At 48.7% G+C, this 57,671-nt stretch carries 53 protein-coding genes (1 of these 53 running past the window's edge); 38 read left to right on the top strand and 15 right to left on the bottom strand.

Annotated features, from left to right (window positions below):
- The 8 genes from A372_RS38000 to A372_RS0120175 form a co-directional block, all read left to right on the top strand.
- Window positions 1–182 (top strand): hypothetical protein (locus A372_RS38000; RefSeq protein ID WP_036704829.1); only part of this gene is annotated, 182 nt, incomplete at its 5' end.
- A 405-nt stretch (window positions 183–587) separates the two neighbouring features.
- Window positions 588–1,223 (top strand): FMN-dependent NADH-azoreductase, encoded by a 636-nt coding sequence (locus tag A372_RS0120145; protein ID WP_019422701.1) that lies wholly within the window; start codon window positions 588–590, stop codon window positions 1,221–1,223.
- Window positions 1,224–1,350: 127 nt separating this feature from the next.
- Complete coding sequence (locus A372_RS0120150; RefSeq protein WP_019422702.1) at window positions 1,351–1,776, top strand: cell wall hydrolase; 426 nt, start codon at window positions 1,351–1,353, stop codon at window positions 1,774–1,776.
- A gap of 231 nt (window positions 1,777–2,007) precedes the next feature.
- Window positions 2,008–2,397, top strand: a complete 390-nt coding sequence (gerQ, locus tag A372_RS0120155) for a spore coat protein GerQ (RefSeq protein ID WP_237728574.1) — start codon at window positions 2,008–2,010, stop codon at window positions 2,395–2,397.
- 160 nt (window positions 2,398–2,557) lie between these two features.
- Entirely contained in the window at window positions 2,558–2,695 is a 138-nt protein-coding gene (locus A372_RS37515) for a hypothetical protein (protein WP_019422704.1), read from the top strand.
- Window positions 2,696–2,740: 45 nt separating this feature from the next.
- Entirely contained in the window at window positions 2,741–3,052 is a 312-nt protein-coding gene (locus A372_RS34400) for a hypothetical protein (protein WP_019422705.1), read from the top strand.
- Between the two features lie 12 nt (window positions 3,053–3,064).
- Window positions 3,065–3,325, top strand: coding sequence for a glycosyltransferase (locus A372_RS35560; RefSeq protein WP_083858898.1), 261 nt, complete (start codon window positions 3,065–3,067; stop codon window positions 3,323–3,325).
- A 160-nt stretch (window positions 3,326–3,485) separates the two neighbouring features.
- The gene (locus A372_RS0120175) at window positions 3,486–4,310 is read left to right on the top strand and encodes an aldo/keto reductase (RefSeq protein WP_019422707.1); all 825 of its coding nucleotides are present in this window, start codon (window positions 3,486–3,488) and stop codon (window positions 4,308–4,310) included.
- 228 nt (window positions 4,311–4,538) lie between these two features.
- Here the strand turns inward: A372_RS0120175 and A372_RS0120180 are convergent, their stop codons facing one another.
- A complete protein-coding gene (locus A372_RS0120180; RefSeq protein ID WP_019422708.1) occupies window positions 4,539–5,207 on the bottom strand; it encodes a 3'-5' exonuclease in 669 nt (222 codons plus the stop codon).
- 366 nt (window positions 5,208–5,573) lie between these two features.
- Here A372_RS0120180 and A372_RS0120185 point away from each other — a divergent pair, with 366 nt between their 5' ends.
- From A372_RS0120185 to A372_RS35565, 8 genes are all read left to right on the top strand, one after another.
- The gene (locus tag A372_RS0120185) at window positions 5,574–5,984 is read left to right on the top strand and encodes a hypothetical protein (RefSeq protein WP_019422709.1); all 411 of its coding nucleotides are present in this window, start codon (window positions 5,574–5,576) and stop codon (window positions 5,982–5,984) included.
- A 70-nt stretch (window positions 5,985–6,054) separates the two neighbouring features.
- On the top strand, window positions 6,055–7,104 hold the full coding sequence (locus A372_RS0120190; RefSeq protein ID WP_019422710.1) for an ABC transporter permease: 1,050 nt from the start codon (window positions 6,055–6,057) through the stop codon (window positions 7,102–7,104).
- Window positions 7,105–8,394 carry a hypothetical protein gene (locus A372_RS0120195; RefSeq protein ID WP_019422711.1) on the top strand — a complete coding sequence of 430 codons (1,290 nt, stop codon included), beginning with the start codon at window positions 7,105–7,107 and terminating at the stop codon, window positions 8,392–8,394.
- A 4-nt stretch (window positions 8,395–8,398) separates the two neighbouring features.
- Window positions 8,399–9,061 (top strand): ABC transporter ATP-binding protein, encoded by a 663-nt coding sequence (locus tag A372_RS0120200; protein ID WP_019422712.1) that lies wholly within the window; start codon window positions 8,399–8,401, stop codon window positions 9,059–9,061.
- Between the two features lie 263 nt (window positions 9,062–9,324).
- Window positions 9,325–10,224, top strand: a complete 900-nt coding sequence (locus A372_RS0120205; protein ID WP_019422713.1) for an EamA family transporter — start codon at window positions 9,325–9,327, stop codon at window positions 10,222–10,224.
- 183 nt (window positions 10,225–10,407) lie between these two features.
- Window positions 10,408–11,097 carry a hypothetical protein gene (locus tag A372_RS0120210; protein WP_019422714.1) on the top strand — a complete coding sequence of 230 codons (690 nt, stop codon included), beginning with the start codon at window positions 10,408–10,410 and terminating at the stop codon, window positions 11,095–11,097.
- A gap of 90 nt (window positions 11,098–11,187) precedes the next feature.
- Window positions 11,188–11,682 carry a hypothetical protein gene (locus tag A372_RS0120215; RefSeq protein WP_019422715.1) on the top strand — a complete coding sequence of 165 codons (495 nt, stop codon included), beginning with the start codon at window positions 11,188–11,190 and terminating at the stop codon, window positions 11,680–11,682.
- Window positions 11,683–11,894: 212 nt separating this feature from the next.
- Window positions 11,895–14,318, top strand: a complete 2,424-nt coding sequence (locus A372_RS35565; protein WP_019422716.1) for an S-layer homology domain-containing protein — start codon at window positions 11,895–11,897, stop codon at window positions 14,316–14,318.
- Window positions 14,319–14,399: 81 nt separating this feature from the next.
- Here the strand turns inward: A372_RS35565 and A372_RS0120225 are convergent, their stop codons facing one another.
- Window positions 14,400–15,860 (bottom strand): SpoVR family protein, encoded by a 1,461-nt coding sequence (locus A372_RS0120225; RefSeq protein ID WP_019422717.1) that lies wholly within the window; start codon window positions 15,858–15,860, stop codon window positions 14,400–14,402.
- Entirely contained in the window at window positions 15,847–17,007 is a 1,161-nt protein-coding gene (gene yhbH / locus A372_RS0120230; RefSeq protein ID WP_019422718.1) for a sporulation protein YhbH, read from the bottom strand. Before yhbH ends, A372_RS0120225 begins: the two co-directional genes overlap by 14 nt.
- Before the next feature lie 200 nt (window positions 17,008–17,207).
- On the opposite strand from yhbH, the gene A372_RS0120235 reads away from it, so the two are divergent.
- A complete protein-coding gene (locus A372_RS0120235) occupies window positions 17,208–17,939 on the top strand; it encodes a Fic family protein (RefSeq protein WP_019422719.1) in 732 nt (243 codons plus the stop codon).
- 236 nt (window positions 17,940–18,175) lie between these two features.
- Window positions 18,176–19,453, top strand: a complete 1,278-nt coding sequence (locus tag A372_RS0120240; protein ID WP_019422720.1) for an SEC-C metal-binding domain-containing protein — start codon at window positions 18,176–18,178, stop codon at window positions 19,451–19,453.
- 387 nt (window positions 19,454–19,840) lie between these two features.
- Here A372_RS0120240 and A372_RS34410 read toward each other — a convergent pair whose 3' ends face one another.
- The 3 genes from A372_RS34410 to A372_RS0120255 form a co-directional block, all read right to left on the bottom strand.
- Window positions 19,841–21,298, bottom strand: coding sequence for a sulfatase family protein (locus A372_RS34410; RefSeq protein WP_019422721.1), 1,458 nt, complete (start codon window positions 21,296–21,298; stop codon window positions 19,841–19,843).
- Window positions 21,299–21,313: 15 nt separating this feature from the next.
- A complete protein-coding gene (locus tag A372_RS0120250; RefSeq protein ID WP_019422722.1) occupies window positions 21,314–22,072 on the bottom strand; it encodes an IclR family transcriptional regulator in 759 nt (252 codons plus the stop codon).
- A gap of 289 nt (window positions 22,073–22,361) precedes the next feature.
- Window positions 22,362–24,035, bottom strand: a complete 1,674-nt coding sequence (locus A372_RS0120255; protein ID WP_019422723.1) for a DUF4091 domain-containing protein — start codon at window positions 24,033–24,035, stop codon at window positions 22,362–22,364.
- A 326-nt stretch (window positions 24,036–24,361) separates the two neighbouring features.
- Between A372_RS0120255 and A372_RS0120260 the strand changes: the two genes are divergently transcribed.
- The 5 genes from A372_RS0120260 (at window position 24,362) to A372_RS0120280 (ending at window position 28,630) form a co-directional block, all read left to right on the top strand.
- Window positions 24,362–25,318: an aldo/keto reductase family protein gene (locus A372_RS0120260; protein WP_019422724.1), complete on the top strand. Its 957-nt coding sequence runs from the start codon at window positions 24,362–24,364 to the stop codon at window positions 25,316–25,318.
- Between the two features lie 186 nt (window positions 25,319–25,504).
- The gene (locus A372_RS39125; protein WP_019422725.1) at window positions 25,505–25,633 is read left to right on the top strand and encodes a hypothetical protein; all 129 of its coding nucleotides are present in this window, start codon (window positions 25,505–25,507) and stop codon (window positions 25,631–25,633) included.
- Between the two features lie 107 nt (window positions 25,634–25,740).
- A complete protein-coding gene (locus A372_RS0120270) occupies window positions 25,741–26,109 on the top strand; it encodes a nitrous oxide-stimulated promoter family protein (protein ID WP_019422726.1) in 369 nt (122 codons plus the stop codon).
- Between the two features lie 150 nt (window positions 26,110–26,259).
- Window positions 26,260–26,628, top strand: a complete 369-nt coding sequence (locus A372_RS0120275) for a DUF423 domain-containing protein (RefSeq protein WP_019422727.1) — start codon at window positions 26,260–26,262, stop codon at window positions 26,626–26,628.
- A 43-nt stretch (window positions 26,629–26,671) separates the two neighbouring features.
- The gene (locus A372_RS0120280) at window positions 26,672–28,630 is read left to right on the top strand and encodes a putative bifunctional diguanylate cyclase/phosphodiesterase (RefSeq protein WP_019422728.1); all 1,959 of its coding nucleotides are present in this window, start codon (window positions 26,672–26,674) and stop codon (window positions 28,628–28,630) included.
- A 62-nt stretch (window positions 28,631–28,692) separates the two neighbouring features.
- On the opposite strand, the gene A372_RS0120285 is transcribed toward A372_RS0120280, so the two are convergent.
- Window positions 28,693–29,370 carry a hypothetical protein gene (locus A372_RS0120285; protein WP_019422729.1) on the bottom strand — a complete coding sequence of 226 codons (678 nt, stop codon included), beginning with the start codon at window positions 29,368–29,370 and terminating at the stop codon, window positions 28,693–28,695.
- A 263-nt stretch (window positions 29,371–29,633) separates the two neighbouring features.
- Here A372_RS0120285 and A372_RS0120290 point away from each other — a divergent pair, with 263 nt between their 5' ends.
- Window positions 29,634–29,936, top strand: coding sequence for a YunC family protein (locus A372_RS0120290; RefSeq protein WP_019422730.1), 303 nt, complete (start codon window positions 29,634–29,636; stop codon window positions 29,934–29,936).
- A 170-nt stretch (window positions 29,937–30,106) separates the two neighbouring features.
- Here the strand turns inward: A372_RS0120290 and mtnK are convergent, their stop codons facing one another.
- Window positions 30,107–31,357: an S-methyl-5-thioribose kinase gene (gene mtnK / locus A372_RS0120295; protein ID WP_019422731.1), complete on the bottom strand. Its 1,251-nt coding sequence runs from the start codon at window positions 31,355–31,357 to the stop codon at window positions 30,107–30,109.
- 306 nt (window positions 31,358–31,663) lie between these two features.
- Here mtnK and A372_RS0120300 point away from each other — a divergent pair, with 306 nt between their 5' ends.
- The 7 genes from A372_RS0120300 (at window position 31,664) to A372_RS0120335 (ending at window position 38,735) form a co-directional block, all read left to right on the top strand.
- Complete coding sequence (locus A372_RS0120300) at window positions 31,664–32,152, top strand: Dps family protein (protein ID WP_019422732.1); 489 nt, start codon at window positions 31,664–31,666, stop codon at window positions 32,150–32,152.
- Between the two features lie 358 nt (window positions 32,153–32,510).
- Complete coding sequence (gene sufC, locus A372_RS0120310) at window positions 32,511–33,293, top strand: Fe-S cluster assembly ATPase SufC (RefSeq protein WP_019422734.1); 783 nt, start codon at window positions 32,511–32,513, stop codon at window positions 33,291–33,293.
- A 41-nt stretch (window positions 33,294–33,334) separates the two neighbouring features.
- Window positions 33,335–34,648, top strand: coding sequence for a Fe-S cluster assembly protein SufD (gene sufD, locus A372_RS0120315; RefSeq protein WP_019422735.1), 1,314 nt, complete (start codon window positions 33,335–33,337; stop codon window positions 34,646–34,648).
- Entirely contained in the window at window positions 34,645–35,871 is a 1,227-nt protein-coding gene (locus A372_RS0120320; RefSeq protein ID WP_019422736.1) for a cysteine desulfurase, read from the top strand. The genes sufD and A372_RS0120320 overlap by 4 nt, the downstream gene beginning before the upstream one ends.
- Window positions 35,858–36,280: a Fe-S cluster assembly sulfur transfer protein SufU gene (gene sufU / locus A372_RS0120325; protein WP_019422737.1), complete on the top strand. Its 423-nt coding sequence runs from the start codon at window positions 35,858–35,860 to the stop codon at window positions 36,278–36,280. Before A372_RS0120320 ends, sufU begins: the two co-directional genes overlap by 14 nt.
- Before the next feature lie 46 nt (window positions 36,281–36,326).
- Window positions 36,327–37,724, top strand: coding sequence for a Fe-S cluster assembly protein SufB (gene sufB / locus A372_RS0120330; RefSeq protein ID WP_019422738.1), 1,398 nt, complete (start codon window positions 36,327–36,329; stop codon window positions 37,722–37,724).
- A gap of 177 nt (window positions 37,725–37,901) precedes the next feature.
- Complete coding sequence (locus A372_RS0120335) at window positions 37,902–38,735, top strand: polysaccharide deacetylase family protein (RefSeq protein WP_019422739.1); 834 nt, start codon at window positions 37,902–37,904, stop codon at window positions 38,733–38,735.
- 15 nt (window positions 38,736–38,750) lie between these two features.
- Here the strand turns inward: A372_RS0120335 and A372_RS0120340 are convergent, their stop codons facing one another.
- Window positions 38,751–39,848, bottom strand: a complete 1,098-nt coding sequence (locus A372_RS0120340; protein WP_026011186.1) for an HD-GYP domain-containing protein — start codon at window positions 39,846–39,848, stop codon at window positions 38,751–38,753.
- A 206-nt stretch (window positions 39,849–40,054) separates the two neighbouring features.
- On the opposite strand from A372_RS0120340, the gene A372_RS0120345 reads away from it, so the two are divergent.
- The 5 genes from A372_RS0120345 (at window position 40,055) to yfkAB (ending at window position 47,562) form a co-directional block, all read left to right on the top strand.
- A complete protein-coding gene (locus A372_RS0120345) occupies window positions 40,055–41,554 on the top strand; it encodes a bifunctional metallophosphatase/5'-nucleotidase (protein ID WP_019422741.1) in 1,500 nt (499 codons plus the stop codon).
- Window positions 41,555–41,577: 23 nt separating this feature from the next.
- Window positions 41,578–42,405 (top strand): undecaprenyl-diphosphate phosphatase, encoded by an 828-nt coding sequence (locus A372_RS0120350; protein WP_019422742.1) that lies wholly within the window; start codon window positions 41,578–41,580, stop codon window positions 42,403–42,405.
- A 150-nt stretch (window positions 42,406–42,555) separates the two neighbouring features.
- Window positions 42,556–43,683 (top strand): HD-GYP domain-containing protein, encoded by a 1,128-nt coding sequence (locus A372_RS0120355; protein ID WP_019422743.1) that lies wholly within the window; start codon window positions 42,556–42,558, stop codon window positions 43,681–43,683.
- A gap of 289 nt (window positions 43,684–43,972) precedes the next feature.
- Complete coding sequence (locus tag A372_RS0120360) at window positions 43,973–46,213, top strand: MMPL family transporter (RefSeq protein WP_019422744.1); 2,241 nt, start codon at window positions 43,973–43,975, stop codon at window positions 46,211–46,213.
- Between the two features lie 164 nt (window positions 46,214–46,377).
- Window positions 46,378–47,562: a radical SAM/CxCxxxxC motif protein YfkAB gene (gene yfkAB, locus A372_RS0120365; protein ID WP_019422745.1), complete on the top strand. Its 1,185-nt coding sequence runs from the start codon at window positions 46,378–46,380 to the stop codon at window positions 47,560–47,562.
- Between the two features lie 717 nt (window positions 47,563–48,279).
- On the opposite strand, the gene A372_RS0120370 is transcribed toward yfkAB, so the two are convergent.
- Window positions 48,280–49,263, bottom strand: coding sequence for a YpdA family putative bacillithiol disulfide reductase (locus A372_RS0120370; protein ID WP_019422746.1), 984 nt, complete (start codon window positions 49,261–49,263; stop codon window positions 48,280–48,282).
- Window positions 49,264–49,488: 225 nt separating this feature from the next.
- Here A372_RS0120370 and A372_RS0120375 point away from each other — a divergent pair, with 225 nt between their 5' ends.
- Window positions 49,489–50,202, top strand: coding sequence for an HAD family hydrolase (locus A372_RS0120375; RefSeq protein WP_019422747.1), 714 nt, complete (start codon window positions 49,489–49,491; stop codon window positions 50,200–50,202).
- A gap of 59 nt (window positions 50,203–50,261) precedes the next feature.
- Here the strand turns inward: A372_RS0120375 and A372_RS0120380 are convergent, their stop codons facing one another.
- From A372_RS0120380 to A372_RS0120400, 5 genes are read right to left on the bottom strand one after another with little or no spacing between them, the layout of a single operon-like run.
- Entirely contained in the window at window positions 50,262–51,470 is a 1,209-nt protein-coding gene (locus A372_RS0120380) for a YheC/YheD family endospore coat-associated protein (protein ID WP_019422748.1), read from the bottom strand.
- 20 nt (window positions 51,471–51,490) lie between these two features.
- Entirely contained in the window at window positions 51,491–52,594 is a 1,104-nt protein-coding gene (locus tag A372_RS0120385; protein ID WP_036704857.1) for a YheC/YheD family endospore coat-associated protein, read from the bottom strand.
- Window positions 52,595–52,596: 2 nt separating this feature from the next.
- Window positions 52,597–53,973, bottom strand: coding sequence for a YheC/YheD family endospore coat-associated protein (locus A372_RS0120390; protein ID WP_019422750.1), 1,377 nt, complete (start codon window positions 53,971–53,973; stop codon window positions 52,597–52,599).
- A complete protein-coding gene (locus tag A372_RS0120395) occupies window positions 53,970–55,142 on the bottom strand; it encodes a YheC/YheD family endospore coat-associated protein (RefSeq protein ID WP_019422751.1) in 1,173 nt (390 codons plus the stop codon). Before A372_RS0120395 ends, A372_RS0120390 begins: the two co-directional genes overlap by 4 nt.
- Window positions 55,143–55,155: 13 nt before the next feature.
- Complete coding sequence (locus tag A372_RS0120400; RefSeq protein ID WP_019422752.1) at window positions 55,156–56,523, bottom strand: YheC/YheD family endospore coat-associated protein; 1,368 nt, start codon at window positions 56,521–56,523, stop codon at window positions 55,156–55,158.
- A 147-nt stretch (window positions 56,524–56,670) separates the two neighbouring features.
- On the opposite strand from A372_RS0120400, the gene A372_RS0120405 reads away from it, so the two are divergent.
- Window positions 56,671–57,671, top strand: partial view of a DUF445 family protein gene (locus A372_RS0120405; protein ID WP_019422753.1) — the 5' portion only. The gene runs 178 nt beyond the window's last position; the window shows 1,001 of its 1,179 coding nt (coding positions 1–1,001); the start codon lies at window positions 56,671–56,673; the stop codon falls past the right edge of the window.

A 57,671-nucleotide genomic window follows, 5' to 3' on the forward strand; every position in this document is an offset into this window, starting at 1 on the left:
AAAGCATTACGTCGCAAACGCATGGTCCTGAGCAAAATGTAGTGCCAAACAGCTTCCAACCGACAGGCCAGATGCAAAGCATCACGTCGCAAACGCACGGCGCGCAGCAAAACGTAGTGCCAAACAGCTTCCAGCCAGCGGGTCAAGTGCAAAGCATCACGGGACAAACGTATACTTCGTAATAGATGTGAGCGGTTCGTATCGTACGGGCCGCTTTTTACATTGGCGTCAAAGTGCCTTGGGTCACTCTCCCCACGCTTCAGTAACTCCATTTTCGCAGCTTCACTAAGCAACAACTTTCACCTGATGAAAGGGGAGATCGAAGCTAGAGACACAAAAGCAGACAAACTGTTTTGCGATAGATGCCTCATGTCGTCTTGGTAGGCCGTCGCGCTGTTTACTAGGTATTTTCTTATTTTGAAAATAATTTATATTTATGTACTTGACAAAAGTAAGTGGGAATATGTTATTATACTTACATAAAGTAAGCATGTGTTATTAAATAAGCAAGTGGTCTGAGTCAACGTCAACTATCTTGCCATGTTTTCTTCATCAAAAATCAAATTTATTTACGAGGTGGAATCATAATGAAAAAAGTTCTTGTCGTCAACTCCAATCCAAAACCAAATGAAATGTCCTTCGGCTTGCGTCTGGGCGAGCACTATCTTACATCGCTGAAAGCGGCAACCGATGTTCAAATTGAACGCGTCAATCTGTATGAAGAGAACATTCCTCTTATCGATGGCAGCGTATTGGACGGATGGGGCAAAGCGGCAGCAGGCGAGACATTGTCCGAGCAGCAGCTTCAAACAATGGGCCGCATGAACGAAATCTTGGAACAATTCATCGCGGCAGACGTTGTCGTATTCATTACGCCAATGTGGAACTTGAGCTACCCGCCGCTTCTTAAAGCATACATCGACAACGTAATTATCGCGGGTCGTTCGTTCAAATATACAGCAGAAGGCCCTCAAGGCTTGCTGAATGGCAAAAAAGTCGTTCACATCGAAGCACGCGGCGGTTTCTACTCGGAAGGTCCTGCACAGGCTATGCGTTTTACAGATTCCTATCTGAGCGCCGTGATGGCATTTGTCGGCATTACCGAATACGAGAACGTTGTAGTTGAAGGGATGAACGCAGTTCCGGATCGTGCGGAAGCATTGCTTGAGGAAGCGAAGCAACGCGCAGAAGCTAGTGTTAAACGCATGTTTGCGTCGGTATAAGACGGAGCATAGTATAGATTCATTCAGAAATACCGGTCCGCTTGGGCCGGTATTTTTTTGTGCTGCCGTCACCAAATAGGCTATCGCACATATGATGGTATCGTGTGAAGGGAGGGAAGCGAACGGCATGGCGGTCATTAAGACGAATTCCGGAGACGTGAGTCTGCTCGCGCGTTTGATGCGGGCCGAAGCCGAAGGTGAAGGCGAGCTTGGCATGCTCATGGTCGGCAACGTGGGCGTAAACCGGGTGTTGGTGAATTGCCTGGACTTTACGGATATCCGCTCGATGAATGATATGGTGTTCCAAAGTCCGGGCGGATTTGAAGCAGTGCAAAAAAGTTATTTTTATCAAAGGGCGCGCGACAGGGACGTTCGGCTGGCCAGGCGGGTCATCAATGGTGAGCGTACGTGGCCGGCAACCTATGCATTGTGGTTTTTCCGTCCGGCAGGCGAGTGCCCGAGCACATGGTACAATCAAGAAAACTCCGGCCGCTTCAAAGCTCATTGTTTCTTTTCGCCGTCAGGGGATGCATGCCCAGACGTGTACAGGTAACAACAAAGTGGTTCACACTCAAATAATCAGTCCGACAAGAGACTGTAAAGGAGAGAGCGTAAAATGTCTTATATGACGTATTGTTATCCTAACCAGCCGGTATATTCGGCGGCGCCGATGAGCATGCAGTCGAGAGGCGGCGCTTGCTATGGAGCATCCAATGTCAATATGAAAATGATGCCGTATACGATGCAGCAAGTTCCTCAGACGATGCAGTCAATTCCTCAAACGATGCAGGCAATTCCACAGACGATGCAAGCAATTCCTCAGACGATGCAGCCTGTATCCACTCCGCCTCCAGTAGCGAGCGGCAATGTGATGACTCCTTCAGGGATGGTCCTCCCTGGCGCCCTTGGCGAGCAGTCTTATATCGAAAATATTTTGCGCCTGAATCTGGGCAAAGTCGGAACGTTCTACATGACGTACGAGAACAACTCGGAATGGAATGCGAAAGTGTTCCGCGGCGTACTGGAAGCCGCCGGTCGCGACCACATCATTATAAGCGACCCAATGACTGGGCAGCGCATTATGCTGTTGATGGTGAACTTCGATTACGCGACATTTGACGAGCCTCTGAACTATCAATATCCGTTTGCCCCAACCCCTCGGACGGAGGATTAGCATCATTCCATAGTCGTCAGCTAGCAAGCCGCAGCCTCGCCGGAGGAAAGCGGCTTCTCTTCTTTCTTATAAAAATCTTTAAAACTGTTTAAAGCTTTGTTAAAGAAGGGCGATTATAATACGGGTAACAGGGGGAATTCGGATCGAGGGAGGCGAAGGAATGCTGCATTCGGAGGGCAAGCTGATCATTCTTACGGCTCGATATGGAGAAGGACACTGGCAGGCGGCACAGGCATTAAAGCAGCAGTTGGAACGGCGCGGTGCGGAAGTGTTGATTATAGACTTAATTCGACCTTGATCTGATTCATGTGAGCGGCATTCCAGTTCGGGGCGGATTACGGAATTGGCGCGTCTGGTCGATACTGGGGCGCTAGACCATGCCGAGCAAGGGAAGGTGCTGCAGAAGGCAGCGCTTCGTCAGTTCTACGGCTTGGATGCTTCGAAGCGAACGACCTTAATGATGTCAGGTGGATATGGGACACAAGCCATATCCGAACAGCTTATCGAGCGGTTGACTGCCATTCCCGAGCATCAATGCGCCGTCATTTGCGGACGCAATGCGCGTTGGGAAGCTTTGCTGAAGGAAAAGTATGACGGTCGCCCTGACATTCATATTTATGGATATGTGGAGCGTGTTCATGAGCTGATGGCATGATCCGATGCGGTCATTACAAAGGCCGGCGGGCTCACGTTGACCGAAGCGCTCGCACTGCGCGTGCCGCTCTTCCTTGTCCGTCCGCAACCAGGCCAAGAGCGGGAGAATGCGCGTTACTTCGCGATGCAGGGCGCTGCTATAGTTGCCCGGCATGAGCTGGAGTTAGCCGAACAGCTAATGGAAGCCTATGCTCGTCCGGAACGCTTGTCAGCCATGCAAGCACGAATGGAGCACATAGCTCGGCCGCATGCTGCGGGAGCGCATTGCGGATGATGTCATGCAGAGAATGGCGACAGAATGTGTGCTGACATTGCCGCGATGTGAATGGAATTTGCGTCATACTGCTGTTTAATACTATACTGAAATAGAGCGGCGCGGGGGTCCGCGGCGGTCAGTGTAAGGAGTTTTTCATGATATGAAGGAGGGGTTCACAATGCTCATAACTTTGAATAATGGTGTAAGCATGCCGCAGCTCGGACTCGGTGTATGGCGGGTCGAAGAAGGACAGCAAGTCAAAGATGCGGTGAAGACGGCACTGGACACCGGTTATCGTCTTATTGATACGGCGGCAATTTATAAGAACGAAGCGGGCGTAGGTGAAGCCATCCGTGAATCGGGCGTAAAGCGCGAGGACATTTTTTTGACGACGAAAGTTTGGAATTCCGATCAAGGCTATGACGCCACATTGAAAGCTTTTGATGAAAGCTTACATAAATTAGGGACGGACTACATTGATTTGTATTTGATTCATTGGCCGCTTCCTTCGCAGGACTTGTATGTGGATACGTATAAGGCGCTCGAAAAATTGGTTCAAGACGGACGAGTTCGCGCCATTGGCGTATCGAACTTCCATATCAATCACTTGGAGCGAATCTTACAGGAGTGCACCGTGAAGCCGACCGTCAATCAGGTCGAATGTCACCCGCGCCTTGCGCAGAACAAGCTGCGTGAGTTCTGCCAGCAGAACGACATTTATTTGGAAGCTTGGAGCCCGTTAATGCAGGGCGGAGACATTTTGACTCATGAGACGATTGCTTCGATCGCGGCAAATCATGGCAAGACTCCGGCTCAAGTCATTATTCGTTGGCATTTGCAAAAAGGAAATATCGTCATTCCGAAATCGATTACGGCATCCCGCATTAAAGAGAATTTTGACGTGTTCGACTTCGAATTGAGTGAGGACGAATTGGCGGGCATTAACGCGATGAACGAGGACAAGCGTGTCGGTCCGGATCCGGACGAATTCGCAGTTACGTAATAACATAGTTTTGCTTGATTATAGCGTGAGGGGAACGGCAAGGCATTTGCAGCGTGCAATGCTTGTGCCTTTCCCCTTTTTCATATTGCGTACATTTAGCGGCAATTTTATTAGAGTTTGAACACGCACTATTAATCGTAATAATAACATATTCGCTTGGTTTTGTAAGCCCTTTCATTTTGGGATAGAGAAAAGCACGGCTTGCCCCGTAAATAGGGAAAACCGTGCTTATTTGTCGGTATTCTTATTCCAACTGGCGAGCGCGGCGAACGGATTGATCGGTTCATCTTCCTGTGCATCGCGATAGACGACTTCACTTTCATAGTTCGGATGCTCCTTCACCTCGTTACGCTTCAGTTGGATGTGCTCCTTCATGCGGATATAGATGAGTGCCGTATTGTAGGCATCGTCCAATGCGCGGTGGTGTTTGCCGACAAAAGGCACCTCAAGCGCTTCAAGCGCGGCTTTGAGGCCGACCTGCTGATTGTTCTCTCGCTTCATGGCAAGAGAGACCTGCTTCTGCAAGTTGTTATGATTGCGCAGCCAGTGCATCGGAATGCGCTTCTGGCGGCATTCTTTCAGAAATTGGGTCTTATCGTCCGGACCCCACGAACATAGCGCGTAATCGTCTGTATCGATCCACGCTACGAACTGGTCCAGCGCGTCCTGCAGATGGTCAGCTTGATTGACGTCGTCCTGCGTAATGCCTGTGAACTTCACCGTGTCTGTCGTCAACTTGGGGGAGAGCACGGGTTTGACGAAAGATTGAAAGGTATCCACGATGACCGTGCTGCCTTCCTCTTCCGCCACTTTAACCGCTCCGATTTCGATGATTTCCGCGAATTCCCCTTTTTTACGCTTCACGGTCATTTCCAAATCATAGATAATCGCTAACATGCAGCTGCTCCTATTCTATTCATTCTTTATTTCTTTTATTTTAACATACGTTGCGAGAAAGGTTGGTAGGAACTACTTGGATGCCTTGGATGCATTAGCGGAAACAAGGAGATCTTTTCTCGTGAACTCGTCGTTTCAATACAAGAAAAGTACAAATTCTTATCTCAAAAATCGTGCTAAACAAACAAAATGAGACAATATTCATTTTCTTGTATATACATTTCATGGAAACTATGGTACAGATATAATGTATGTAATATATGTAATTTCCTACATGTTACACAAATGCAAATAATGTTTGATGAAATTGTTTTGGATTGCTGGCCGGCATTCAAATATATTATTTTGACTCAGGAGGGATTAAAATTGAAAAGTAAATTCAGTAAAAAAGCTATCTCTCTAGCAGCTACAGTTACTATACTTGGATCTTTGGTGACATCAGCTGTTGCAGCATCTGGAACAGCCGGAGGAGGATGGATTGAAGGCAAAGGATATTTTAATACTCCCAATGCTGGTTTTTCTACTCTAAATGAAAAGACATATCCAGAAAAACATAAAGGCGACGCAGAATTCGACGATCGTGAATATGGTCAGGTTAAACGCGCTGTGGCAGAAACTTGGTGGAAGGGCGTCTATCATTACTCTAGAGCAAAGTTAGTATGGATTTGGGATAGGGAAGACTCAGGAAGAAAATGGGATGATGACTACACTTACGCTGCGACAGACTGGGGAAATACAAGTTGGATCGCATACACATATTGGGGTAATGAGGAATAACTAATAACTAATAACAAGGGTGAGATCCCAAGTTCAGCTTGAGGTCTCATCCTTTTATACGAGGTAATCGATGAAAATGAAATTATCAACCTATCATGGAGAAGGCACGTTGCATTTCGTCATACTTTATTCCTTAATGAGCATTATTATCGTTACGGCAAGTTATTATATCGCCAAGCAAGAAGAGTTGAATATATTGTCAAGAGGATTATATGCTGAGGACAATCTATTTTTTGTAATAGAGGATACGGAATTAACGGACATTCCTTGGAATAACCTTTCTGCAGCCCAATCGTATACGATTTTCAAAGAACTGCAAACGGGTAAAGAGACGATTAGAGCTGTATATTACAATCATGATACTTATCAACCACCTATCCGGTCAGGGAGATATTTCAACAAGCATGATTTCTATGCCGGCAAGCGTGTTGCCGTGGCTGGTACAGAAATTGAACGCGCTAACATAGTGGACAAGCAAGGCAAGCCATATTTAACCTACCAAGGAGAACAATTCGAAATTATCGGAAAGATGGGGGCCTCGTATCCGTCCTTTATAGATCATATGATATTGCTGAATTTAGATGCGGCAGATCAGCAACATCATAACGATTCCTCGATATATGCAATCAACGCACAAGCTGGAAATTCATTGATAAATAATGGTTTGCTATCCATTGGGGATGCGGAAATGAAAGTGCGTATGTTCAAACGGGGTGACAGCGGATCGCAAAGATTTTTGGGGACAGACATGTATAGCAACATGATTATCCTTGCCATAACTGTGCTCTTAATAGGTTCAAGTATTTTATTTGCTTTTCATTGGATGAAAAGAAAGCAGCAGGAACTTCACGTGCTTTGGATTGCCGGCATTCGGCACAGACACCCTTTTAGACGGTATACATTGCGATTTTTGGCTATGACCGCATTGTGTTATGGGATTATCGGCGGGATTGGTTTCTTGATCATGATGAATCGTTACTCATTATCTGAAGTGATTAAGTCATTTGCAACCTATCTGATAATGGGCGGCGTGGTTATGTTCATAACGTCATTCTTATCTATACTTTTAGCTGGAAAACAGATGTATGGGCAATTGGCCATAGAAAGGAATGGTCACTAAATGAACATGATTTTTACGGAAGTAAGCGAAAGTATACGGAGAAGCAGGACGGCTTCTTACTTTATCTTTTTTCAAATCATCATGTTATTTTTTCTGGTTACCATCCTGTTTCTTAACTACGCTTCTCTTGATCGAAAGACAGATCAAGCCCAAACGCTGAGCTCGCTGAACAGGTATCAATTGTCCGACACGCTGTACAATGACGGTGAATTGAGAAAGCTCATGAGTCAACCGAGCTTTTTAACCATATTAAAAAGATTATATATTAATTTAGAAGAAAATCTGGATGAAAAATACATTTATGCATTTACTCAACCCGCTAAATTATTAAACTATGATAATGCGAACAAAGAAATTTTTAGGTCTTATTATGAAGAAGGTAAGAGGATAAAGCCTTCAATGATTGATAATATAGGACCTTATTATTCCATAAAGGCTATACAAATGAACAAACAAGCTATCGATCATTTTCAGATCACAGTTATGGATGGCCAACCATTCGATATCGAAGACTTTAAAAATGTTAATAGCAAGAATATTCCTGTGCTGCTAGGTTATGAATATAAAAATATATATCAGGTTGGTGATGTGATAAAGGGTAAATACCTTTTTGAGGACATCAATTTTCATATAAAAGGATTTGTTAAAGAGAATTCATTGGTTACGACCGCCAGACGTTCTGAGCTTTATTTAGATAGATATATCATTATGCCTGCGCAACATTTTATATATTCTCCCGTGGATGATGCATCGTTCAAATTCCAACAAAAACATTATTTGCAATTGATTAATGGCGAAATACATAGCTCGAACAATGGGTATGTCGTAAGGAACAAATTTGAAGCCATTAAAAAAGAGTCTGGTTTTTTTGACACGCAGCTGCTCGGAGCCAATAATCCGTCGTATAATTTTGTGTTCGCTTCGATTAATGAACATATAGGCTTGTTAACCTTAATCGCGATATCGGTCTTCATCGTTTGCGTGATAAGTATATTCATCCTCATGTTAGACAAAGTGGATAAAAACTTCAAGAATTTCTCGGTTCATTTCATTTCTGGAGCGAATTTAAAACATATTTTCACTTACTTTTTAGCCGAGATCATCGTTATGGTCTGTCTGCCGGGCGTTGTCGCGATCTTGTTTTACAAATTTTTAGTTGATGTTAGTTTTGTATGGTATCTCATTCTCATGACAGGATGTATGGCAACCATTATATTATTAACGATAATACCAGTCTATAACAAGATTAGAAGGCTTGAGATAAGCATGTTTCTTAAAAGGGCGGGATAAGACAATGATAAAAATGGTTGATCTGCACAAATCGTATCGAGTCGGAACAGAAGAAGTAAAAGTGTTAAAAGGGATTGATTTAGAAATTAAACAAGGATCCATGGTTGCCATTATGGGAAGAAGCGGATCGGGTAAATCTACTCTATTAAATATCATTTCTGGATTGGAAAAAGGGAATGGGCGATATACTTTTAAGGATCAAAATTTAAGTGATAAATCACTAAATGAATTAGCTGACTTCAGAAGAAAGCATATCGGATTTGTATTGCAAAACTGCGCGATGTGCGATAGCAAAAATGTTTTCGATAATGTAGCGTTACCTTTGCGATATGGTAAGTACAATGAGATAGAGATACAGAACAGAGTCGAACAAGCGCTTGAAGCCATGGAGTTAAGCGGAACTCTTCATAAGACGGTCGACATGTTGTCTGGAGGGGAATTGCAACGAGTGGCGATAGCCAGAGCGTTGATTCATAATCCGGAGGTCATATTGGCCGATGAGCCGACAGGCTCACTGGATGAACAGACGGAGCAAACGATATTGTCTATATTTAAGCAGCTTCATCGAGAAGGGAAAACCATTATTATCGTGACGCACGATCGGCAAGTGGCTGATGCTTGCGAAGAAACATTTTGTATAAGAGACGGAAAGATTCGATCCGATTGAGTCTCTATTCCTTCAGCCTTGTTCTACAGTCAGTAAAATACATTGACATTGACCGCGGCCCTTTATACAATAAACGTTGCAGAACCGTTCGGACTCTTACCAAACTCAATTCGCGTTCAGAGTGGATTGAGCGGCGGAATTTTGCAAAGGCGCCCAGTGCGGCAGCCTTTGGTTTCGTTCGCCCCCTGTCTCGTAGACAGGGGGTTTTTGGCGTGTTTACAAGCATGCTCAGCTAGAGAAACAGGAAGGGAGAGTTATCCATCATGAACCTTTTTCGCTATGCACTGCTCGTATTCATCGGAGCGTGCAGCTATGGAACGTTATCTACGATTATGAAGCTCGCGCTCGAGGAAGGCTTCACGGTACCGCAAATAATTGGCGGGCAATATTTCTTCGGATGGTCGCTGCTCGTCATCGCGACTGTGTTATTCTCCCGCCATAAGGTAAGCATGCGGCATATTTTGGTGTTGCTCGCCTGTGGATTAACTCTTAGCTGTACGTCGATTACGTACGGCATCACGGTTGGAGAATTGCCGGCTTCCATCGCGGTCGTCTTCTTATTCCAATTTACGTGGATCGGCGTATTGCTCGAAGCGCTGGTAACCCGCACGTTTCCGGAACGGACGAAGCTTGTGTCCGTCTTGCTCCTTCTCATCGGCACTGTCTTTGCAGGCGGCCTGGCCGATCACGGCTTGTCCGGCATGACCTGGAAGGGGGCGGTGTTCGGCATGATTTCGGCGATCTCGTTTGCCCTTTATATTTTTGTCAGCGGCCGGGTAGCAACGGAAGTTCCGGTGTTGAACAAAAGCTTGACAATGACAACCGGAGCCATGGTGGTCGTCTTCATGATGTTTCCTCCCACCTTTATCGTGGATGGAACGCTTGGTGCGGGATTGTGGAAATACGGGATTACGATGGGGCTGCTCGGCATTATTATTCCGGTCGTCTTCTTCGGCATCGGAGTGCCGAAGGTTGGATCTGGCATCGGTACGATTTTGGGCGCCGCTGAGCTTCCGGCCGCAGTGGTCATGTCCGTTGCCGTTCTCAACGAACAGGTGACTTGGCTGCAATGGTTCGGTATTATCATCATATTTGCGGGAATTTGTTTGCCGCAGTTGTCTCTTGTGCAGCGAGCGCGCATAAAACAATCAAAGGCAAGTTAGACAAAAATTATAGTTGTTACGACCGGGAGCGGCAGCTCTCGGTTTTTTATTTCGGATAAAAGGATGACGATAGAGGGGGATTGATCCATAATAGAAAAATATGAACAATGGTTCAACTTTTATTTAAAATTTGAAGTATTATCATAGTTAAGTATTATCAAAGCAGAAAAGAGGGAATGCGTCTTGTCAGTCAACCGTTATATGCACATTGTGCGCAGCGGGGCACACGTGCCGATGGGAAGAGCTTATCGCTTTTTTATCATTGTAGTGTTGCATGCGGATTTGATGAACTTGGATGTAGATGGAGATAGTGCGGATGCCTTAAGTAAAAGCGCACGCAATTTATCGTTTATTCCAATGGACGGAATTGAGGTGTGTGCGATATATGGATATGAGAATACCGAACAGAACGATCGCAGGATGATCGTGCTGGGTCCATCGGAGCCGGACGATATGAAGCTGGTCGTTATCGAATGTGAAAGCTGTGGGAGTTGGGACACTATCGGTGTGCAGACGATTGCTCAATGCGAATTGACGTTGGAAGGCGACGAGCAACGAGAGGGGGGACAGGCTGTCATCGAGGTTCAACAGATTCAAATGGACGTGACGGAGAGTGATTCCCCTCTATGTGCTGCAGAGCATCAGGTGGACAGGCAGCTCAAATGGATTAGGGAACTTCCGCTTCTTTCGCCTTCTTTGCATGCCCGTCGCATTACGGGGGAGAAGGAAGATCCATATTGGTTGTTTCAGCGCAAGCTTGACGAGCTTATCGTCGTCGCCATTCAAGCGCCGCAGGATGAACTTCGTCAGATGCTTCTGTACATACACGAGAAGCTGGTTCAATATGCTGATCGGTTGAAGTTGCGTAATTAGTATGATTTTGTCGATTTTGAAAGCAGGGACTGGGCGAAAAATGTTGAAGTTGTAACCACTTGACAAACCTGACGAAGGGTGATAGACGTTATGCAGCGTGTATATTACCGAAGACAAGTTGTAGCAGCCCGATTTTTTGCGTCCTTGCTATGTGCAGCAGGAATCGTCGTCTTGACTTACGCGGCCTTCACCGTGACCATGCCGGCTTCCGTTCGCTTCGGCGCTCTGGCCGCAGCCATGATTGGATACAGTTATTTTGGCAGCAATATGGTATGCTCATTCATCGCGCTACTCAAACCGGACAATGCATTGTTTTACTATGACGAGACCTCGTTATGGAATGAACGAGATTGGAAAATCGGTTGGGAAGATGTAAGTGACATTACGATAGAAGGCGCACGCGTAGGCATTTTATTTCGGCCTATTTTCCCCACATTCAACTTTCAACTGACGGATGGTTCGCAGTTGAAAATTAATACGTATAACGCAATGACTGAGCTTGAAATGAAGGAATGGAAGGTAAAATTAAAACGGCAGCAGAAAGCGTATCATTCCGGCGTTCTGCCTGTGGATGAGTTGGCGTAGGCACATAAGCTTCGCATGAACGGGAGTCACGATAGTGGCTCCTTTGTTGTATGGAAATAGGAAAATAGCACTGGTATTACCTAGTAAATTGTTACCGTAAAAAGAAAGATTCGCCCTAGTAATAGGCTCAAATTTGTAGTATCTTTTTCTATTGTGACAGAAGACCCATATCACGAAAAGATGAAGCAAATCAGCGAGGAGTTGCAGCAACAATGAAAACATGGGTGAGCAAATTATTGGTGATGCTGATGGTGGTGAGCATAAGCGTCTCAAATGCGAATGTAGCGTTTGGCGATGCCTCAGCTCCGACAGCAGCATCGAAAAAGACATTTTTGACCGATATTTCCGGTCATTGGGCGGAGAAAACGATTGAGAAATTTGCTGCTGAAGGAATGGTTCAGGGGTATGAGAATGGATCTTTCCAGCCAAACGGCACAATGAAGCGGGCTGAACTGATCACGGTTATCAATCAGTTGTTCGGATTCCAAGAGACCGGAGCCGTATCAGCGGCCGATGTCACGCCTGACGATTGGTTCTATACAGAGGTTGCAAAGGCACAGAAAGCGGGATACATAACAGGTTATACGAATGGAAGGTTCAAGCCGGAACAGGCGATAACCCGTCAGGAGACGGCAGTGTTGATTGCCCATATGCTTGATCTGGAGGTTACCGGTTCCAGCAATGCGTTTACCGATACGGTGAACAGTCCTGAATGGAGCAAAGGTGCAATCGGAGCAGTGACCGAGGCTGGAGTTATGCAAGGCTATAACGAGAATATCTTCAAACCTACAGCACAAGTAACGCGTGCCGAAGCGGTTGTCATTCTGGATAGAGCTTATCAAGCCAAAAATGTCGCTTATGACAAAGCGGGCGTATATGGACCGGAAACCGACGTAGAGAAAATCAATCAAAACGTCGTAATCAACGTTCCTAGCGTTACGCTGCAAAACATGGACATTCAAGGGAACCTTCTCATTGGCCGCGGGGTCGGTGAAGGCGACGTCACGCTGAAAAATGTCAAGGTTCATGGCACGACAACCGTGCAGGGCGGAGGCGAAAACAGCATCCACTTCGAAGACTCCATCATGGTGACGGTAGTCGTAGATAAAGTGGATGGAAAAGTGCGGATTGTCGTGAACGGCTCCACACAAATCGCCGATGTGACGGTGCAATCGAATGCGAAAATCGAAGCGCAATCCAGTGCGGAAATCAATAAGGTGACCTTATCTGAGGCACTGCCGCAGGCTTCTAATGTACAGTTAGTCGGTTCGTTCGAGACGGTCAATGTCATTGCCAAAAGCATTGTCGTTGATATCCCTAAAGGCTCGATTAAAGATTTGAACGTTGATTCGGCGGCTGCTGGAACGAAGCTGGATCTTGGCCGCGAAGCGTCCATCGTCACTTTGATTATGAATGCGGCGATTAACGTAGCGGGTCAAGGCACGGTTCAGAGCGCAACGGTCAATGCCGAAGGAATTTCGATGGAGAAGCCTGCGAGCAACATGAAGGTCGGCAGCGATGTTGCGAAAGAAGTGAAATTAAAAATCGGCGGTAAAGACGTTGCGGCGAATGATGCCAAACAACCGGCTTCGACGCCATCTGCCAGCGGCTCCTTGTCGAATGACAGCAGCAATTCGGACAGTGGATCGACAGGCAGCGGATCGACAGGCAGTGGCAATAACAGCGGGGAACAGCCTGGTGGCGGCATCGATATTCATCCATTGCCGACAGGTGATGTTCCGGTACTGTCGTCCGTAACCAAAAAAGCGACAGTAACCGAAAGTGTATATGCCGTCAGCGATATGGACGGTTGGGTATATATTGTAGAGAGCGGCACGACACGCAGCCAGATCGGCTTGGAAGAAGCGGTCCGGGGCGGCATAGGAAAGAAAGAAGCAGTCAAGGCCAACCAAGGCGTTTATATTGATACGACCGGATTGAGCAAAACAAAGGTTACATTCTTGGTCATCGCTCTCAGTGCAGAAGGACAGGTCTCGTACCCAGAATTTATTAAATTGTATGCAGGCAAGGACGATGCGTTGGAATACAGCGGCACTAGCCAATCGGGAAGAACGAACAGCAGCATTATTTTCAACTTCAATAAAGAAATTCAAAATCATTTGCCCGATTTGGAGGCGCTGAAAGCGGCCATTACTTTTTCGGTCAATCATGAACCGTTCCAGCCTTTGCATGCGGAAGATGAAATTCGCCTGTATGCGAATAGTCTGGAGGTTGTGTTCGCAGTGCCTTATTCGGGTGAAGCCAACAAGCTTCATCTTAATGCAAGCGTCATCCAAGATACGTACGGCAATGTGTACGATCGAGAGGTTACAACCTCTGACATCAAGGCAGGCTTGAATGTTCAATTAGTGTCTGACAAGCGGGTCTTTGCCGTTGGGGACGAAATTGCGGTACGCGTGAATCAGCGGACAACGGTCTATCTCGTGCCGAGCGCCGTCCGCTTTAATACCTTATTCGATGTGGAGAATGAAGTGGTGGCCAAACGCGGAACGAAAGTAACCGTTGCGGAACAAGAGCCGGATCAGGATGTTATGATACCTACAGCGGATTTGACTCCAGGTTCGTATAGCGTTCTAGTCTGGCCAGGCAACTCTGTTCACATAACGCTTCAATAGTTTTGCCAATATCGGAGAACCGCCGGTCGACACCATCGTTCGACCGGCGGTTTATTTGTTTCGTGTGCAGTAGACTTTCGCTTACCCTACAAATTTGCGCGATACCTTTTTACCGTCATAGGTGAACATGACCGTCTTCTCTTCGACTTTCGTTTCCAGATGCACCGGCTTGCCCCACAGCGTATACACGTATGGCAGCGTGCGCTCCAAATATTTCAGATCGAGCTCCACGCCTTCGTATTGATGATTCAAATACAGCTCACCGTTGCGCTGATAATCCCCGTCCTGCACGACTAGATACGGAAATCCGCCGTTGACGCGCGAGTAGACCAGCTGATCGCGGATGTTCTCCCACGATTTATCGGTAATTTTCCATTCGGGCCCTTTCTTCTCGAAGATGTACAGATCAAGCTCATCCGTCAACTCCTTCGTCAAATAGTTGCGAATAAAGGAAAGATCGGAGTCGAGCTCGCGCACTTCGAACATTTTGGCGCGTCCCTGTCCCGGCTGGCGGCCGTAGCGCTCCCGTTCCTCGCGGGATGGCTGATCCCATCTTTTCTCAATGTCCTCGAACATCTTCACGCCTAGATAGTAAGGGTTCAGACTATGGCGGGACGGCTGCACGACAGAGCTGTTCAGCTTCGCGTACTCGAATGTCTCATCGGTCGTCAAATCCAGTTCGCGCACGATGCGCTGGTGCCAGTAAGAAGCCCAGCCTTCGTTCATGATTTTCGTCTCCAGCTGTGGCCAGAAGTAGAGCATCTCATCCCGCAGCATCGACATGATGTCCCTCTGCCAATCTTCCAGCACCGGGGAGAATTCCTGAATGAACCAGACGATATCTTTCTCCGGTTCCGGCGGGAAGCGGCGGTCAGGCAACTCTTGCAGCGCAGCCATGCCCGATTTGAGGGCTATCTTCATCTCATCGAGCGCCCATAGATCGTCGTAGTCCCCCTGTGCTTTGGTGGGCTGTCCCTCTTGCTCCCGCTGCTCCCGCATTTTAAGCTCCATATAGCGTTGTTTATCCAGCTTCTGTGGCCGCACAACTTGCGGATCGATATGTTCTTGGATGCCTAGCACTGCATCGATAAAGCTCTCGACCGCGTGAGTGCCATACTCCATTTCGTACTCCGTGACCCGTTCGGCGGTCGCGGACATACTCTCGACCATATTTCGGTTCGAAGTGGAGAAGCGGGCATTGTTCTTGAAGAAATCGCAGTGCGCAAGCACGTGCGCTACGATGAGCTTATTCTGGATGAGCGAGTTCCCCTCGAGCAGAAACGCATAGCAAGGATTGGAATTAATGACGAGCTCATATATTTTGCTGAGACCGAAGTCGTATTGCATCTTCATGCGATGAAATGTTTTGCCGAAGCTCCAATGGCTGAAGCGGGTCGGCATGCCATATGCGCCGAACGTATAAATAATGTCGGCGGGACAAATTTCGTAGCGCATTGGATAGAAGTCCAGCCCGAATCCTTCTGCGATTTCCGTAATTTCGGCAATAGCGTATTCAAGATCGCGGTTGTCATCGGACGTCATGACGCACCCCTCCCGGCTGCTTTTTGAAAAAATGCTTGAGCGCTTTGTACACCTCAGTCTTCTCTTTGATGACATAGTACATAAAATGGGGGAGATTGATGTTGCGGTAAGCGGACATAAGCGTGCTGCTGCGGTTGTACTGATTAACCTCGCCATAGCCGAACATATTGGAGCGCTTGAGCAGCTGGGAAATGAGCTTGACGCAGCGTTCGTTGTCGCTCGTTAAATTGTCGCCATCGGAGAAATGGAATGGATAAATATTATAGCTGGACGTCGGATAGCGATTGTCGATAATCTCAAGCGCCTTAATATAGGCGGAAGAACAGATCGTGCCGCCGCTCTCGCCGCGGGTGAAGAATTCTTCTTCCGTTACCTCCTTCGCCTCGGTGTGATGCGCGATGAATACGAGCTCGACCTTTTCGTACTGACGGCGCAGGAAGCGAGTCATCCAGAAGAAGAAGCTGCGGGCGCAATACTTTTCGAACGAGCCCATCGAACCCGAAGTATCCATCATCGCGATAATGACCGCATTGGAATGCGGCTTGACGATTTCCTCCCACGTCTTGAATCGCAGATCATCTGGATTGATGCCGTGAATGCCCGGCTGTCCCGCCAATGCATTGCGGCGCAAATTTTCCAGTATCGTCCGCTTCTTGTCGATGTTAGACATAATGCCTTTTTTACGGATATCATTGAACCGGATTTCCGTTGTTTCCAATTGGTCCTTGTCTTTCTGCTTCAGATGCGGCAGCTCTAATTCGTCGAACAGCATGTTCTCGAGTTCGGCGATGTTCACTTCCGCTTCGATGACGTCTGCACCTGGCTGATTACCGGCTTGCTGACCTTTGCCTTGCCCCTGGGAACCGTCTGTGCCGAGCACGTCTCCCACTTGGCTGTCTCCATCGCCTTGCCCAACGTGCTTCTTCTTATTGAAGTTATACACGAACCGGAACTCATCCAAGCTGCGGATGGGGACTTTAATAATCTGTTTGCCGTCTGACATAATAATATTTTCTTCCGTCACGAGGTCAGGAAGATTTTGTTTGATTGCTTCGCGGACTTTCTGCTGATGGCGCGCTTGGTCCTGGTACCCCTTGCGGTGGAGGGACCAATCCTCACGGGAAACGATAAACGTTCGTGCATCCAATGGCAGACACCTCCTGATGGATGTATTTCTCAACCTGTTGAAACAGTGTATTGGCTTATGGGAAAAGAATTGCGTGTTATACAAATATATTCAGAATGCAGGGGGTTATGTGATGGATGTGTGCAGCGGTGTTATCTGTTTACGTTATCCTGAGCATGGTATAATAGAGGATATAGCAGGAACAGATGGAGTGATTGAATATGTTCACATCGGTGGATAGTAAGAAACGTGTCCTCGATCAGAAAAGGCCCTTGCCTCCAAATACACTACACAGCATTCGTGAGCACCTCATTGTGAATTGGACCTACCACTCCAATGCCATAGAAGGCAATACCTTAACGTTGTCAGAAACGAAGGTTGCTCTAGAAGGAATTACGATTGGCGGGAAAAAGATACAGGAGCATCTAGAAGCGATTAATCATAAGGATGCCATTCTTTACGTCGAAGAGATTGTACAGAAGCAGGAGCCACTATCGGAGTGGCAGATAAAAAGCATCCACCGTTTAATATTAAAAGGGATTGATGATGAACATGCGGGAGCTTATCGTAAGGAAAATGTGCTGATCAGCGGAGCCGAGCATCTCCCGCCTGAAGCGGTACAAGTTCCTGTGCAGATGGAAGAGTTCATTAAGTGGTATGGTAATGAGGGACAGAAGCAGCATCCCGTAGTAAGAGCGGCTTTGATTCACAGTGATTTTGTGAAGATTCATCCCTTTATTGACGGTAACGGAAGAACTGCTCGGTTACTATTGAATTTTGAGTTGATGAAGAACGGATATCCGCCTATCGTGATTGAAAAAGACATGAGGGCCGAGTATTACGCATCGCTTGATGAGGCTCATACGACTGGTAATAATGATAAATTTATTTCTCTTGTTACCAGGATTCTAGATCGTACGTTTGATTTTTATTTGAAGCTAGTTATCAATTGAATGGCTTTACGTATGTTTTGAGCTAATTTGAAACACACAAGTATTACTTGTTATATTTACTTGGCCCCAGTTCAAGAGAACCCGCCGGCTGCGACAAGCCGAGTTGAGAAAATTTGTTGAGACGTGGCTCCGATTAGTGAAGCAAGCAGTCCCGTGTGGTAGAGACACGTTCTTCCTAGAATATAGGAACACGCGTCTTTTTTTATAATATCGAAACTGTACATTGGAGGGATGGTATGAAAAAACTGGGCAGAAACGATAGCTGCCACTGTGGAAGCGGGAAGAAATACAAGCATTGCTGCTTAGAGAATGACAAGCAGTCCAACGTTGTTCCGATTGTGAAATCGGAAACGGACAATCTGCAATCGGGCGGTGCGGCAACGAAGCGCAACTCCAACCCAGAACAGGATTTGTTTGTATTCATCGAGAGGTTGCCTTGGGAGAGCGAGCTCTATCGGATACTGGCCAAGGGCATAATCAAGCATTGGAGCGGACGCCTGCCCGAACAATATGTGGCATTCGGCATCATGCTCTGGCATTACTATTCAAACGACCAAGAGCCGAATTTCCGCAAGATGGGCGTGTTCTGGGCGGCGTTGGAATACGTTGTGCGCGACCTGCATGAAGACTACGTCACACAGGCGGAAGTGGCTGAGCGGTATGAGGTGTCCGTCAGCTCGCTCGCAACCCGCGTTCAACAGCTGGACGAATATGCGATGGAATTGCTGGTAGGTCAACTTCAGGTAGATGACGACGAAGACGACGATGACTTTGATGAATTACTAGACGAGGATGCCGCAGAACGGGAACGCTCCTTCGATGCGATCGTGAACGATATGCTCGGAACTTCATCTGTGACAGAACAAGCCACTCCTGATTATTATAACGAGTTGGCTGTGACCAAAGCGAAGACGCTCGAGGAAGCACGTGATTATTATCGACAAGGCATTGAGGCGGGAACAAATGATTTGGGACCGGCGTACTTCCGTAAATATAAAGGATATTTCTGGGGCTTGGACGAAACGAGACCGTTCATGCGGAGCAAATCCGGATATGCGGAGGCAAGCTATCTTCTCGGGGACATTGCGGAAGCCGAGTCGCATTTCGCCGACATGCTGGCGCTCAATCCTAACGACAACCAGGGCGTGCGATATTTGTATGTCAATTGTCTTATTCTTCTTGACAAATTCAAAGAGTTGGCGGACCTTCTCGATCAGCATGAGGATGACGAAGGAGCGCATGTAAGCTATCCCCGTTTTTTGCTGGCTTATTATACGAAGCAACCCGAGCCAGTGCTGCGCGAACGGTGGAAGGAAGCGCGGGCAAGCAATCCTTATGTGCCTGCATACATTCTCGGCCGCAAGCGGCTTGGAGAGGAATTGCCTGACTTTTACGGGTTCGGTGACGAAAATGAGGCTATAAGCTACATCTATTATGCTCTGCCTATATGGCAACGGGACAAGCCATTAATAAGCTGGGTCAAGAAACAAGCGACGGCGAAATCGAAACGATAGCGTACCGACAGTATATAACGTATCTATATATGTGAAAGGTTGTCCCTATACAACAGTTCTTACAAGAATGTATTCAGCAAAACTGAAAGGAAGAGTTAAAAGATGCTGATAGGTGCTACTCTTTCTAAAAGGGAGATTCAAACTCTATGCTGAGCTACAATTTTCAGACGAGGGGAAAGTTACTTTCACGGAAGAAGAGTGCACCGGATCAGCTATGATCCGAACGAGTGGCGTTACGAGGCGGTTGTGCAAGGAAGCCGTGTTGTCAACACGGCTTCCCGTACTATCGAGCTTTTACAATTGATTTGAAGTATCACAGGTATGATGCATGACTTGTATTTCATCGTCTTTCGGATTCCAGAAAGGGCAGATGCTTAAGCCGTCACTCTACTGCATCCAATGCAATTGCTCCCATCGCTGAGCTCCTGCGTGTGGCTGCGGCGTACCCGGTGTGCTTCTGCCTTCCTTAATATATCGGGTCAGAAGCTCCTTCAGATTCTGGAGGACTTCGGGATGCTGTTCAACCAGGTTCTGCCGCTCGCGGATGTCCTCACTCAACCGATACAGCTGGAACGGTGGCGCACCCGCAGGTTCCGCCCCCGGCATCGGATCGCTCCATCCGCCTGAGCCGGGGCATAGCTCCAGCTTCCACTCGCCCTTGCGTATCGAGAAGGAGCCGTCGATGGAGTGATGCACGATGGCCTCCCGCAGCGGCTGTTCACCGGCTTCGCCCAGCCATAGAGGAAGCTGGCTTACACTATCTTCGCCTGCATTATCAGGGAGAGGCAAGCCCGCGATATCAGCTGCCGTTGCCATGAAATCCACTAAGCACACCGGCTCCTCGATCATCGTGCCTGCAGCAATCTGTTCGGGCCATCTGACCAATAGTGGAATACGGTGCCCTCCCTCATAAATATCTGCCTTATGCCCTCTGAAGATATAGCTGGGATTATGGCCGACTTGCGCCAGTTCCTCATAATCGGCGCTCGGCGAGCAGCCGTTATCACTGGTGAACACCAGCACGGTGTTGTCCGCAAGTCCGCTGCTTTCCAGCTTGCTCATAATGAGACCGACGACATCATCGCACATGAGAACAAAGTCTCCATACAGGTTCGTTCCCGATTTCCCCTTGAATTCGGGAGTCGGGAGTATCGGCGTATGCGGGGCAGGCAGCGGGTAATAAATGAAGAACGGATTGGAACTGGAACTGGCACCGAATTGTTCAATCCGATCTAGCACCTTCTGCGTCAACCGCGGCAGCACCTCTTCGTGCCGGAAATCCGGAGCTGTCGGGCCCTCGCGCCAAAAACCTTTCTTATCGTCGTTACGCGTCACCCGGTCGGGCATCTGGGTCACCTTGTTGTTCTCGATATAGACATATGGCGGCATATCAAGCGATGCGCTGATGCCGTAGAATTCATCGAAACCGCAATCGACAGGGCCGTTTTGTATCGGTTTGGAGAAATCGACCTCCGCAGGACCATCCCCGCTTTTGTGCCAATCCAAGCCGAGATGCCATTTGCCGAAGCAAGCCGTATAGTAACCAGCCTGCTTGAGAAGAGAAGCAACCGTCATCCGCCCTTCTTCGATAATGCTGCGCGAATACCCGCCCAAGACGCCTTCCTTCAGTGCTGATCTCCAATTGTATCTTCCCGTCAAAATGCTGTACCTCGAGGGAGTGCACACGGCAGAGGAGGAGTGCGCATCGGTGAAGATAATCCCTTCTTTTCCGAGAAGGTCCAGGTTGGGCGTATTGATTTTGGAGTGTTCGTTCAAACAGGAAATATCACCGTAGCCCATATCATCAGCTAAAATGTAAATCACATTCGGTTGTCTCTTCGTCATCAATCGTTCGCTCCCTCAATGTGATATTGTGGAATCACTCAGCAGTCGTTCCACACGTACCGCCTCTTCTTGTAAAATCCGGTAGATGCGTGCAATGAATTGTTCTTCAAAGGATACGCCCGGCATGCCTATCGCAATGGAGGCGACGATACGCGAATGGGCGCGGATCGGAACGGCGATTCGGCGTATGTTCTGCAAAATAAGCCCTTTATCATCGGATAGGCCATTTTCCGAAGCCTCTTCAATGAATCGTTGGACAGAAGCCTTGTCGGGACAGCAGTTGGCGAGGCCGGCCAGATTCGCGTAATCGATGTAAAAGCGTCTTTTCTCGGCACTTGCGTGGGCAAGCAGCAAAAACCCCCAAGGGTGCAGCATGTAATCCGTTCGTACTTCGCCTATCTGCTGCATGACTACGCCTTCGGGATGAACGACTTTATCCCGGCACATCATCCGGCCGTCCCGGAAGTCGATCCAGAGTGAAGTGCTTCCAGTCTCTCTGCAAATGTAATCTAGAATAGGGCCGGTCATGTCGCTGACATCATGTAGGGAATCGGCATGCTTCATCATTCCTAACAGCTTGGCGCCCAGCACATACTGCTGGTTCTCGTTCTTGTCCACATATTGTTGTTCCAGCAGCACCTGCAAATAACGGTTAAGGCTGGCTGCATTCAATTCTAAGACAGCCTTCAATTGGTTGAATCCGATACCTGCTTCAGATTCGGATACTAACTCGATGATGCGGAGTCCGCTGCTTAATCCGGGTGCGGAAGCCATAAATTCACCTCTCTTTTCGAACGAAAGTATTATATATATTACTAGAAGGTATCATATATATTATTTTAATCGTTAGACACCAAAATGACAATGCGTAGTATGTGTTACTCTCTTCGTGGTGCCGAACTTGCTTGTCCATAGTTAGGCTCGAAGTAAGCCCAAGCGTCATCCCGATAAGTGCGAATACGAACGGTGACAGCGTCGCTTTCAGATGAATAAATGCAGGCCGGATCCGCCAAAGCAGAAACGCTGCTAGGAGGGACCGGCCTTTATTATCATATCGTGACGATTACGTGCCTAGAGAACTCGTGCCGCATACCGCTTCCCGAATCCGCTCATTCACCAGCGCACGCTTGTTCAGCAGCCACTCCGCACTGTGCGGGTAAGAGCGGAACGTGAGAGCTTCTTCCATATCATCCTCAATGAGAGCGATAACAGCTTCGTGCCCGATGTACGACTCCAACAGCTGCAGTGCGCGCAAATCCTGCAGCGCTTCCAGCAGCACGTCTAGGCGGATGGATTCGAGCGGGCCTTCCTCTCCCGGATAGACGAGAAACGCATCTCCTGACGGAAATGCATATAATGCATCGGTCGTACGGAACGGGTCAATCCGTTTGCGCGAATATTGCGAATAGTAGAAGTTATATCCCCAATGCAGGAAGCCGTCGACCTGAAACTTATACAGCTGCCATCCTAAGATACGGTTGCGGGCCGAAGGCATGCTGAAGAAGCGGTTCGACACTTCACGGTATTGCGAACAGCAGTAATACGTCCAGAGCGGCTTCACGCCATGCTCGATGAACGGCTCGACATGATTGTTCGCCGGGACGGGAACCTGCACAAGACCGCTCCGATAGAAATCATAGTCGGACAGCGCATCCATAACTGGGAACTCTGCGAGAAGATCAGACACCGCTTCGACGGCTTGGCGATAGGATTCCATCTGTTCGAGCCGCGGTTCGTCCGAGATGTGGAAATGCGAGCGGTCCGCGATTCGATGCGCCTTCAGCCATGTAACCAACTCGGTTAGGAATTGGCGGAGGAATGCGCGGTATTCTGGACCGGCGGCATCCGTTTCCCATCCGAAAATGCGCTGCTCTTCTCCGTCTACGGAAGCGATAATCTTCGGAGCATGCTTTGCGCCCCACTGGGAGAACAGATGGGACATCTCGAAGTATTCCACTCCTTCGTCGAGGCACATCCGCACCCAACGGTCGAGACGCTCGAAGCCGAATGAATAGCGCTCGCCTTCCTTCTTCACATCGACCAGCTGAACGGTCGGGCGTTCACCGCCAACCTCCGTGTCTAACGGCGGGGTGAACAATGGCGTGAGAATCATGTTGATTCCATGCTGAACGGCTGTGCGCACGAACTTCCGAATCAGGTCCCAATGAGCTTCGCTGAATATGTCAACACCATAATAAGTGGCGATTCCGTCACAATGAAACCACTCCGTATGCATAAGCTGCTGCTTGGGCAGCGCGGTGGGGATGACGACAAGCGTAAACGTTTCTTCTCCCAACAGCTCGCCGCTTTCGCTAGCAATGCTCACCGTTATCGGATGCTCTCCTTCCGTCCAGCGCACATCTACCTCAAGGGAGATCCATAATGAGCGCCATTGTCCCGGGCAGATAACGATACCGTCCTGCTCGTGGATCGGCGTCAGCAGATCGGGATACAATCCAGGCGCAGACCTTACGAGGTTGTTGTCATGATGCGCATAGATCGGAAGTTCGGACGGAACCAATTCGACCTTCTGTACGGAGATAGCCTCCGCCACACCGCCTTGCACCTTTACAACGGCATGCTTCATGAGTTCATAACCATGATAGGCTAGCTGAAAATGAAACGATTCTCCCTGCAACGCGCTTGCGGTGCTGAAGGCTGGAGCTTGCAGCGGCTCGTCTGCAAACACCTTAATTAAGGAGCTTATGATGCGAGTGTCCAACGCATTGTTCGTCATAATCCATTCCACCTTTCCGATTATAAATACTGCCACCTAATTCGAATGGGAGCGCTTTCTACATCTTCAACATGGATGTTGATTTTCCTGTGAATGAGAGGAAAAAGATGTCTTTTCTATTGATGCCTTTCACCATGTGCGCACAGGATGTGACGGTCAAAAAGTTGTGAGTTTCTGTTATGGCTGCATCCGTTTCTCTCCTATATAATCCATATGAATCATCGCGTTCCACGGATGCATTGAATATTAATAGTGCGTGTTCGAAAAAAGGGACTTTTTGAACAACCTCTAATAATGAAATGAAGTGACAGGAGGATGAGTAAAAGATGAAGTACCGTCGACTTGGAACATGCGGATTGAAGGTGAGTGAGATTAGCCTTGGCAGCTGGCTCACCTATGGAGAATCAATCGGCCAGTCTCAATCGGAAGCCATTATCGATAAAGCTTATGAGCTGGGCATTAATTTTTTTGATACTGCGAACGTGTACCATGAGGGCGCGGCTGAGGAGATCGTTGGTAAAGCTTTGGCCAAATACGAGCGTTCATCCTACGTGCTGGCGACGAAGGTGTATTTCCCGATGGGAGAAGGGCCGAATGATGGCGGTCTGTCGCGGAAGCATATTATCGAGCAATGCGAGGCCAGCTTGAAGCGGCTCGGTACAGATTACATTGACCTATATCAATGCCATCGCTACGATTCCGAAGCTCCGATCGAAGAGACGCTGCGCGCGCTCGACGATCTTGTCACGCAAGGGAAGGTGCTGTACGTCGGGGTCAGCTCGTGGGAGGCGCATCACATTGCGGATGCCGTTCATACGGCCAGACAATTCAACTTAGACCGCATCGTATCCAACCAACCGCATTACAATATGCTGGATCGTGCCATTGAAAAGGATGTGCTTCCACTATGTGAACAGGAAGGCATCGGTCAAGTTGTCTACTGTCCGCTTGCACAGGGAGTATTGACGGGCAAATACAAGCCAGGAGCTCCGGTACCCGAAGGCACGCGGGCATCTGATGCAAGTACGAACATGTTCATGGACCGTTTCATGCAGGAGCATTATTTACGCAGGGTTGAGCGTCTGCGCCTAATTGCGGACCGGAATGGAATTTCCATGGTGCAGCTCGCACTCGCTTGGATACTACGCTATGACATCGTATCCAGTTGTATCATCGGGGCTTCCCGTCCTGAGCAGGTAGTAGAGAACTGCAAGGCGTCTGGAGTTAAGCTGTCGGAAGAAGATTTGAAGGAGATCGACGTTATTTTAAAAGAAGAGGCCTAGACAATGGGAGAAAAATGTTCGGAGCGCCGCCGTGTATTAACGTGTGCAATAATGCTGCAACAAAATACTACTGTTGCTATAACGATGTAACAGTAACGATGTAGCAGCACACGATGTACCAATATCGCTGTAACGATTTCGATGTAACATAACAGACTTTAGACGATTCAGTGAGGAGGAAGCAACATGACTGCAATGGGCTCCAGCACGTGGAACGAAGCATGGACTTTGACATCCCCCGATCGCAAGCTGAACGTATGTATGATGCTCGACGCCGAAAGGCGTCTTTTTTTGATTGGCTTCAGCATGGAGTGACTGTTTTTTGTTATTGAAGTCATAGCAATCCATTTCTCAATCCGTTACGGTACGTAGAGAGAAGCTTGCACACAGCTTGATAAACGGATGGGAGAGGAGAAATATATATGCGTACCAGGCAGGACGGACCGAGAATCCGTAGAGAAAAGCTAACAGTTAGTGTGATGATCTCCGTTTATTGCCGAGCTCGGCATAGCGATCGTCCAATGTCAGAGATAGATGTAGAAACAGAGAAGGTCACCCTATGCGATGAATGTAAAGAACTGTATTTATATGCACAAAAGAGACTATCCTTCTGTCGATTCGGAGAGGGCAAAACGACTTGCGGCAAATGTCATGTACATTGCTATAAGCCGGAGATGCGCGCCCGGATTCGAGTAGTGATGCGATATGCCGGACCTCGAATGATGTGGAAGCACCCGCTGTTAGCGATAAGACATGCTATTGATGGAATGCGTCCTGCCCAAGAAAAATAGAAGCGCAACCACTCTCTACGATGAAGATGTTCCACTATAATATGGACAATTCGAATATTCCTTGTGGAAAAACGCAGCACATTCAGATAAGATAGAATCGTAAAATATAGTTAAAAATTGCCGAAATTCGTTCTTAGAGGAGCTGACAACATGTTGCGACGATATACGATGATAGGAAGCTTAAATGCGTTGTTGTCCGTTGCGCTGGGGGCATTTGGCGCGCACATTATGAAGGGGTATTTGACCGCAGAGCGGATGGCTACTTATGAAACAGCAGTGCAGTACCATATTGCCCACGCCTTAGGTCTTATTCTTATCGCAATATTGGCGGACAAGCTTGCAGATCGACAGAAAGTGTTATGGGCGGCTAGACTCATTTGGATAGGGATTATTATTTTTTCCGGCAGCTTGTATTTGCTCTGCTTTACGGGAGTTGGCATGTTAGGAGCTATCACGCCGATCGGAGGAGTTGCGCTCATTGCGGGTTGGTTCATGCTAGCTTTAGCGGCACGTCGTTAAGACTGTGTCGAGATCGACTTCAAGGCCGGAAGGAAGAGATGTGGTGAACAACCCGAAAGAACAGGAGCTAGAATCACGACGGCAAAAGACCCGGCTGGCTTCTACTAACGTCATTCGATTTGCTCCGGCCGCTGCAATGGGAGCTGGAGCATGGGCCTGGTGGGTAGCCGAAGGTAGTCTGCGTGTAGCGGTATCCCTCGTGCTGTTGGGGATGATTATCTATGTTGTCTACGTTGAGATCATCATGAAGCGTTTCCGACATACAAGCCTCAGCCAAGCACTAACTGACGATACTTTGACCGGTGCATCAGTAAATACAAGTTTGAAGCATGTATATAACCATGTCCCCGTTCCCATTCTGTTTCTTAGACGAGATGGATTTGTCATAGGCGCGAACACATCGTTTTACGAAGAAACGCAATTTGACGATACTGCGTTGTCTGTTGGACAGTGGATAGATGAGCGCTATAGAGCAAAGCTCTCGAACGCATTATCCGAAGCGCTGGATGGCAGCGAGGTTCAATTGGAACTCCTCGGTTACCACAACCAAGGCTTCCCGCAGGATTGGATTGCCCATATCGCTCGTATGCCGGACTGTGTGTATCCGAATCCGTCATTAGACCACCCGCTGTTCTCGGTATGTCTGCAGGATGCCAGTCCGGACCGGCATATGGCAGAACGGATTCGGTATATGTCGTATTATGACGACATGACGGGACTTCCGAATCGGCGCATGTTCATGCAGCGGTTGGAGGAAGCGTTGAATATGGCGGCAAACGCTTCTTTTACCATCGTGGTCATGTATATGGACCTCGACCGGTTTAAGCGAATTAACGATACGTTTGGAACCGACTTTGGAGATATGCTGCTTATGCAGTGCGCCGAACGGCTCCTTCGCTCCATGACGGATAACGATGTCGTTGCGCGAATGGAGGGCGATGAGTTCGCTTGTTTTCTTACATACATAGAATCGGAGCAAGAAATGCATGAACGGGTGCGTCAATGTTTGGCTGTGATGGAGGAGCCCTTCTATTTGAATGATATCCCAGTGCATGTCACGATGAGCATTGGGGTTACCATCATTGACAAATCACAGTATCATGCGAAAGCCGGCATGGCGATAAAGCAGGCGGACTTAGCGTTGTCTCGCGTGAAAGAGCAAGGGAAGAACGGGTATTTGTTCTACACTTCGGAAATGAATGACCGTCCACTGGAACGAATTACGCTTGAGAATGACATGCGAATTGCGTTAACGAAGGAAGAATTCGAGTTATTCTATCAGCCTCAAGTGGACATGAATTCTCAACAAATTGTCGGTGTGGAGGCTTTGGTGCGGTGGAATCATCCAGAGCGAGGCCTCATTTCACCAGGAGACTTCATCCCGCTGGCGGAAGAGAACGGCTTTATCGTCGCATTGGGAACGTGGGTAATGGAAGAAGCGTGCCGGCAAAATATGAAATGGCAGAACATCGGACTTCCGCCCATCCCTGTATCCGTCAACTTGTCCGTAAGGCAATTCGAGATGAAGAACTTGGCGGAGACCGTACGGGATGTGTTAATCCGAACCGGACTTGAACCTCGCTATCTTGATCTGGAAATTACGGAGAGCATGACATTGGATGTATCCAGAGCCTCTCATATATTGAAAAAGTTGAAGGATATGGGCGTCGCGATCAGCATTGACGATTTCGGAACGGGGTACAGTTCACTTCACTATTTGAAAAACTTCCCGATTCATCGCTTAAAGATTGATCGTTCCTTCGTTCGTGACTTGGAGCATGACCCGAATGATGCTGCAATCGTATCTGCCATCATTGCTTTGGGCCATAATATGAACATGCAAGTGATCGCCGAGGGCGTAGAGACCGAAGATCAGCTTCTATTCTTGCAGAAGCATCGCTGCGATGAAATTCAAGGCTATTATTTCAGTCCTCCATTATCTTGTCAACGGTTTGAGGAACTGTTCCGACGTCATTGCAAGCAAGAAGTTACTCAAATGTAGAGAAAAAACAAAGACAGCCACATCGTTAGTCGAGAGACTTTCTGTGTGGCTGTTTGATTTTCTCATGATTGCTGATTCATTTCTTCTATCTCGGACAAGTGGTAGGCGTATACTTGCTTCTGGTCGACATGATATACGTTTAACAATTGATTCGTGGCATCATAGTTGAGGAAGCGGCAAGGAAGACTGATCCTAATCCCCTTCCCTTTGTTGACGGATAATCGTACTAAGCAGTTCTGTTCAATATTTTGCTTGATTGTGCGCTCTATTTGAGTGAGCCGTTCTGTGTAAGTATCGGTTGTCGATTGTGCCGGAGCAGCAACTGCCGGCGGTCGCTCGGCCTCATGCTGCATATTCCTCTTGTTACCAACGTTACCCTTATCTATAGGCAAGTTCCCTATCTGCTCGGGATTCGCACCAGCTCGAACAGTTGAAGCGTTAGACGCCATTTGTGGAGCGTGGCTCTTCGCACGAGAAGGGGCGGAGCTTTGATTGGCGATTCGCATTGCTGTTAGCTTGCCGAACGGGGTCGTATTCATTTTTTGCTGTTGCATCGTTTCCATCATTTCTAGTAAAGAACCGAGTTCGATTCCTGATTGCACCCGAAGGTCTAATATTTCAGGATGCGTTTGCAGCAAGTGTAACAGTTGTTCTAGCGCAGCCACGTTGGATTCGCCTTGAATCATGATATCGACATTGAACTTATAGACGGACTGTTTCGCTGTAATTGGATAAAGCATATTGTGTAATTCCTCCAACCTGGACATTTTGCCTAGATGAGACCATTATAATACGGGACAAAAAAAGAATTATAGTCCTAAAGTACCAAAATGAATAAAAAATGCCCATATGAGGCAAAAAGATTGCTTCTGCATAACATATAGTGCGTGTTCAAAAAGGTCTCTTTTCAGCGCCGAATAGCTTCTTGGGATACTTCGTGATCAAAAAGAGGACTTTTTGAACAACCATTTTATTATCTTTTAACGCAGAAGGAGGTAGTTCATTGATACGATTACTGCCGATGACGATTGAGGGCCATACCGTTCTCGGAGTAGAAGTGGAACTCCCGAAGACAACCTTGTTAGCGATAACGACAAGCAAAGGCTACATTATGTGTGGAGCGCTTGATGTAGGTTTATTGAATGCGAAGCTGAAAGATCGCGGCATTATTGCCGGTCGCGCTGTCGGGGTTCGCACGTTGGAGCAATTGCTGGATGCCCCGCTTGAATCGGTAACGCATGAAGCTGAAGGACTAGGTATCCTTCCTGGAATGAGAGGCAATGATGCTTTGCTGCGCATGATCTGACATGAACGGATGCTCGCGTCGGTGAATGGATCAGAACCGCGAGGCAGGCAGAACGTTCCATTTAGGGATGGGATGTCCCACCTTCGCCTTATGTAGGAATGAACGCTTATTTGTTCATGCCCATTACCGACTCGAGCTGACGCAAAGCATTTGGATTGTGCAGTAGTACATTATGCTTGAACCCCTGCAATACCATGTTCACAAGCCGTGATTACTTCATCGATCGACTGAATGCGGCGATTCATGTTCACCAGTCTTTTTCCAATAAAGAGGGCTGTGCGCTGCGCGCGTTCTCTGACATGCAGATCCGATATGCTGTCGATATCGGCAACATGAGCGAGCCCGACGATGCGGCGAATCATTTTGCACCCTGCATAGCCAACTGAATCTTGAAGCACCCGAGTTAGATAAGTGTCTTGATACCCGTCAGTCTGTGCCATGCGGTCTACGACATGATTGTCCCATAACGACCGGAATCGTGACTCGAATTGATTCCAGATATCCCGCACCATCTGCAGTAAGTAAGCTCGATATTGTCGGCGCGTCTCTTCATCGGCACTCCAATGTTCCTGAGAAATCGTATTCAAGATCAGATTGGCGATGATGGCGCCGATATCGAAGCCCATAGGTCCGTAATACGCAAACTCCGGATCAATGACTTTGGTGGACTCCGGTGTAATAAAAATACTGCCCGTATGTAAATCCCCGTGCAGCAGCGCTTGAGCCTGGGTGAGGAACTTCTCGCGCAGCAGCATCACTTCGAACTGCAGGCCGCGATCCTGCGACAGCTTCTTCAACTCGTCTTCAATCGCTGCATCACAGTTATTGTTCGGCGAAGCGGTGTATGGATCATCAAAGATGAGATCTTCCGTAATCTTGCACAACTCCGGATTGATAAAGCGTTCCACATTCCGTTTCTTATCCTGCTGGTTAAGGCCGAGATCGGAGCTGAAGAACAGCGTCTTTGCCAAAAATTCAGCAATATGTTCAGCAAAGAGAGGATAAAGATTACGCTGCATCAATCCCGCGCGCATAATCGTGTAATCGCTTAAATCCTCCATAACCGTCAAAGCCAAGTCAGGGTTGTACAAATATACTTTCGGCACCAGATGAGGCACAAGTTGCCCTTGGGCGATAAGCGCTTGGCTTTCGATACGTGCACGATCTAACGTTAATGGCCATGACTCTCCCACCACTTTTGCATAAGGGAGCGCTTGCTTGATAATAATACGTCGTGGAGACAGAGCCGAATCCGTCGTGTCTTTGCTTATTTCATAAACACGAAATACTAAATTTAAATTGCCGTCTCCGATTTCTTCACATCGCAGGGAGGCAGTGGGGGAAAAGACACCTTCAATATTGCGTGCCAGTTGAACGGCATCTTCTATACACAATGGACGGTAAACTGTGGATTTCGTCATAGTGGACAAGCACCTCCCGAGTTACAATATTCCTGAACTGTGAACAATCCTGTTCCATGTCGAGACTGTTTCGAATTAGTATATAAGATTTTTTTGCCTATTGAAACACTAATTTTTAAGGAACTTCTTAATGAATGTACTGATTCATAAAGGGGACAAAACGGGTACATAATCAGTAGCAAGGCAAGTGAAAATAATGGTAAAAATTACAAACTTAAAGAGCTTGATAAAGTCTTGTTAAAAACTAATTCTTATATTAGAATAATTATTAACAAGAAGTAATTAAATTTTAGGAGGAATAATACAATGGCCAACCAACAAAATGCGCAACTCCAAACACTTTTGAATCAACAAGTAGCGAACTTAAATGTAATGTATGTGAAACTTCATAATTATCACTGGTTTGTAAAAGGACACTTGTTCTTCAACTTGCATGAGAAATTCGAAGAATTATATAACGAAATTACAGAGAAGATGGATGAAGTGGCAGAACGCCTGCTTACAATCGGCGGGAAACCATATGCGACGTTGAAAGAGTACTCGCAGCATACAACCATTCAAGAAGGAGTCGGAAACGAAACATCCGAAGATATGGTGAAGCAATTGATTAAAGATTTTAACCAATTGATTAAGGAGTTCGGCGAAGCTCAGGAAGAAGCGCAAAAAGTGGGCGACGAAGTGTCGAACGACTTGTTCATTGGCATGCAAGGCGACTTGGCAAAACACGTATGGATGCTGAGCGCATACATTGGAGAAGAATCCAAAGCCGCTCATCTTAAAGCGGTTCAGAACTAATTGCGAATCACGTTACAACCGAATTTGAATTACAGCTTGTCAATGAGCTGTATTACATCGAGCGCATCCTGCAGAGGGGTGCGCTTTTTGGTGGGATATGAGCTGGAAATAGGAAATAGACAAAAGATTATCGATGAAAAAAAGAAGGGAAAAGGGGGATGGGACAAGGCTTGTCCGGGGTGTTGGTTGATTTATACAAATCATTGTTTTAAAATTAAGATTGAGAATCAATGATAATCAATTTATAATGATTATAAGATAATATTTTTTATAGAGAAAAGATTCATCTCCCGCGATCAATCTTTCTTTACAGTATACATGTTCTTCACAAATCCATCAATCTGGAGGTAACACACACATGGCAACTCAATTCGTCATTAATGGTTTGAAAGCAACCATTGAAGGTAAAGAAATTTTAAAAGGTATCGACCTGGAAATGAAAGGCGGCGAAATTCACGCCATCATGGGTCCGAACGGTACAGGTAAGAGTACGCTCGCTTCGGCGCTTATGGGCCATCCCAAATATGAAGTAACAGAAGGCAATGTGACGATTAACGGCGAGGATCTGCTTGAAATGGAAGTGGATGAGCGCGCGCGTGCGGGACTGTTCCTTGCTATGCAGTATCCAAGCGAAATTGCCGGCGTAACGAATTCCGACTTCATGCGCAGTGCTATTAACGCCCGCCGCGGCGAAGGCAACGAAATCTCGCTTATCAAGTTCATTCGCCAAATGGAAGGCAAAATGAAAGAACTCGAAATGAATGAAGAATTCGCCCATCGCTATTTGAACGAAGGCTTCTCCGGCGGGGAGAAAAAGCGTAATGAAATTTTGCAAATGATGATGCTGGATCCGAAGATCGTCGTCTTGGACGAAATCGACTCCGGTCTTGACATCGACGCGCTAAGAATTGTAGCGAACGGTGTTAACGCAATGCGCAGCGAAGACCGCGGCTTCCTCATTATCACTCACTATCAGCGGTTGTTGAACTACGTCAAGCCAGACTTCGTTCACGTTATGATGCAAGGACGTATCGTGAAATCCGGTGGTCCTGAGCTCGCAGAGCGTTTGGAAGCAGAAGGATACGATTGGGTCAAGGAAGAACTGGGCATTACCGATGAGACGGTAGGAAAAGACGCTTAAAAATCAGCAATCGACAGATAGACAGGAGGAGCGATAGACCGATGAGCACGCAAACGATACTACCAGTGGACCGTGAAACGGTCGCTGCCCTCTCCAGCCGCAAGAACGAGCCGGCTTGGTTGGCGGAATCCCGCTTGCAAGCACTGGAGAATGCAGCAACACTGGATTACCCTAAATTAGAGAAAACAAAAATAGAACGCTGGAATTTGAATACGTATGGAGTATATGTGGACGCTGTAGAAGCGAAGAGCTTCAGCGATGTGCCTGCTGAAGCACGCAGCTTCCTGAACGAAGACGGCGCGCAAGATATGGATAACGTGCTGGTGCAGCACAATTCCGGAGTCGTCTACCGCCGCTTGAATGCGGAATTAGCGGCCAAGGGTATTATTTTTACCGATTTGGAAACGGCTGTCCGCGAGCATGAAGCACTGGTGAAGCCTTACTTGATGCAAGCGCTCAAGGCGGATGAACACCGTATGGCAGCACTTCATGCTGCATTGTGGAACGGCGGCGCATTCCTATACATTCCGAAGAACGTAGAAGTGGATATTCCGCTGCAGGCGTTGTTCTACACAGACGATGCACAAGCGACGTTCGCGCCTCACGTGCTGATTGTCGCAGAAGCGAACAGCCGCGTGTCGTACATGGACAACTACGTTTCTGGCCAGCTGCAAGCGCCGATTGTTCATAACGGCGTCGTTGAAGTGTTCGTCAAGCCAGGAGCCAAGGTGACGTATGCATCGATCCACCACTTGGGCGAGCAGGCGACAGACGTTACGTTCCGCCGTGCTGTCGTCGAGAACGATGGACGCATTGAATGGATCGTCGGTGAAATGCATAACGGCAACGCAGCTTCGGAAACGAACTCTATTCTTCAAGGCAACGGTTCAACTTCTGATGCTAAAATCATATGTGTAGGTAATGGGGAGCAGAAGCTCAATATTACGACCAAAGCGGTCCATATCGGCAAGAGCTCCGATAGCCAGATGATTACGCGTGCGGTAATGCGTGAATCGGCATCCTCGATTATTAACGGCATTACGAAAATCGAGAAGGGTGCGACGAAGGCGAACGGAGAGCAGACGGAGCGCGTGCTCATGTTGAGCCCGAAAGCGCGCGGGGATGCGAACCCGATTCTTCTCATCGATGAGGACGATGTCACAGCAGGTCACGCAGCGTCTGCCGGACAGGTGAATCAAGAACAAGTGCATTATATGATGTCGCGCGGTATATCCCGTGAGGACGCGGAGAACCTCATCATTCGCGGGTTCTTGGCTCCAGTCGTCGCGGAGGTGCCGAACGAGTATTTGCAGCAGCTGTTAAAGAGCTACATCGAAAGGAAGCTGGGACAATGATTGGACGCGAGCTTCGTGAGCAATTTCCGATTCTGAATCAGGAAGTGAATGGACATCCGTTGGTGTATTTGGACAATGCGGCGACTTCACAGAAGCCGAGGTCCGTTATTGATGCCGTGAAGAGGTATTACGAGTGGGATAATTCCAACGTACACCGCGGTGTGCACACGCTCGGCTCCCGGGCCACGGACGCTTACGAAGGCGCGCGGGAGAAAGTAGCCCGCTTCATTAATGCCAAGCGCACGGAAGAGATCGTGTTCACACGCGGGACGACGACTGCCATCAATCTAGTGGCGTCTTCTTACGGACGTACGGTATGCCAAGAAGGGGACGAGATTGTGCTCACCCCGATGGAACATCACAGCAATCTCATTCCGTGGCAGCAAGTCGCGAAAGCGACCGGAGCCACGTTAAAATACATTCCTCTGCAAGAGGATGGAACGATTTCGCTCGCTGACGTGGAGAAGACGATTACAGATCGAACGAAGATTGTCTCGGTGATGTATGTCTCGAACGTGCTCGGTGTCGTCAACCCGGTCAAGGAGATAGCCGAGATTGCACATCGGCACGGAGCCGTCATGGTGGTCGACGGTGCGCAGAGCACACCGCATATGCGCATCGACGTGCAGAATTTGGACTGCGATTTCTACACGTTATCCGGTCACAAGATGTGCGCTCCCACGGGAATCGGGGCACTCTATGGCAGAAAAGAGCTTTTGAATACTATGGAGCCGATTGAATTCGGCGGCGAAATGATCGACTTCGTCGATTTGTACGAATCGACTTGGAAGGATGCTCCTTGGCGCTTCGAAGGCGGTACGCCGATTATTGCGGGTGCAGTCGGACTTGCGGCGGCCATCGACTTCTTGGAGGAAGTCGGTCTGGAGAACATTCAGCAGCATGAGCACCAGCTTGCAGGCTTAGCCATCGACAAGCTGGGCGCGATCGAGGGATTGACTATCTATGGCCCGCATCAGGGGCGCGTCGGACTAGTCACGTTCAACCTCGATGACATTCATCCGCACGATGTCGCCACCGTGCTCGATGCCAAAGGAATTGCCGTCCGTGCCGGACATCACTGCTGCCAGCCGCTGATGCGTTGGCTGAACGTCAGCTCGACGGCGCGCGCAAGTTTCTATCTGTACAACACGGAAGAAGACATCGACCGGTTGGCGCAAGCGTTGCGAGAGACAAAGGAGTATTTCAGCGATGCAATTGGATGATTTGTACCGCCGCGTCATCATGGATCATTACAAGAAACCACGTAATCGCGGTACGTTTGACGCCGACGTTGTGACCATTGATTTGAACAACCCAACTTGCGGTGACCGTATCTCGCTTCAGTTGCAGGTGAACGATGGAATCGTAGAGGCGGCACGCTATACCGGGGAAGGCTGCTCCATAAGCATGTCGAGCGCCTCGATGATGACCGAAGCGGTAAAAGGCAAGACGCTGGAACAAGCGTTGGAATTGGCGAACCGGTTCTCTGCCATGGTGAAGGGCGAGGACGTTACGTTTGATGAATACGAAGATATTGAAGCTTTGTCTGGCGTATGCAAGTTCCCGGCTCGTATCAAATGTGCGACATTGGCCTGGAACGCACTGCGCAAAGGAATTGAAGAGCCGATCTAGCTCGGCTTAGCAAGTGCGGGAAACCGTACGGAGGAGGTTTATTATTATGGCGAAGAAAATGCCTGAAATGGAAGAGTATAAATATGGCTTTCGCGACAACCACCAAGCGGTCTTCCAATCCGGTAAGGGCCTGACACCGGAAATCGTCAAAGAGATTTCCGGCATCAAGGAAGAGAACGACTGGATGCTTGATTTCCGCATGAAGTCGCTGGAGCAGTTCAACAAGATGGCAATGCCGCGTTGGGGTGGCGACTTGGATGAATTGGACTTCAACGATATCCAATACTATGTCCGTCCTTCCGAGAAACAAGGGAAGACATGGGAAGAAGTTCCGGCTGAAATTAAGGAAACGTTCGACAAGCTCGGCATTCCGGAAGCGGAACAGAAATTTTTGGCCGGGGTTTCGGCACAGTATGAGTCCGAAGTCGTCTACCACAGCATGCAGAAAGAGCTCGAAGATCAAGGTGTTATTTTTATGGATACCGATTCTGCGCTGCGTGAGCACCCAGAGCTGTTCCGTGAATATTTCGGCACGGTTGTTCCTCCGGCAGATAACAAGTTCGCCGCGTTGAATAGTGCCGTATGGTCTGGTGGCAGCTTCATTTACGTACCGAAGGGTGTCAAATGCGAAATTCCGCTGCAAGCGTACTTCCGCATTAACTCGGAGAACATGGGACAGTTCGAGCGGACGCTTATCATCGCCGACGAGGACAGCTTCGTACATTATGTCGAGGGCTGTACGGCTCCGATCTACAGCACGAACTCGCTGCATAGCGCAGTCGTTGAAATCATCGTGAAGAAGAACGCACGCGTTCGCTATACGACGATTCAGAACTGGGCGCCGAACATCTACAACCTGGTAACGAAGCGTGCGGTCTGCGAAGAGAACGCGAACATGGAATGGGTAGACGGCAACATCGGCTCTAAGCTGACGATGAAGTACCCTGCCGTCATCTTGAAAGGACGCGGAGCCAAAGGTTCCGTATTGTCCATCGCTGTTGCAGGCAAAGGACAACACCAAGATGCAGGTGCGAAGATGATTCACTTAGCTCCGGATACGACATCGACCATCATCTCGAAGTCTATTTCTAAGCATGGCGGAAAGGTAACGTACCGTGGTCTTGCATCGTTCGGCCGCGACTCCGACGGAGCGAAGTCGAACGTCAAGTGCGATACGCTCATCTTGGATAACGAGTCGACATCGGATACGATCCCGTACAACGAGATCCGCAACGACAACATTCAGTTGGAGCATGAGGCGACGGTATCGAAAGTGTCCGAAGATCAATTGTTCTATCTGATGAGCCGTGGACTGACCGAAGACGAAGCGACGCAAATGATCGTCATGGGCTTTATTGAACCGTTTACGAAAGAGCTGCCAATGGAATATGCGGTTGAAATGAACCGACTCATTAAGTTCGAAATGGAAGGTTCCATTGGATAATATGATATACATGATAACGCCTTGTTCCCTTTGGGGAGCAAGGCGTTATTTGATCGAGCCGCATGAAGCGAATGGCACTTCTCCTACAGGGTCATACTAAGGGGCATATGTGAACGGAATGCGGAAGTTAGTTCATATATGCATTCACCTAATTTATGCACGGATGGAGGAGAGGTTATGAATCGTTCACCTCTGCACGGGAAGAGCAAGCGCTGGCACTGGCAGCGTACTCTATATTTGACCGCGGTCATGCTGCTTATTTTTTCGTTTATGGCATGGCCTGTGAATGCGTGGATGGAGAGTCCGTCTGAGCTTCACGCGATGGCAAAGCTGCAGGAGCCGGCTCGTAAAGATCGTTCGTACTATGAGCAAAGAGGAGATATCGTATGGGAAGTGCCTTCAGCTGGCAAGCGAATCGCTCTTACCTTCGATGATGGACCTGATCCGAAAAACACGCCGAAAATATTGGAATTGTTGAAGCAATATGATGCCAAGGCGACGTTTTTTCTTGTAGGATGGCGTGTACAAAAGCATACGCAATTAGTAAAGCGAACCGTGTCCGAGGGACATGAAATTGGCAACCATTCCTACCATCACAAATATCTTCGTCGCGGCACGTCATTGGCAGTAATAAAAGACGAAATAATGCGGGCGCATCGTGTCATTGAGGAAGTGACCGGGATTGCACCTCGATTGTACAGACCACCAGGCGGATACTACAATGAAAATCTAGTGAAGGTTGCTCATGCTAACGACTATCGCATTGTGTTATGGTCATGGCATCAGGATACGAAGGATTGGAGTTCACCCGGCGTACAGCGGATTGTGAACAAGGTGTTGGATCATGCAAGAAACGGCGATATTGTACTTATGCATGATTTTAACGATAGGAGCTCCCAGACGGTCGAAGCGCTGAAAGTGATTTTGCCGGAATTGAAGAAACGTGGATATTCCTTCGTTACCGTCTCGGAGCTCATGACACATCGCGTTAAGGCGCATACGAATCGCTAGCACTGTAAGGCGTACTTATACGTAAACCTGTTCAATAAATAGTTCTCTCGTTAACGATAAATCGATAAATTGATTATCGATTTGCACGAGCGGGCGGAAGAATTCCGTCTGATGCGTCATGACGATGAGTCCCGTTCTACCGTCGTTCAGACGAGCCTGCTTATGTATAAAGTTCGGGAGCATATTACGGATAAAAGTATGCGTAAGCGTCGGATCCAGCCCGCTAAAGCTCATATGATACAGTTCCTTCAACACGGTAAATAAATCCTGTTTCTTGCGATAGCTTCGATTCGAGGTCATGGCGCTATACACATCTACAATGGCAACGATTCGCGATACCGGATGAATGTTCTCATCGATAAGTCCATACGGATATCCGGAGCCGTCGAGTCGCTCATGGTGCTGAAGAGCGGCCAATGAGAGCCATTCATCCTCATATGACTGTCTGATGACCTCGTATCCGCTTATCGTGTGGCGCTTAATCGCTTCGAACTCCTCAGCAGTCAGGCGATCCGGCTTGTTTAATATGTCCTTGTCGATGTGAGCTTTTCCGATGTCGTGGAGGAAGCCGGCTTTGCAAATGCGCATCGCATCGACATCTTCGTAATGAAGCCACTTGGCGAGATAGAAGGCCAGCATGCCGACTTGTACGGAATGCTGGCATGTGTAATCATCCTGAGAATCGAGCATCAGCAGCAGTGAGACGACGTCGCGTTCGTTCTCGATTTGTTGAATAATTGGCATGATCGTCTGTTCGACTTGCTCGTCCTTCACAATGCCATGAGCGATAGCATCGGAGAACAGTGTCTCAACGCCGGATATAGCCTCTTTATAACTAAGGAGCATCGATTGTCTGGATTGTGATGATTGCACGGGAATATCCGGTTGGTTCTCATCACCGAAATTCTTATCCATCACAGCAGTAAGCGGTATCATAAATGTGTTGTTTTCACGAGCTTCAATATCAATCATATCCATATGGTGCCTTAGGAACAAAGCAATGTCTCGTTCCTTGATGGCCGTACCCGCGGATAGGACTAATAGACCATGATGATTGAAAATATCCTTCGATAGTCTATCCCCATCTCTAATTTGCGTAACATGAACCCGCACGTTGCATTTCACCATCCCAGTTAAATTGGCCTACATGTACGATTTATCATATCAACTCCACGAAAATGTGACAACAACATTTTCCAAATAAACTGAAAATTTGCGGTGATGAATCTTTCTTGAAGCTCGTATATGAATATAGAGGCGAGTTTGTCCCGAACGGCAATCCTAACGCAGGGCGATAGTCAAGCGATGATGTTCATGCTATGCTTGTTGATGTTTATCAGCCATGGATTGCAGGCGGAAAGGAAGGGATGAAGTTGCTGCAGTCGTTAGATTGTGGTTCGGACGATTCGATCATCCTATTGTATACCAATGACGTGCACAGCCATTGGGAAGGAGTCACCCGTCTGGCTGCTCAGATTCGCCATTACCGTGCCCGGTTAGGGAATCGGGTGCTGTTATTGGATGGTGGCGATCATATGGACAGAGCATTCTCGGAGACGGAAGGAACCTATGGGGCGGCCAATCTGCACATTATGAATGCTTTGCGTTATGATGCCGGCGTCATCGGCAATAATGAAGGGCTTACCTTTGAACCCGAAAGATTAGGCGACGTATATCGGAAGTGGGGGCAATTTCCGATGTTGGCGGCTAATGTGTTCGATCTGGACAGCGGAGAACGTCCGAACTGGCTTACACCGTGGATACGCCTTGAGCGCAACGAATACCGCATAGGTATTGTAGGAGTGACTGCATCGTATCCTGATTATTATAAGTTGCTGGGATGGGATGTAACCGACCCGATAGATGCGGTTGCCGACGCGGTTGCCGAATTGCGACCTACCGTCGATCTGCTCATCGTCCTTTCCCATTGCGGATTGCCTGTTGATGAGCGCATGGCGGAGCAAATCGATGGCATTGACCTCATATTGGGCGGTCATACGCACCACTTGCTGCAAGAAGGCAGGCGAATCAAGGATACGTGGCTGCTTGCCGCTGGGAAGCACGGCAACTATTTAGGGGTCGTGGAGTGCTGCCGCCGTGCAGGGAAGATACATATGAAGCCTTACTGCATCCCAACGGCTGAGCTGGAGCCGGATGAGATTATTGTCCAGGAACTGGGACGTTGGCGGGAAGAAGCGGTTAGGCATTTAGCCGCTCCAGTCACGGTCTTATCTGAACCGCTTGCAGTTCACCTTGCGAAGCCTTCTCCTCTAGGTCAGCTTCTTGCTCAAGGACTTCGTTCCGCCGCCCGAGCGGACATCGGTCTCGTGAATGCTGGGCAGCTGCTCGGACATATTCCGGCAGGGGAAGTTACGGAAGGCATGCTGCACGCAATATGCCCTTCCCCTATCAACCCGGTTCGTATGCAATTGAGCGGGTCCGCATTACGTCGAGCTTTGAAGGAGTGCTTGCAGGAGGAATGGATTCACAAGACGATTCGCGGATACGGATTTCGCGGAACGGAGCTTGGCACGCTATGCTTTGATGGGCTGCAGATGGAGGCCACCGTTCATGCTGACGAGACGAGGATCCGTCTATGGCGCGAAGATGGTCGGGAAATTCTAGACACGGATATGCTGTGGGTGGGGAGTATCGATATGTTTGTCTTCGGTGCTGGATATTTAAGCTTGAAGCAAGGGGAGAACATTCAGTTTTTACTGCCGGATTTTTTACGCGATATATTAAAATCTCAACTTCAAAATGAACTGGAACTGGAACGCTGCCGTGAGAGCAGATTCACATTGACTACCCTCGATTAGAGGGAGAGGAGTGGGTTGGAAGCATGTTCTACGTGATGATTGCGATTATATTAGGTATCGTTGAAGGTTTAACGGAATTCATCCCGGTTTCATCCACTGGTCATATGATTTTAACGACTCGGCTGATGGGCATTACAGAGCAGGCGGGGTGGCTGAAGACATTTGAGATCGTCATTCAGCTCGGCGCCATTTTAGCGATTACGGTTGTCTATTGGCAGCGAATTATGGAAATGCTCGGTCTGCGCAGCCAAACGGTACAGAAGGGCAATATTCCAGCCAAGCGGCTCAATCTGATTCATATTGCTCTTGGCATTGGTCCAGCTGTGCTCGTCGCGTTCTTTGCCAAAGATTATGTCAAGAGTCAGTTCGATAATACAGCAACGGTGCTTTGGGCGCTTGTAGTCGGCGGGGCGTTTATGTGGTTTGCTGAATGGTTCGGCTCGAAGAAGAAACCGTCGGCTGAGTCGATGGAGGATATCTCTTATAAACAAGCGTTTCTTATCGGTCTATACCAGATCCTATCTGTCGTCTGGCCAGGATTCTCACGCTCGGGATCCACGATGTCAGGCGGTATGTTAAGCGGGGTCAGCTACCGTGCGGCAGCGGACTTTTCGTTTTTGATCGCGATTCCAATTATGGTGATGGCAAGTGGCTATGAGCTGCTGGAGAACTACAAGATGTTCACTCTAGATATTATTGGTTTTTTTGCGCTAGGATTTATCGTCTCCTTCGTGGTCGCTTATATCGTCGTCGTTACCTTTTTGAATCATATTCAGCGAATCCGCTTGCGCCATTTTGCAATATATCGCTTTGTGCTGGCCGCCTTGTTCTGGTTTTTTATCATGCGTTAACGATACATAAAATTCCATAACTATAAATTTTGAAGGTATTCTATGATTACTTTAACTATCTGACATATGGTATTATAAAATAGAATTAAGACAGGGAATACGGATACATTTCGAAATTGTAAATAACTTAACATCAGGGGTTGACTCTGCTTGCGATGGGTACCAGTTCAAGCGTGCCGATCTGGCATGCGTTTAGCAAAAAAAATATTTAATGAAGAAGGTTTTGTCCTGCTGGAAGAGCACGTCGAACTGAACGCATCCTACATCCAACGATTGCTTGCGATGGGAGTCTCCCACGTATATATCGAAGATGAGTTGACTGAAGGTATAGATGCCCCGAACCTATTGAGTGAGGATACGCGCCGTATGGCCAACAAGACGATCCGGCAGCAGTTCAAGCTGCTGATGAACGATAAGACCTCGCGCAAACGGCCAGTATCCTCGACGATGAATCGTGCTTTTATTCAAGTGCTGGATGCCATTATTGACGATCTCTCCAATCATGATGAAGCGATGGTCATGCTGAATGATATCCAAACGACTGACCATTATTTATTCCGGCACTCGCTCAATGTATGTGTCTACACAACGCTGCTTGGCATGCACTACGGCTATGAGCGAGAGGCGTTGAAGACGTTGAGTATGGGGGCGCTTCTTCATGATATTGGCAAAACGCAAATTGACCTCCAAATATTGACCAAGCCCGGCAAGCTGACCGATTCCGAATTCGACCACATCAAGCAGCATGCGGAGTTAGGTTATCGCATCCTTAAGAATGAACCGAATATCCCGATCTTAGCCGCTCATTGTGCGTATCAGCATCATGAACGATTGAATGGTTGCGGCTATCCGCGGGGTATTACCTCGCCGGACATCCACGAATATGCCAGATGGATTGGGATTACCGACTCCTATGATGCGATGACTACACATCGCGTCTATCGTCAAGCCATGCTGCCCCATGAAGCTCTGGAAATTTTGTACACAGGTTCGGGAACTTTATACGAGCAATCTATGCTTGCATTGTTCCGAGATCGAATCGCCGTCTACCCGATAGGCATGTCCATCGTATTAAGCAACGGGGAAACCGGTGTTGTCGCTTCCATCAACGCGCACTGTCCGCAGCGTCCCGTCGTTCGCATCTTGTACGATTCCGAAGGGAACCGTTTGTCTGCTCCGCGAGAACTTAATTTATCTGAATGCTTGCATATGATGATCGTAGGAGCCGATACTGAGAAAATTGACCCTGGTCGCAACGAAGCTTACAATGAGACTTAGAGTTATTAGTGTGTGTTCAAAAAGGCCACTTTTCAGCACCGAGAAGGTTGCAAGAACTCGAAGCGTATGCTTTCGAATCGAGTTTTGCTCCGCAAAACTTGCAAGGAGGAGCGGAGTGTAGGCGAGACTGCATGATCACCTGAAATGTTTCCGCAGGAAACATGCTTCGGAAGCATAAGCTCTTCGAGAGTGAATGCAAGATTCGAAGCCGAATAGCTTCTCGGAATATTACGTGATCAAAAGGGGATTTTTTGAACGACCTCTATTACATAAGCAGGGGGAACAAGGAGTGCGAGAAACAGATAAACACGGTCTGTTTTGGCATTGGGGCAAGCTGATGTACCGCCGGCGCCATTTGGTGTGGAGCGTGTGGGTGATAATTTTTTTGGTTATGGCCCTTTTTGCCTTTCAAGTGCCATCTATGCTCAAAGACAATGGATTTACGCCTGCTGGCAGTGAATCTGACAACGGATTGAATGTGCTGCGGGATGAGATGGGAATTTCGGCTACAATGATGGACATTGTCTATGAAAGCAAAGATGGTTCCTCACTGATGACGGATCAGGCAATGCAATTAATCGAACAGTCCTTGTCTAAGCTGCAAGAACAGCCGTACGTAACGGATCTGCACGTGCGTCAAGACGGCAGAATCGGGAATCGTCAGGACGTCACCTCGGTGAACGTCATTTTCAATATGGATACGAACGATGCTTTGGAACAATATCCGGACATCCGCAGGCTTATCCCCGATATTCCGAGCATGAACATATATGCTAGCGGCGCTACTCCGGTCTATTATGATATGCAGGAGGCAAGTAAGCGCGATATCGTGAAGTCGGAAATGATCGGCTTGCCGATAGCGCTCATTGTTTTGCTCATTGTGTTCGGCACATTGCTTGCAGGGCTGCTGCCGCTCATCGTGGGCTTGTTCAGTGTCACAGTGACACTAGGATTATTGTACTTTATTGCGCTATCTACCGATTCGCTAAGCAATTTCCTGCCGAATGTCGTTACGATGCTGGGCCTTGCGGTTGGGATCGATTACGCCTTATTCATGGTTAGCCGCTTCCGTGAGGAGCTGCGGTGTCAGCCTTCGATAGAGCAAGCGGTGGCGATGACTGCACAGCGGGCAGGGCAATCCATCTTCTTCTCTGGTGTTGCCGTGTTGATTGGGTTGGTTGCGATGGCATTTATCGACTTGTCCTTATTTCGTTCGTTAAGCTTGGGCGGAGTTATGGTCGTGTCGATGTCGGTAATTGTGGGGAATTCTCTGCTGTTGTCGCTTTTAGCGGTATTCGGAGAGAAAATTAATCGTTATCCTGTCATTCCCCGGCGCTTTCGCCGGAGCACTGACGGGGAAGAGAGCAGGTTCTGGAGCAAGATTGCTCATGGAGTCATGAAACGGCCGGTTACGATCGTAATATTGTTGTGCGCCATCCTCATTACGTGTGCCTTGCCAGTGGGAGGCATGAAGATTGGCATACCGGCTGCTGAGGTGCTGCCGCCGAAATACGAATCCAGATACGGCGCGGATTTAATGAATGAGGTCTATGATCCGCATGAATTGACCCCGGTTCAATTGGTGCTGCGGGCAGATAAGCCTTATACAGAGCTTGATACCATTCAAGCAGCTGAGAAATGGGCCGACCAAATCCGCAAGGTAGAAGGGGTGCGCCGTGTAGACAGTTATGTTGCGGCACTTGCCCAACTCCCTACTGCGGAAGCGAAAGCCGGTGCGCTGCAGAATGAACAGCTTCGGGCGCAATTGGAAGGCAGTCACTTGGTGAAAGGCCAGCTCATCATTATGCAGGTCATACCGGATGTCCAGCCTGACGGTGATGAAGCCTTCGAGCTAGTCCGTCAACTGCGTGAATTGGATTTGGGGAGCGATGTGAACGAGAAGTATGTTACAGGCGGGCCGGCTGTTCAATTGGACATTATCGACCGGATTACGAACGCTCTGCCGTATGTCGTCGGATTCATTCTGCTCGTGACCTACTTCGTTCTGTTCATTGCCTTCCGCTCTGTTCTGCTGCCGTTGAAGGCGGTGCTCATGAATATATTGAGCTTGGGGGCGAGCCTGGGCATCGTTGTGCTTGTGTTCCAGCATGGGTACTTGGCCGACTTGTTCCAGGTCACTTCAACAGGTATTGTGGTGGCGATGCTGCCAGTCATCATTTTCTGCGTCGTATTCGGCATATCTATGGATTATGAGGTATTTTTGCTCTCACGGATTGCGGAAGAATATGACCGGACGAAAAATAATGAACATAGTACGGTAGAAGGCTTGAAGAAGACCGGCAGCATTATTACGAGCGCTGCATTCATCTTGATTGTCGTCGTAGGCGCGTTCATATTTACGGATAACGAGATGATGAAAGCTATTGGACTTGGATTAGCCACATCTGTGCTGCTGGATGCGACACTAATTCGTGTGTTTCTAGTACCAGCTTTGATGAAGCTCATGGGCAAGTTGAATTGGTGGGCACCGAGATTGTTCCGGAGCAAGTCGGAGCGCAATGCAGCTTGAGGTACAGCTTCGGCAGATTACATTGTCGTTTACTGCATAGAGAGAACTGCATAATGGTTGCCGGTTCTGATTACAGGCCGCTAACTCCTATGAGAAGACGGGCAGAAATTGTAGAATAATGAGTTGACATGAAGAGGCAACTAGAAAGTTAGGTGGAATAACAGATGAAACAGCTGCAAGTGGAGAAGGAAACGAATGTAAATCATGAGCGCATTGCGAACGGGCTTCCGGACATTTCCCCGTATTATGATCCGTGGGATCCGATACGCTCCTTGCAAACCTATGGCCATCATGTGTTGACGAGCGTCGAGATGACCGTGGCGAATGTGTGCAATATGCGGTGTGAGCATTGTGCCGTCGGACACACGCTCACGATGATTGAGCCTCCGAAGCTCCCGCTTGACCTCATGCTGAAGCGTTTGGATGAGGTGGAGCATTTGGAGACGATCAGCATTACCGGCGGTGAACCGATGTTCCATGAGAAGACGGTGAAGGAATATATCGTCCCGATTCTCAAGTATGCTCGCGATCGAGGCATTCGTTCCCAGATCAACTCCAACTTGACGCTGGATGTGCGCCGGTATGAGTGGATTGCACCGTATTTGGACGTTATGCACATTTCTTTCAACTATACGTGCATGGAAGATTTCCATGCGGTTGGGTTCACGCATACGAGCCATGAAGTTAAATCTGGTGTGGCCGCCCGGCTGTATGAGCAAATGATCGAGAACACGCGCCGCTTGAGTGAAGCGGGCATGTATATATCTGCTGAATCGATGCTCAATTATCGGACACATGACAAGATGAGCGAGATCCATCGGCTTATTGATGAGATGGGCTGCAAACGCCATGAGGTTCATCCGATGTATCCGAGCTCCTTCGCAGAGCATTTACCGACGCTGCCTATATCCGATCTGCGTCAATCGATTCATCATCTCTTAGACACGCGCAACAAGGAAATGTGGATGCTCTTCGGTACGTTGCCGTTCTATTCCTGCAATAGTAATGGAGAAGATCAGGAACTGCTGAATCGGTTGAAATCGGAACCGATGGTGACGCTTCGCAATGACCCTGACGGACGCAACCGTCTGAACGTCAATCTCTTTACGGGGGACGTGTTCGTGACCGACTTTGCGGATATCCCTGCCTTCGGAAATATTCACAACGTGAAGCTGGACGATATATTCAATGCATGGCTGCATGAGCATCCACTCTGCAAGACGGTGGATTGCTACTGTCCGCAAGCGTCCTGCTGTGGGCCTAACCTGCTTGTAGCTGAAATGTACTATAAAGGCGTAGACTTCAAGGAGCGGGAAGCCGCGATGAATGGCAAGGTTCCGGTACTGTGACGTATTAAAAACTGCTGCTCGATTGCAAGTAAATGGTGAAGGCGTTCCCAGCGATGGGGCGCCTTTTTTCAATCTTATAGAATTTTTATAGATTCTTGGCGGAAGATGTCTACTGCTATGGAATCACTTTATCCTTCACGGAGAAGGTATGTCTGTTCGCTCCCTTTGCCTCACTCTCCCCTCTAATCAGACAGCGGCATATCGTTCGACTATAAACGAGTATCCTTCACAAGTATAGAAAGCAGACGGATGTGCTTCCGTTCTATGACCCTTAGATCCATTCTCCCATAGAGTCAGAAAGGAGCACGAGGAAGAGGTACAACTACATGCCGCTTAGTAAAGACACCATACCATGAAAGCGTCCGATCCTGACGGCAGTGAACTTGGCAGGATGCATAGTCGACATTGTTCGTACGGACTTCTGATGGAAGGGGAGAATGAAGCAAAGGGGCAGATGAGGGAACACCGTTAATCAGAACGCGCCACAGCACTAACGTAATATTTCGTTATAGAATTCCATGAAAGCGTCCGATCCTGACGGCAGAGAGCTTGGCAGGGATCCATAGTCGTCATTGTTCGTACGGACTTCTGATGGAAGGGGAGAATAAAGCCAAGGGGCAGATGAAGCGAAAGAAAAACGAAGTAGTAAGCAAGCAAGGCTGTACGGATCATCGCTCACGTACAGCCCCGTTTATTTTGCAGGCTGCGACACAGCCGTCATTGTTCCATCGTCGCGACGATATGCTCTGCGATCAGGCGTCCGTGGTGCCTGCCGGTCTCGATAAACACTTCGTTCGCGTTGCGTCCCGAAGCGATTACTCCAGCGACATATAAGCCGGGCACATTCGTCTCCATCGAGTTCTCATGGAACACGGGCTTCTCGCGATCATCCTGCAGATCAACGCCGCTTTCCGTCAACAGCTTGCGATCGGGACGAAAGCCTGTCAAAGCAAGCACGAAATCGCAAGCGACATAGTCCACTTTCCCTTCTGAATCTTGAATGTGCACCCGATCCTGCTCGATGCTCACGACCTGCGAGGAGAAGCGCATATGTATGCGTTCCTTGGTGATCATGCTTTCAAATATCGGACGAACCCAAGGCTTGATATTGTCAGACAGCTCATGGCCGCGGTATACGACGGTGACGTTGGCCCCTGCTCGCAATAGTTCGAGCGAGGCGTCAACGGCTGAATTGTTGCCTCCGATAATGATGACATTCATCCCTGCATACGGATGGGCTTCCTGAAAGTAATGCGTGACGTGCGGCAAGCTTTCACCCGGAATCCCCAACAGATTCGGATGATCAAAATAACCGGTCGCGATGACAACGAAGCGCGCTTCGCGCGTTAACGCTGAGCCGTTCCGCAGCTTCGTATGAAGCGTGAACCTCCCATCATCCTCTTTACGAATATGGGTTGCCTCTTCATATGAGCTGATGCGCAGCTGATATTGTTCCGCTACCTTGCGGTAATAGACCAGCGCCTCATGGCGAAACGGCTTGTCGTGCGGCGTAGTAAACGGCACGCTGCCGATTTCGAGAAGCTCCGGGGTGCTGAAGAATTGCAGATGCGTAGGATAACGGTAAATCGAATGGACCAGGCAATGCTTTTCAATTACTAAAGGATTAAGCCCTATCCGTTGTAATTCAATGGCTGCAGACAGTCCGCACGGACCGGCGCCAATAACTATGGCTTGTTCCAACTTAATCTCCTCCGTGTGACATGTTGTGTGGCGTTGCGATTTGATATTAGAAAATATCTTCAAGTTCCATGTTAACGGAAAGTGGAGTCCATTTCCATGGCGCATACTTACAAAAAGTTAACAATATTTATCGCTCTCTTCCTCCAGTTTCCGTACAAAGTATGTTATATTATTCTCATTGACTCATTGACTCATTGAATAACATAAAAAGACGGAGGGTATTCCATGACAACTTCCACAGCTGCATCTCGTTCCGGTCAATCGTTACCACGGCCGGAGGCGATGATTTTCGATATGGACGGAACGCTGTTCCGGACGGAAACGCTGCTTATCCCTGCGTATCACCGATTGTTCGATCAACTGCGAAGCGAAGGGCTGTTCGAGGGGCCTACACCGCCGGAGGAGTTGATTCTAAGCTCTCTTGGCATGCTGCTTGAGGCGATCTGGAAGCGAGTCATGCCGGATGCCAGCGATGAAGCAAGACAGCGCGCGGACGATTTATTGCTGGAATACGAGCTTGCCGGCTTAACGGAAGGCCACTCGGAACTGTATCCACAAGTGCGTGAGACGCTATCGGAGCTTCATAAGGCGGGCGTAAAGCTATTCGTGGCGAGCAATGGCTTGGAGGATTATGTCCAAGGTGTCTCTGATGCTCACTGTTTAACAGAATTATTTACGGGAATCTACAGCGCGGGCGGAAGACAGACATCTACGAAAGTGGAGCTTGTTCATCTACTGCTTCAGGAACATAATATTGCCTCCGCATGGATGGTCGGAGACCGTTCTTCGGATGTGGAAGCGGGCAAAGGAAATGAACTGACCGTTATCGGCTGCCAATATGCCGGCTTCGGAAGAGAGGAAGAGCTGCAAGGCTCCGACTGCTTCATATATCAATTTGAGGAGTTGCTGGAGCTGTACCGAACTTCTGCACGAAAATAACAATAGCCACATGTAAAAGGCGCAGCCCGAACGATGGGCTGCGCCTTCTGTACTATGAATCAGAGAGAGCTTGAGGAGGATTCAACATTATCCTCATTGGTTGCAGTATCCGCCGCTTCCTCCTCGGCGCGAGTGTCGTCAGAGTGCAGATTCGCAAGTATAGGGCGGTTATTCTTCTGCTTATAGAGCCACGAGGCGTACTCTAACGGCCGTGTAATGGCCAGACGATACGTTTCCCGATCGCCAGTGCGGATGAATACTTCACGGGCCGGCTTCGGATTGACTTCAAGCAGCCATACATGCCCGCTGCGATCGATTGCCAAGTCGAGCGCCAGCTCGCACAGGGCTCCATATTTCTGCTCCAGGAACTGGGCGATCTCCAAGCTTGCCTCTTCCGCCTCTTTTTTGACAGCTTTCATCCGCTCTTCATCGCCAATCCATTGACGCAGCAGTTCATCCATGCGGACCGCTTCACCACCGCCATGCAAATTGGACGTAATGCTCTTTATGGCACCGACGCGTCCGGCACAGCCCGTCACAGCCCATTTGCCTGAGCCATTTTTCTGCACGAGCATGCGATAATCGTGCACTCTTCCGCTTGGAAGGTTGAGGGAGATGCCCTGTTGGACCAAATAGCGCTCCTTGGCGTTCCAAGATGATAATTTGGCTGACAATTGGGAGAACGTCATCTTTTGGGGACGGATGATGCGGCGTTGATGGTCGCGTCCCTGAACGTAGACAGTCTGCGTGTTGGAGCGGATTCGCTCTATGCGCAGTATGCCGCGTCCGCCAGTTCCATTAATCGGCTTCAAGTATACGAGGGGAAATTGCTTCAGCAAGAGCTGTACATCTTGCACAGATGAGTACAATCGAGTGATAGGAAGGTGCTGCTTGACGTAGGACACGGTCGAGAGTACTTGATAAATCGTCCATTTGTTGCGCAGCGGCCGATTCAGGAACAACAAGTGATTGTACTTGCTGCGAAATCGCTTTAACTGTTCAAAGCGGTAGCTCTTTTGGATACGGCAGCGGTCAAAAATCATATTCGGAAACCGGGTCCATTTCCGTGACCAGCGGCCGGTCTCCGGATGATAGCACATCGCATAAATACGTTGCTGTTGGTCATCGACATCTTGCGGCGTGAATACATATACGTCAAGTCCGATTTTTTTGCCCGCTGCAATCATTTTCTGATAGATGGGCCGTTCTTCAAGCTGTTTGTGATCATTCAAGTAAAGGGTTAGTATACCAAGAACCGGTTGAGCCAAGCGTGTTCACCTTCCTCTCGTCATCCGCTTGGTTTCGCGAGGAATGTGCTATATTGAAAAATGCGCTCCAGCGAGCGTTTGCGAATGTGAGGTTCATCAAATTTCATCGGTTTGGCATTCGCCTCGAAGAACCAGATGCCGCCGCCTGCGTCTACGCCCAAGTCCATTGACATTTCACCCAGCGTATATTCGGAGCCGCGTTCGACTTGGCGTGCGATGACAAGCGCGGTGTTTTTGGCCCGTACGAATATTCGCCTCGATTGCTCTGATCCGAAGATGGTCGTGAGCAGCTTCTCGGGATCGTCGATGCTTCCTCCGCGCGGCACGTGTGTCGTAATGCTCATGGAACCGGCTACCCTTGCGCCGACACCGGTAATGTCCCACTGCCCCTTGCTGTTCTTCTGCACCAATACTCGCAGATCAAAAGGGCGGCGGTTAATCGTTGCGAGCGAAATGCCCTGCTGCACAATGTAATCATATTGTCCTGCTTGCTTGCGAATACGGGTCCACAGCTTGGATATGGTGGCGCATTTGTAGGAGGTGTTTTTCTTTTTATCTTGTATCTTCAAGCGAAATTTCAACGCTTTCGTATGATTGACGCGGAGCGTCATGATGCCTACCCCGGCTTTCCCCGTTTCTGGCTTTAAATAGAGATAGGGATGTTTATGCAGCATTTTGCCTAAGGAAACGGATGTCTTTAACCGCCTTGTGGAAGGAATGAATTTTCGGGTAGTGCGCGACTTCTTCAGCCACTCGAACAAATGCCATTTGTTAAAGAAATATGGATTGAACATGCGAATGGTCGGATGGGCGATAATTTCTTCAATTTTGCTGCGGACTGAAGGCAGGTTCTCATCCTCTCGAAGTGGGATGCGGTTATATACCACTTGAGGCAGCGGGAACCATTCCTGCTGCCATGCCTCCTTATCAAAATGGTACGAATGTCCAATCACACGCCTTGCATGAAGCTTTAAATCTTTGGCCGTTATAATATACACGATAAATCCAAGTTCTTTTCCAGTTCGTAAAATGTCGATAAAATTGTCCCGGTTGCCGCGAAAATTTTCTTTGTCATCATCTATCGTGAGGATCGCTACTACGGGAAGCTGCTCTTGATCCAACATGCTCACGTCGATTCCTCCCTGCGAAATTTGCTCAGGTACAGGCAGTGTTCTAGGATGTGCTCAATCGACGATTGCCCTTCGTTTTTTAATGAGGGATGCTTGAAGATAGAGCGCCCTGGCTTCGCATTGGCCTCAAACATCCACACCTGCTCATCGCGGTCAATGCCGAGATCAAACCCGAGTTCTCCCAATAAATGAGGGTGATTGCGTTCGATGGCTTCTGCCAATTCGATGGCGACCTGCTTGGAATTATCTAACACCTCTTCTGCACGTGCACCGAACGCGCGCTGGAGTGCCTGCTCTGGTGTCATGAGCCTCCCGCCGTTCTTCACATGCGTGGTCACACTGCCTTTCCCCGCTTTTTTGGCTCCAATGCCGACGACGACCCATTTATCCTCTCCGTCCTTATGCATATGGAATCGGAAGTCGATGGGACAACCGTCGATTTCGATGAGGCGCACCCCTTGCTGAACGACATAGTTGCGCAAGGAGCGTCCATGTCTTGCTTCAAGCATTCGAATCAAGCTCGAGAACTGCTTAAAGCGCAGAAGCACATTTTTGCCGTTGTTTGTATAGCGGGCGAAGTAGCCTTTCTTAGGCAAATAAGTGAGCCGGTAAATGCCGATGCCCAAGCTGCCGGCGGTCGGCTTGTAATAGACGAACTGATGCCGATCCAGCATGGCGCGGATGATGTCGGGTGTCGGATTCATAATGGATTCGGGAACGTACCGATTCGCATTCAATTCATCTTTCAACAGAGCGTACACATCGGATTTATTAAAAAAGCTCCAGTTAAAGAACGGTATTTTCTTCTTCATAAAACGTTCGCGGAGTGCGTTGATGGACGTTGATGTTTCCGCCCTGCGGCTCGGCAGGCGGTTGTATACGACATCGGGGAGCGGAACCGTCTTCCGCACCCACGCACCTGAGTCGGTAACGAAGAAAGCATGCACTGTGTCATTTTGCCAATTGACGTCGCGCGGACTGAAGGCGAAGACGTAGGCTTTCTTGTTGCCGGAGCGCAGAATTTGCTTAATAAAGCCGGTGCGGCTGCCGAATGGACTCGTGGTTGAACGTGAAGAGGTGTCGGACATGACGCCGATTAAAGGGCCCAACTGCAAGTCACCCTCGTGTTCATTCAGCAAATAGACGAGACCGGACTTAGGCACTCGAAACGAACTTCGCAAGCCGGCCGTAACATACAGATGTTTGCCGGGTTTTTTAATCGGTTTGACCGTGGCGGGTATGCTGGTTTTCCCCAACCTGAGCCGTACGGACTTTTTTCCGGCAAGCTTCAACTGCTTCAACAGTGAGTTGGACACGTATAAGATCTTCTCGGAATTTGGCGTCAAATGGACGTTGCATACCGTCAAACTCATGGACTAACCCTCCTAAGATATCGAACCATTACATAGCGCGCATACAATATGGGGTTCTCCACGGATTTTATGGCGGCTTCCTGCTCGCCCGTCTGCCTGAAAACCGACCTGCCCGGCTTGGAATTGACTTCAAGGAGCCACAGGCGGGCTTCACGGTCAATTCCGAAATCGAGACCGACCTCAGTCAAACGACCGTGGCGCGCTTCTAGAATCGGTGGAATGATTTCGCTGTAAGAGCGAAGCTGTTGCACGAGACGTTGTACGTGTTCTGGTTCGAATTGGCTTTCCAAGAATGGAACGACCGAAACGGCATGACCGCCTCCATGTAAGTTCGAAGTGATGCTGTGCTGCCGCCCGACACGGGCGGCCATTCCCGTAAAGCTCCAACGCCCCTTCTCATTTTTTTGCATCAGGATACGTATATCAAACGGTTCACCTGTTTGCGTAACCAAAGTTAAGTAGGGCTGCACGATAAATTTACGCTTGCCGATGAACCGGGCAATCCATTTCAATCCTTCACCGGGATGCGCAAAGGTACGATGGATTGGGCGATTGCGTTCGTCCCGGCCGCGAAGATGCAAGTAAGCTCCAAGGACAGAAGCATCTCTTTCATTACCGGCAGATGCATCGCTGCCGAACAGGCGGCGAACATGAAGTGTGGATTTGCCGTGCGTTCCACCGTGGGGCTTAAGAAATAGTTCTCCCCCGCACTCGTTCAACTGGTCGGCTAAACTGCCTGCTCCGGCGAACAATCGGGTTCTGGGCAAAATGTCAAGTAAGAACGGTTCCTTGGATAATGATTGGTATACGTCCCATTTTCCACGCAAGCCGATGCCGAGCAAGGTGACATTTGCATCCCGTATCAGTCTGGCAATAGCGGTGCGGGTTTTTCGATATTGGTTGCTATTGGAATAAGCGCAGCGGTCATATAAGAGTGAAGGCAATGGGACGATGCGTTGCACCCATCCGTGTGTGCCGTAGACATACCCGCTTACGGTAAGGTCGTGCCAATGAACCCAACGCGGAGAGAAGACGACGACCTGTACGCCGTACTTGTGACCGATCTTGCACAGCTTGCGGCAATACGCCGCTTCGGTAAATGGAGGTGATCCTTGCGAATCGCATTCTAGCACGCCAAGCGCATATTCCTTTGGCTGGTCTTCACTCATCTATGCCACCTCCTCAGAAGCCGCTAAGAAAACGGGAATACTCGACAATCTTGCGTACGGAAGGCCGAATCTTATTGTCATTCAGGGGCGTATTGTCATTTTTGGAAGGCTTGGAATTTACCTCGAGAAGCCATACTCTACCGGAGGAGTCCACGGCAAGATCGATGCCTAATTCCCCGAAATGAGCGGGGATGTGCGTATCAACGCCTCGCGCAATATCAAGCGCCGCTTTTTTTAGACGGACATGAACATCGCTCTTGGTATTAGAAGGGAGATTCGCCTTATTGACAGCTTCCTTCACCGTGCTGAGCGAGCCGCCGCGTGCCAGATTCGATACGAAATGTTGGGTGCTTGCGATGCGGGCGACGATGGAGGTTATCGTCCATTTGCCGGTAGCATTCTTCTGCACGAGCGCGCGGAAATCGACCGGACGCTTTCCGTGATCGATTAACGTCAGCCCCTGTTGAATCTGGTACCGGTTGTTCTTCATTTTGCTCGACAGACTGGAGAACAGCTTAAGCAGGCTGGTGTATTGTTGGCGTTTCGTGCCATTGATGGTGGAATACATGGCCTGATAGCCGCTGTCCTGCATACGGGTTATGCGGACGATACCTTTCCCGAGACTGCCTCTTGCGGGCTTGAGAAACACCGTATTGTAGCGGGAACACATCGACTTTAACATCGTGAAGTTCCGCAACAAATGCGATTCAGGCAAATACCGGGCGAGTTCCGCATCATGCTGCAGCGCATCGAATACCTCGGTTTTATCCAAAAACTTTTCATTGAAAATGTGGGACTGATACCGTGATTTTACTTCTTTCATAAAATGCTGTACGCTAGGTTTGTTCTCCAGTTTGCGTGAGGTCAAGCGGTTGTTGATTACGTCGGGAACAGGCGTGTTTGTCTTCTGCCAGCTTCCGTTTGCGAAGACCCAAGCTTGCACGATGTGCAGATCCTGAATTTGTTCAGGAGTGAAGAAACAGACCAGTGCCCCTTGAGATCGGCAGGCATCTACGAGTTCCTTGCAGAACATCGTAATTTGCCCGAACGGCTTATCCGGGGTATCGGGGCGATCACGGCTGATTAGCACGCCGATGAGAGGGCCGAGACAGAGTGTCTGACTGGACGGCTTGTAGACGATTCGAAGCGAGTGGCCCGAGAGGAGTCCCATGCTTCGTGCAAGAACATGATTCATTCGTAGCCCGTCAAAGCGGGGAATCGGTACGACCGACACACGGTGCTTGAAGGAGCCGAAACGCAGGGTAAGGGGCTGATTAACGGGAATTTTCCACTGTTTGACGATTGCTTCGCCCAACATGAGCACTTCTTCTCGCAAGATGCCGGAGCTTACCACCTGGAGCGTCACTTTAGATTTAGACATGAAGGATCTCCTTCCAACAACAACTTGCAGTCATTCATACGGTAAATACCCGCATGGGTCGATACAGGCAAACCGTATACGTTAATTCATCATATGAGGACATATTTCCCTTGGTGATGACCTACATCAGGAAAAGGAGGGAGAGACATGCCCAATTGGCTTTTTATTGTGTTTAGTGTCTGCGTAGCTGCCCTGGTCGGTGGAGTGACGAACCATTTTGCTATAAAAATGCTGTTTCATCCGCGCGAACCGGTTCGAATTGGGAGATGGCGTGTCCCGTTCACTCCTGGACTCATTCCGAAACGGAGAGAGGACATCGCAGCTTCATTAGGAGAGGTTGTGTCCGAATATTTAGTGACAAGCGACGGGCTTCGCGTCATGCTGGACAGACCCGATGTGCGGGAGCGTGCGGTTCAGGCCGTCACGCAGTATATCGAGGCGTGGCTCAAGGATGAACGTACCGTGAAGCAATGGACGGCTTCTTTGTTCCCGAATGAAGAGTGGGATGAATTGAAGCTCCGGCTAGCTTCGCGTCTGGATCGATTGACAGAGCAGGGGCTTACATCCTGGCTGACTGCCAAGGGATGGGACGAACGCCCGTTATCCGAATGGATTCCAATCGGAACGGAGGAGTCAAGGCAGCGCATGTCGGACAATGCCGCGGCCGCAGTGCTGCACTCGCTTCAGAAAGAGCTGACGTCACTGCAGGGTCAGCGCATGTTAACCCGAATGGCGAAGGAGGTCATTGACCGTGCCCAAGGTTTCTTCGGCGCCATGGCGGCTATATTTGTAGATGAGGATAAGCTCGTCTCCCGGATGTCGCCTGTCATTATAGAGCAGTTGCAATCGCCTGCGGTGCAAGCTGCGGTATCGCAGTTCATATCCGGTAAGCTTGCCGAATGGGTAAGCCTGCCGCCTGCGCAATTGGTGCGTGCATGGGCAGATTTGAAGGACGAGGAAGATGCGATGGACTTCGTTATCCGGAAATTGCAGTTATGGATTCAATGGGATCAGCGCTTAGAGCGGTTGGCGGAGGTGAGGCCGGCACAATGGCTGGATGAAGTGAAGTCGGCCTGGATGCCTTACGTTCCGCGTATCGTCAATGGAGCTATAACGCTGATTGACCGCAATCTGGATCAGATTGTCCG

Origin of the sequence: Paenibacillus sp. OSY-SE, assembly GCF_000283315.1 — a bacterium.
In the GTDB taxonomy this organism is placed as follows: Bacteria; Bacillota; Bacilli; order Paenibacillales; family Paenibacillaceae; genus Paenibacillus_B; species Paenibacillus_B profundus.

Coding starts and splice junctions, on each gene's coding strand:
- sufD (WP_019422735.1), top strand. CDS start 33,335: ATGAGCACGCAAACGATACTACCAGTGGACCGTGAAACGGTCGCTGCC.
- A372_RS0120300 (WP_019422732.1), top strand. CDS start 31,664: ATGGCCAACCAACAAAATGCGCAACTCCAAACACTTTTGAATCAACAA.
- A372_RS0120255 (WP_019422723.1), bottom strand. CDS start 24,035: ATGACGAACAATGCGTTGGACACTCGCATCATAAGCTCCTTAATTAAG.
- A372_RS0120350 (WP_019422742.1), top strand. CDS start 41,578: ATGTTCTACGTGATGATTGCGATTATATTAGGTATCGTTGAAGGTTTA.
- A372_RS0120225 (WP_019422717.1), bottom strand. CDS start 15,860: ATGACGTCCGATGACAACCGCGATCTTGAATACGCTATTGCCGAAATT.
- A372_RS0120375 (WP_019422747.1), top strand. CDS start 49,489: ATGACAACTTCCACAGCTGCATCTCGTTCCGGTCAATCGTTACCACGG.
- A372_RS39125 (WP_019422725.1), top strand. CDS start 25,505: ATGACTGCAATGGGCTCCAGCACGTGGAACGAAGCATGGACTTTGACA.
- A372_RS0120195 (WP_019422711.1), top strand. CDS start 7,105: ATGAACATGATTTTTACGGAAGTAAGCGAAAGTATACGGAGAAGCAGG.
- A372_RS35565 (WP_019422716.1), top strand. CDS start 11,895: ATGAAAACATGGGTGAGCAAATTATTGGTGATGCTGATGGTGGTGAGC.
- A372_RS0120240 (WP_019422720.1), top strand. CDS start 18,176: ATGAAAAAACTGGGCAGAAACGATAGCTGCCACTGTGGAAGCGGGAAG.
- A372_RS0120385 (WP_036704857.1), bottom strand. CDS start 52,594: ATGTTGGATCAAGAGCAGCTTCCCGTAGTAGCGATCCTCACGATAGAT.
- A372_RS0120180 (WP_019422708.1), bottom strand. CDS start 5,207: ATGTTAGCGATTATCTATGATTTGGAAATGACCGTGAAGCGTAAAAAA.
- A372_RS0120390 (WP_019422750.1), bottom strand. CDS start 53,973: ATGAGTTTGACGGTATGCAACGTCCATTTGACGCCAAATTCCGAGAAG.
- A372_RS0120205 (WP_019422713.1), top strand. CDS start 9,325: ATGAACCTTTTTCGCTATGCACTGCTCGTATTCATCGGAGCGTGCAGC.
- A372_RS0120250 (WP_019422722.1), bottom strand. CDS start 22,072: ATGGCTTCCGCACCCGGATTAAGCAGCGGACTCCGCATCATCGAGTTA.
- A372_RS0120335 (WP_019422739.1), top strand. CDS start 37,902: ATGAATCGTTCACCTCTGCACGGGAAGAGCAAGCGCTGGCACTGGCAG.
- A372_RS0120270 (WP_019422726.1), top strand. CDS start 25,741: ATGCGTACCAGGCAGGACGGACCGAGAATCCGTAGAGAAAAGCTAACA.
- A372_RS0120260 (WP_019422724.1), top strand. CDS start 24,362: ATGAAGTACCGTCGACTTGGAACATGCGGATTGAAGGTGAGTGAGATT.
- sufB (WP_019422738.1), top strand. CDS start 36,327: ATGGCGAAGAAAATGCCTGAAATGGAAGAGTATAAATATGGCTTTCGC.
- A372_RS0120190 (WP_019422710.1), top strand. CDS start 6,055: ATGAAAATGAAATTATCAACCTATCATGGAGAAGGCACGTTGCATTTC.
- A372_RS0120275 (WP_019422727.1), top strand. CDS start 26,260: ATGTTGCGACGATATACGATGATAGGAAGCTTAAATGCGTTGTTGTCC.
- A372_RS0120150 (WP_019422702.1), top strand. CDS start 1,351: ATGGCGGTCATTAAGACGAATTCCGGAGACGTGAGTCTGCTCGCGCGT.
- gerQ (WP_237728574.1), top strand. CDS start 2,008: ATGCAGGCAATTCCACAGACGATGCAAGCAATTCCTCAGACGATGCAG.
- A372_RS37515 (WP_019422704.1), top strand. CDS start 2,558: ATGCTGCATTCGGAGGGCAAGCTGATCATTCTTACGGCTCGATATGGA.
- A372_RS34410 (WP_019422721.1), bottom strand. CDS start 21,298: ATGACGAAGAGACAACCGAATGTGATTTACATTTTAGCTGATGATATG.
- A372_RS0120145 (WP_019422701.1), top strand. CDS start 588: ATGAAAAAAGTTCTTGTCGTCAACTCCAATCCAAAACCAAATGAAATG.
- A372_RS0120200 (WP_019422712.1), top strand. CDS start 8,399: ATGATAAAAATGGTTGATCTGCACAAATCGTATCGAGTCGGAACAGAA.
- mtnK (WP_019422731.1), bottom strand. CDS start 31,357: ATGACGAAATCCACAGTTTACCGTCCATTGTGTATAGAAGATGCCGTT.
- A372_RS0120285 (WP_019422729.1), bottom strand. CDS start 29,370: ATGCTTTATCCAATTACAGCGAAACAGTCCGTCTATAAGTTCAATGTC.
- A372_RS0120175 (WP_019422707.1), top strand. CDS start 3,486: ATGCTCATAACTTTGAATAATGGTGTAAGCATGCCGCAGCTCGGACTC.
- yfkAB (WP_019422745.1), top strand. CDS start 46,378: ATGAAACAGCTGCAAGTGGAGAAGGAAACGAATGTAAATCATGAGCGC.
- A372_RS0120395 (WP_019422751.1), bottom strand. CDS start 55,142: ATGAGTGAAGACCAGCCAAAGGAATATGCGCTTGGCGTGCTAGAATGC.
- sufU (WP_019422737.1), top strand. CDS start 35,858: ATGCAATTGGATGATTTGTACCGCCGCGTCATCATGGATCATTACAAG.
- sufC (WP_019422734.1), top strand. CDS start 32,511: ATGGCAACTCAATTCGTCATTAATGGTTTGAAAGCAACCATTGAAGGT.
- A372_RS0120215 (WP_019422715.1), top strand. CDS start 11,188: ATGCAGCGTGTATATTACCGAAGACAAGTTGTAGCAGCCCGATTTTTT.
- A372_RS0120235 (WP_019422719.1), top strand. CDS start 17,208: ATGTTCACATCGGTGGATAGTAAGAAACGTGTCCTCGATCAGAAAAGG.
- A372_RS0120320 (WP_019422736.1), top strand. CDS start 34,645: ATGATTGGACGCGAGCTTCGTGAGCAATTTCCGATTCTGAATCAGGAA.
- A372_RS0120400 (WP_019422752.1), bottom strand. CDS start 56,523: ATGTCTAAATCTAAAGTGACGCTCCAGGTGGTAAGCTCCGGCATCTTG.
- A372_RS0120345 (WP_019422741.1), top strand. CDS start 40,055: ATGCTTGTTGATGTTTATCAGCCATGGATTGCAGGCGGAAAGGAAGGG.